General features: G+C 70.9%; 53 protein-coding genes and 6 pseudogenes (1 of these 59 only partly in view). 38 read left to right on the top strand and 21 right to left on the bottom strand.

Annotated elements, in window-relative coordinates; all coding sequences use genetic code 11:
- A protein-coding gene (locus ACWCP8_RS24565) for a cupin domain-containing protein (RefSeq protein ID WP_352267054.1) crosses the window boundary here: on the top strand, positions 1-90 show its 3' end. It extends 228 nt beyond the left edge of the window; the window shows 90 of its 318 coding nt (coding positions 229-318); its start codon lies beyond the left edge, outside the window; it ends in the stop codon at positions 88-90.
- 67 nt (positions 91-157) lie between these two features.
- On the opposite strand, the gene ACWCP8_RS24570 is transcribed toward ACWCP8_RS24565, so the two are convergent.
- Positions 158-1,408 carry an MFS transporter gene (locus ACWCP8_RS24570; protein WP_451118136.1) on the bottom strand — a complete coding sequence of 417 codons (1,251 nt, stop codon included), beginning with the start codon at positions 1,406-1,408 and terminating at the stop codon, positions 158-160.
- Positions 1,409-1,488: 80 nt separating this feature from the next.
- On the opposite strand from ACWCP8_RS24570, the gene ACWCP8_RS24575 reads away from it, so the two are divergent.
- Positions 1,489-2,382, top strand: coding sequence for a LysR family transcriptional regulator (locus ACWCP8_RS24575; RefSeq protein WP_451118138.1), 894 nt, complete (start codon positions 1,489-1,491; stop codon positions 2,380-2,382).
- A 7-nt stretch (positions 2,383-2,389) separates the two neighbouring features.
- On the opposite strand, the gene ACWCP8_RS24580 is transcribed toward ACWCP8_RS24575, so the two are convergent.
- Complete coding sequence (locus ACWCP8_RS24580) at positions 2,390-3,691, bottom strand: RNA polymerase sigma factor (RefSeq protein ID WP_451118140.1); 1,302 nt, start codon at positions 3,689-3,691, stop codon at positions 2,390-2,392.
- Positions 3,691-4,047 carry a YciI family protein gene (locus tag ACWCP8_RS24585; RefSeq protein ID WP_352267050.1) on the bottom strand — a complete coding sequence of 119 codons (357 nt, stop codon included), beginning with the start codon at positions 4,045-4,047 and terminating at the stop codon, positions 3,691-3,693. The genes ACWCP8_RS24580 and ACWCP8_RS24585 overlap by 1 nt, the downstream gene beginning before the upstream one ends.
- Positions 4,048-4,246: 199 nt before the next feature.
- On the opposite strand from ACWCP8_RS24585, the gene ACWCP8_RS24590 reads away from it, so the two are divergent.
- The 4 genes from ACWCP8_RS24590 (at position 4,247) to ACWCP8_RS24605 (ending at position 7,236) form a co-directional block, all read left to right on the top strand.
- A complete protein-coding gene (locus ACWCP8_RS24590; RefSeq protein ID WP_356005942.1) occupies positions 4,247-4,873 on the top strand; it encodes a GNAT family N-acetyltransferase in 627 nt (208 codons plus the stop codon).
- A 159-nt stretch (positions 4,874-5,032) separates the two neighbouring features.
- A complete protein-coding gene (locus ACWCP8_RS24595; RefSeq protein WP_352267048.1) occupies positions 5,033-5,914 on the top strand; it encodes a substrate-binding domain-containing protein in 882 nt (293 codons plus the stop codon).
- An 84-nt stretch (positions 5,915-5,998) separates the two neighbouring features.
- Positions 5,999-6,883 carry a hypothetical protein gene (locus ACWCP8_RS24600; protein ID WP_451118145.1) on the top strand — a complete coding sequence of 295 codons (885 nt, stop codon included), beginning with the start codon at positions 5,999-6,001 and terminating at the stop codon, positions 6,881-6,883.
- A gap of 212 nt (positions 6,884-7,095) precedes the next feature.
- Positions 7,096-7,236, top strand: coding sequence for a hypothetical protein (locus ACWCP8_RS24605; RefSeq protein WP_352267046.1), 141 nt, complete (start codon positions 7,096-7,098; stop codon positions 7,234-7,236).
- A 141-nt stretch (positions 7,237-7,377) separates the two neighbouring features.
- On the opposite strand, the gene ACWCP8_RS24610 is transcribed toward ACWCP8_RS24605, so the two are convergent.
- Positions 7,378-7,566: a hypothetical protein gene (locus ACWCP8_RS24610; RefSeq protein WP_451118147.1), complete on the bottom strand. Its 189-nt coding sequence runs from the start codon at positions 7,564-7,566 to the stop codon at positions 7,378-7,380.
- Between the two features lie 251 nt (positions 7,567-7,817).
- On the opposite strand from ACWCP8_RS24610, the gene ACWCP8_RS24615 reads away from it, so the two are divergent.
- Complete coding sequence (locus ACWCP8_RS24615; protein ID WP_352267044.1) at positions 7,818-8,081, top strand: type B 50S ribosomal protein L31; 264 nt, start codon at positions 7,818-7,820, stop codon at positions 8,079-8,081.
- A 132-nt stretch (positions 8,082-8,213) separates the two neighbouring features.
- Positions 8,214-8,525, top strand: a pseudogene (locus tag ACWCP8_RS24620) (acyl-CoA dehydrogenase family protein); the annotation flags it as partial.
- A gap of 109 nt (positions 8,526-8,634) precedes the next feature.
- Here ACWCP8_RS24620 and ACWCP8_RS24625 read toward each other — a convergent pair.
- Positions 8,635-8,832 carry a hypothetical protein gene (locus ACWCP8_RS24625; protein WP_451118149.1) on the bottom strand — a complete coding sequence of 66 codons (198 nt, stop codon included), beginning with the start codon at positions 8,830-8,832 and terminating at the stop codon, positions 8,635-8,637.
- Positions 8,833-9,197: 365 nt separating this feature from the next.
- Between ACWCP8_RS24625 and ACWCP8_RS24630 the strand changes: the two genes are divergently transcribed.
- Positions 9,198-10,130, top strand: coding sequence for a carbohydrate kinase family protein (locus ACWCP8_RS24630; protein WP_352267041.1), 933 nt, complete (start codon positions 9,198-9,200; stop codon positions 10,128-10,130).
- Between the two features lie 283 nt (positions 10,131-10,413).
- Here the strand turns inward: ACWCP8_RS24630 and ACWCP8_RS24635 are convergent, their stop codons facing one another.
- Positions 10,414-11,727, bottom strand: a complete 1,314-nt coding sequence (locus tag ACWCP8_RS24635; RefSeq protein WP_352267040.1) for a hypothetical protein — start codon at positions 11,725-11,727, stop codon at positions 10,414-10,416.
- 284 nt (positions 11,728-12,011) lie between these two features.
- Here ACWCP8_RS24635 and ACWCP8_RS24640 point away from each other — a divergent pair, with 284 nt between their 5' ends.
- From ACWCP8_RS24640 to ACWCP8_RS24665, 6 genes are all read left to right on the top strand, one after another.
- On the top strand, positions 12,012-13,088 hold the full coding sequence (locus ACWCP8_RS24640) for a beta-ketoacyl-ACP synthase 3 (protein ID WP_451118197.1): 1,077 nt from the start codon (positions 12,012-12,014) through the stop codon (positions 13,086-13,088).
- The gene (locus tag ACWCP8_RS24645; RefSeq protein WP_451118152.1) at positions 13,085-14,314 is read left to right on the top strand and encodes a beta-ketoacyl-[acyl-carrier-protein] synthase family protein; all 1,230 of its coding nucleotides are present in this window, start codon (positions 13,085-13,087) and stop codon (positions 14,312-14,314) included. The genes ACWCP8_RS24640 and ACWCP8_RS24645 overlap by 4 nt, the downstream gene beginning before the upstream one ends.
- A gap of 71 nt (positions 14,315-14,385) precedes the next feature.
- Complete coding sequence (locus tag ACWCP8_RS24650; protein ID WP_451118154.1) at positions 14,386-16,284, top strand: acyl-CoA dehydrogenase family protein; 1,899 nt, start codon at positions 14,386-14,388, stop codon at positions 16,282-16,284.
- Positions 16,281-16,454 carry a hypothetical protein gene (locus ACWCP8_RS24655; RefSeq protein ID WP_352267036.1) on the top strand — a complete coding sequence of 58 codons (174 nt, stop codon included), beginning with the start codon at positions 16,281-16,283 and terminating at the stop codon, positions 16,452-16,454. Before ACWCP8_RS24650 ends, ACWCP8_RS24655 begins: the two co-directional genes overlap by 4 nt.
- Before the next feature lie 90 nt (positions 16,455-16,544).
- Positions 16,545-16,823: an acyl carrier protein gene (locus ACWCP8_RS24660; protein ID WP_352267035.1), complete on the top strand. Its 279-nt coding sequence runs from the start codon at positions 16,545-16,547 to the stop codon at positions 16,821-16,823.
- A complete protein-coding gene (locus tag ACWCP8_RS24665; RefSeq protein ID WP_451118157.1) occupies positions 16,820-18,043 on the top strand; it encodes a beta-ketoacyl-[acyl-carrier-protein] synthase family protein in 1,224 nt (407 codons plus the stop codon). Before ACWCP8_RS24660 ends, ACWCP8_RS24665 begins: the two co-directional genes overlap by 4 nt.
- A gap of 309 nt (positions 18,044-18,352) precedes the next feature.
- Here the strand turns inward: ACWCP8_RS24665 and ACWCP8_RS24670 are convergent.
- A pseudogene (locus tag ACWCP8_RS24670) lies at positions 18,353-18,686 on the bottom strand (PRC-barrel domain-containing protein); the annotation flags it as partial.
- 710 nt (positions 18,687-19,396) lie between these two features.
- Here ACWCP8_RS24670 and ACWCP8_RS24675 point away from each other — a divergent pair.
- The 3 genes from ACWCP8_RS24675 (at position 19,397) to ACWCP8_RS24685 (ending at position 22,360) form a co-directional block, all read left to right on the top strand.
- Positions 19,397-20,632 (top strand): cytochrome P450 family protein, encoded by a 1,236-nt coding sequence (locus ACWCP8_RS24675; protein WP_451118199.1) that lies wholly within the window; start codon positions 19,397-19,399, stop codon positions 20,630-20,632.
- A gap of 137 nt (positions 20,633-20,769) precedes the next feature.
- Complete coding sequence (locus ACWCP8_RS24680; protein ID WP_451118201.1) at positions 20,770-21,396, top strand: adenosylcobinamide amidohydrolase; 627 nt, start codon at positions 20,770-20,772, stop codon at positions 21,394-21,396.
- Between the two features lie 55 nt (positions 21,397-21,451).
- On the top strand, positions 21,452-22,360 hold the full coding sequence (locus ACWCP8_RS24685; protein ID WP_352267033.1) for an NAD(P)-dependent oxidoreductase: 909 nt from the start codon (positions 21,452-21,454) through the stop codon (positions 22,358-22,360).
- Between the two features lie 401 nt (positions 22,361-22,761).
- Here the strand turns inward: ACWCP8_RS24685 and ACWCP8_RS24690 are convergent, their stop codons facing one another.
- Positions 22,762-22,863: a putative leader peptide gene (locus ACWCP8_RS24690; protein WP_352267032.1), complete on the bottom strand. Its 102-nt coding sequence runs from the start codon at positions 22,861-22,863 to the stop codon at positions 22,762-22,764.
- Positions 22,864-23,696: 833 nt separating this feature from the next.
- Between ACWCP8_RS24690 and ACWCP8_RS24695 the strand changes: the two genes are divergently transcribed.
- The 3 genes from ACWCP8_RS24695 to ACWCP8_RS24705 all read left to right on the top strand — a co-directional run bounded on the left by ACWCP8_RS24695 (position 23,697) and on the right by ACWCP8_RS24705 (position 26,815).
- Positions 23,697-24,620 carry an NADP-dependent oxidoreductase gene (locus ACWCP8_RS24695; protein ID WP_451118161.1) on the top strand — a complete coding sequence of 308 codons (924 nt, stop codon included), beginning with the start codon at positions 23,697-23,699 and terminating at the stop codon, positions 24,618-24,620.
- Positions 24,617-25,381, top strand: a complete 765-nt coding sequence (locus ACWCP8_RS24700) for a GNAT family N-acetyltransferase (RefSeq protein ID WP_352267030.1) — start codon at positions 24,617-24,619, stop codon at positions 25,379-25,381. The genes ACWCP8_RS24695 and ACWCP8_RS24700 overlap by 4 nt, the downstream gene beginning before the upstream one ends.
- 222 nt (positions 25,382-25,603) lie before the next feature.
- Positions 25,604-26,815: a PP2C family protein-serine/threonine phosphatase gene (locus ACWCP8_RS24705; protein WP_451118163.1), complete on the top strand. Its 1,212-nt coding sequence runs from the start codon at positions 25,604-25,606 to the stop codon at positions 26,813-26,815.
- An 11-nt stretch (positions 26,816-26,826) separates the two neighbouring features.
- Here the strand turns inward: ACWCP8_RS24705 and ACWCP8_RS24710 are convergent, their stop codons facing one another.
- The 4 genes from ACWCP8_RS24710 to ACWCP8_RS24725 are packed head-to-tail and all read right to left on the bottom strand — an operon-like array spanning position 26,827 to position 29,972.
- Positions 26,827-27,933: a bile acid:sodium symporter family protein gene (locus tag ACWCP8_RS24710; protein ID WP_352267028.1), complete on the bottom strand. Its 1,107-nt coding sequence runs from the start codon at positions 27,931-27,933 to the stop codon at positions 26,827-26,829.
- Positions 27,934-27,973: 40 nt separating this feature from the next.
- The gene (locus tag ACWCP8_RS24715; protein ID WP_382838483.1) at positions 27,974-28,687 is read right to left on the bottom strand and encodes a phosphatase PAP2 family protein; all 714 of its coding nucleotides are present in this window, start codon (positions 28,685-28,687) and stop codon (positions 27,974-27,976) included.
- Positions 28,688-28,701: 14 nt separating this feature from the next.
- Complete coding sequence (locus ACWCP8_RS24720) at positions 28,702-29,304, bottom strand: phosphatase PAP2 family protein (RefSeq protein WP_352267026.1); 603 nt, start codon at positions 29,302-29,304, stop codon at positions 28,702-28,704.
- A complete protein-coding gene (locus ACWCP8_RS24725; RefSeq protein WP_382838486.1) occupies positions 29,304-29,972 on the bottom strand; it encodes a DedA family protein in 669 nt (222 codons plus the stop codon). Before ACWCP8_RS24725 ends, ACWCP8_RS24720 begins: the two co-directional genes overlap by 1 nt.
- Positions 29,973-30,220: 248 nt before the next feature.
- On the opposite strand from ACWCP8_RS24725, the gene ACWCP8_RS24730 reads away from it, so the two are divergent.
- The 4 genes from ACWCP8_RS24730 to ACWCP8_RS24745 all read left to right on the top strand — a co-directional run bounded on the left by ACWCP8_RS24730 (position 30,221) and on the right by ACWCP8_RS24745 (position 34,191).
- Complete coding sequence (locus ACWCP8_RS24730) at positions 30,221-30,553, top strand: BlaI/MecI/CopY family transcriptional regulator (protein WP_051878105.1); 333 nt, start codon at positions 30,221-30,223, stop codon at positions 30,551-30,553.
- Positions 30,550-31,491 (top strand): M56 family metallopeptidase, encoded by a 942-nt coding sequence (locus ACWCP8_RS24735; RefSeq protein WP_451118166.1) that lies wholly within the window; start codon positions 30,550-30,552, stop codon positions 31,489-31,491. Before ACWCP8_RS24730 ends, ACWCP8_RS24735 begins: the two co-directional genes overlap by 4 nt.
- A 332-nt stretch (positions 31,492-31,823) precedes the next feature.
- The gene (abc-f, locus tag ACWCP8_RS24740) at positions 31,824-33,473 is read left to right on the top strand and encodes a ribosomal protection-like ABC-F family protein (protein WP_451118168.1); all 1,650 of its coding nucleotides are present in this window, start codon (positions 31,824-31,826) and stop codon (positions 33,471-33,473) included.
- A gap of 49 nt (positions 33,474-33,522) precedes the next feature.
- On the top strand, positions 33,523-34,191 hold the full coding sequence (locus ACWCP8_RS24745; protein ID WP_352267022.1) for an NAD-dependent epimerase/dehydratase family protein: 669 nt from the start codon (positions 33,523-33,525) through the stop codon (positions 34,189-34,191).
- On the opposite strand, the gene ACWCP8_RS24750 is transcribed toward ACWCP8_RS24745, so the two are convergent.
- Complete coding sequence (locus ACWCP8_RS24750) at positions 34,169-34,678, bottom strand: NUDIX domain-containing protein (RefSeq protein ID WP_451118171.1); 510 nt, start codon at positions 34,676-34,678, stop codon at positions 34,169-34,171. The two genes, ACWCP8_RS24745 and ACWCP8_RS24750, sit on opposite strands and share 23 nt — an antisense overlap.
- A gap of 107 nt (positions 34,679-34,785) precedes the next feature.
- Between ACWCP8_RS24750 and ACWCP8_RS24755 the strand changes: the two are divergent.
- Positions 34,786-35,367 (top strand): annotated as a pseudogene (locus tag ACWCP8_RS24755) (phosphodiester glycosidase family protein); the annotation flags it as partial.
- Between the two features lie 52 nt (positions 35,368-35,419).
- Here the strand turns inward: ACWCP8_RS24755 and ACWCP8_RS24760 are convergent.
- Genes ACWCP8_RS24760 through dhaK form a run of 3 tightly spaced genes read right to left on the bottom strand, consistent with a single transcriptional unit; the run spans position 35,420 to position 37,486 of the window.
- Complete coding sequence (locus ACWCP8_RS24760) at positions 35,420-35,830, bottom strand: PTS-dependent dihydroxyacetone kinase phosphotransferase subunit DhaM (RefSeq protein ID WP_352271863.1); 411 nt, start codon at positions 35,828-35,830, stop codon at positions 35,420-35,422.
- Entirely contained in the window at positions 35,827-36,450 is a 624-nt protein-coding gene (dhaL, locus tag ACWCP8_RS24765) for a dihydroxyacetone kinase subunit DhaL (RefSeq protein WP_451118203.1), read from the bottom strand. Before dhaL ends, ACWCP8_RS24760 begins: the two co-directional genes overlap by 4 nt.
- A 49-nt stretch (positions 36,451-36,499) precedes the next feature.
- Entirely contained in the window at positions 36,500-37,486 is a 987-nt protein-coding gene (dhaK, locus tag ACWCP8_RS24770) for a dihydroxyacetone kinase subunit DhaK (RefSeq protein WP_356005989.1), read from the bottom strand.
- A gap of 560 nt (positions 37,487-38,046) precedes the next feature.
- Between dhaK and ACWCP8_RS24775 the strand changes: the two genes are divergently transcribed.
- Positions 38,047-41,292, top strand: a complete 3,246-nt coding sequence (locus tag ACWCP8_RS24775; protein ID WP_451118173.1) for an NACHT domain-containing protein — start codon at positions 38,047-38,049, stop codon at positions 41,290-41,292.
- A 186-nt stretch (positions 41,293-41,478) separates the two neighbouring features.
- Here the strand turns inward: ACWCP8_RS24775 and ACWCP8_RS24780 are convergent, their stop codons facing one another.
- Positions 41,479-42,222 carry an SDR family NAD(P)-dependent oxidoreductase gene (locus ACWCP8_RS24780; RefSeq protein ID WP_352271868.1) on the bottom strand — a complete coding sequence of 248 codons (744 nt, stop codon included), beginning with the start codon at positions 42,220-42,222 and terminating at the stop codon, positions 41,479-41,481.
- A gap of 444 nt (positions 42,223-42,666) precedes the next feature.
- Between ACWCP8_RS24780 and ACWCP8_RS24785 the strand changes: the two genes are divergently transcribed.
- From ACWCP8_RS24785 to ACWCP8_RS24805, 5 genes and pseudogenes are all read left to right on the top strand, one after another.
- Positions 42,667-43,137, top strand: a complete 471-nt coding sequence (locus tag ACWCP8_RS24785) for a hypothetical protein (RefSeq protein WP_451118175.1) — start codon at positions 42,667-42,669, stop codon at positions 43,135-43,137.
- A 112-nt stretch (positions 43,138-43,249) separates the two neighbouring features.
- Positions 43,250-43,974 (top strand): annotated as a pseudogene (locus ACWCP8_RS24790) (YcnI family copper-binding membrane protein).
- A gap of 72 nt (positions 43,975-44,046) precedes the next feature.
- Positions 44,047-44,159, top strand: a pseudogene (locus tag ACWCP8_RS24795) (30S ribosomal protein S14); the annotation flags it as partial.
- A gap of 55 nt (positions 44,160-44,214) precedes the next feature.
- The gene (locus tag ACWCP8_RS24800; RefSeq protein WP_451118177.1) at positions 44,215-44,763 is read left to right on the top strand and encodes a CchlQ; all 549 of its coding nucleotides are present in this window, start codon (positions 44,215-44,217) and stop codon (positions 44,761-44,763) included.
- A gap of 88 nt (positions 44,764-44,851) precedes the next feature.
- Positions 44,852-45,472 (top strand): TetR/AcrR family transcriptional regulator, encoded by a 621-nt coding sequence (locus tag ACWCP8_RS24805; RefSeq protein ID WP_382844389.1) that lies wholly within the window; start codon positions 44,852-44,854, stop codon positions 45,470-45,472.
- A gap of 60 nt (positions 45,473-45,532) precedes the next feature.
- Here ACWCP8_RS24805 and ACWCP8_RS24810 read toward each other — a convergent pair whose 3' ends face one another.
- The gene (locus ACWCP8_RS24810; RefSeq protein ID WP_451118179.1) at positions 45,533-46,804 is read right to left on the bottom strand and encodes a YbfB/YjiJ family MFS transporter; all 1,272 of its coding nucleotides are present in this window, start codon (positions 46,802-46,804) and stop codon (positions 45,533-45,535) included.
- Between the two features lie 101 nt (positions 46,805-46,905).
- The gene (locus ACWCP8_RS24815) at positions 46,906-47,208 is read right to left on the bottom strand and encodes a muconolactone Delta-isomerase family protein (RefSeq protein WP_352271877.1); all 303 of its coding nucleotides are present in this window, start codon (positions 47,206-47,208) and stop codon (positions 46,906-46,908) included.
- Between the two features lie 150 nt (positions 47,209-47,358).
- Here ACWCP8_RS24815 and ACWCP8_RS24820 point away from each other — a divergent pair, with 150 nt between their 5' ends.
- The 4 genes from ACWCP8_RS24820 to ACWCP8_RS24835 all read left to right on the top strand — a co-directional run bounded on the left by ACWCP8_RS24820 (position 47,359) and on the right by ACWCP8_RS24835 (position 50,473).
- On the top strand, positions 47,359-48,282 hold the full coding sequence (locus ACWCP8_RS24820; protein ID WP_352271879.1) for a LysR family transcriptional regulator: 924 nt from the start codon (positions 47,359-47,361) through the stop codon (positions 48,280-48,282).
- 212 nt (positions 48,283-48,494) lie between these two features.
- A complete protein-coding gene (locus ACWCP8_RS24825; protein ID WP_451118182.1) occupies positions 48,495-49,208 on the top strand; it encodes an SDR family NAD(P)-dependent oxidoreductase in 714 nt (237 codons plus the stop codon).
- 273 nt (positions 49,209-49,481) lie between these two features.
- The gene (locus ACWCP8_RS24830) at positions 49,482-49,751 is read left to right on the top strand and encodes a hypothetical protein (RefSeq protein WP_451118184.1); all 270 of its coding nucleotides are present in this window, start codon (positions 49,482-49,484) and stop codon (positions 49,749-49,751) included.
- A gap of 350 nt (positions 49,752-50,101) precedes the next feature.
- Entirely contained in the window at positions 50,102-50,473 is a 372-nt protein-coding gene (locus tag ACWCP8_RS24835; RefSeq protein WP_352271883.1) for a YybH family protein, read from the top strand.
- A gap of 120 nt (positions 50,474-50,593) precedes the next feature.
- Here the strand turns inward: ACWCP8_RS24835 and ACWCP8_RS24840 are convergent, their stop codons facing one another.
- The gene (locus tag ACWCP8_RS24840; protein WP_451118186.1) at positions 50,594-51,502 is read right to left on the bottom strand and encodes an NAD(P)H-binding protein; all 909 of its coding nucleotides are present in this window, start codon (positions 51,500-51,502) and stop codon (positions 50,594-50,596) included.
- A 244-nt stretch (positions 51,503-51,746) separates the two neighbouring features.
- On the opposite strand from ACWCP8_RS24840, the gene ACWCP8_RS24845 reads away from it, so the two are divergent.
- Positions 51,747-52,973, top strand: coding sequence for an MFS transporter (locus tag ACWCP8_RS24845; RefSeq protein WP_451118188.1), 1,227 nt, complete (start codon positions 51,747-51,749; stop codon positions 52,971-52,973).
- A gap of 334 nt (positions 52,974-53,307) precedes the next feature.
- Complete coding sequence (locus ACWCP8_RS24850) at positions 53,308-54,174, top strand: NAD-dependent epimerase/dehydratase family protein (RefSeq protein WP_451118190.1); 867 nt, start codon at positions 53,308-53,310, stop codon at positions 54,172-54,174.
- Between the two features lie 507 nt (positions 54,175-54,681).
- Here the strand turns inward: ACWCP8_RS24850 and ACWCP8_RS24855 are convergent.
- A pseudogene (locus ACWCP8_RS24855) lies at positions 54,682-54,819 on the bottom strand (transglycosylase SLT domain-containing protein); the annotation flags it as partial.

The raw sequence follows: 54,819 nt of genomic DNA on the forward strand, positions 1-54,819 counted from the left end.
GCGGGAGGACTGCAGCCCATCCCGCACGAGCGGCACGGGCTGCTGGCGCTGGAGGACGCGGTGGTGCTGCTGACCGCGGTCAACGACTGACTCCTGCCACCGTTCCGGGATCCGGCGGGACCACGGCGCGCCCGGCGCGGAACCGTCCGTGACGGCGTCACCGCGTCCGTACGCGTACCCGCTCCCACACCCACAGCACGAGGCTGCTCGCGGCGAGGGAACCGCCCAGGACACATATGCCGGTCCAGCCCGCGCGCGACCAGACCACCGAGGCGAGTGCGGCCCCTGCCGCCCCGCCCAGAAAGAAAAGGGTCATGAAGCCTGAGTTGATCCGGTTGCGGGCTTCGGGGCGGAGTGCGTAGATCACGTACTGACTGCTGTTCAGCCCCGCCTGCTGGGCCACGTTCAGGGAGATCATGCCGACGGCGAGCCACAGCGGAGAGGACTCGCCCGCCAGGAGCAGTGGCCAGGAGAGCGTGAGCAGAGCGGCCGACACTCCGGAGACCAGCTGCACTCGGCCGCGGTCACCGAGCCTCGCCGCGATGTTCATACCCACCACGCCGATGACGCCGAGCAGACCGAAGAGCCCGATCGCGGCCGCGTTCCAGCCGAAGGGCGGCCGGGCCAGCAGAAAGGTCAGCGCGGTGAGCTGCACGCTGTACGAGGCCATCGAGAAGGCCGCGACGGCTGACCGCATGCGCAGCAGGGGTTCCTCGCGCAGCAGCGAGAGGGTGGAGCGCAGCAGTCCGCCGTAGGGCATCGAGATGGTGGTGCCCGCCCTGGGCAGCCGGGGCAGGTTGCGGTGCAGAAGCACGGCCATGGCGGCCATGAACAGGGCGTTCATCCAGTACGCGGTGCGCCAGCCGCCGAGTTCCGACAGTGCGCCGGAGGCCAGCCGACCGACCAGTCCGCCGAGCAGGACACCGGACATGACGACGCCGACGATCCTGCCGCGTTCGGCCGGAGCCGCGAGGGTCGCCGCGAACGGCACCACGATCTGGGCGCCGACGGACGCCAGCGCGGTGAGAGCCGTCCCCGCTATCAGCAGGGGGCCACTGGGGGCCGCCGCCGTCAGCAGCAGGAAGAGCGCGGTGAGACCGAAGAGGCCCACGGCGAGCCGGCGGCGCTCCATGACATCCCCGAGCGGCACCAGCAGGATCAGGCCCAGCGCGTACCCGCCCTGGGCCGCGGTCACGATCAGCCCCGCCGCCGTGACACCGATGTGCAGGTCTGCCTCGATCACGTCGAGCAGGGGCTGGGCGAAGTAGTTGCCCGCGGCCGAGAGCCCGGCCGCGACGGTCATCAGAGCGACGAGCCCGCGCCCGAGCACGGGCAGCGGCTTCGGGGCGGTCGTCGGGACGTCGGGGTGTCGCGTCCCGTGGTGTGTCGCGTGTGCGGAATGAGCCATGTCCCACAGCCTCGGGGTGGGGCCACTGATGAGTCCAACACATGTTTTTCATTCGATCCATCGTGATTCACGATGGATGGATGGAACTTCAGCAGATGCGATACGTGGTGGCGGTTGCGGACCTGCGGAACTTCACCCGCGCCGCGAAGAAATGCCTGGTCGTCCAGTCCGCGCTGAGTCATCAGATCGCGCGTCTGGAGAAGGAGCTGGGGGCCCGGCTGTTCGACCGCACGAGCCGTCATGTCCGGCTCACCGCAGCAGGTGAGGCGTTCCTGCCCGCGGCCCGCCAGGCCCTGGATGCGGCGGAACGGGCCCGCGCCGAGGTCGCGGCAGCGGCGGGGGAGGTCAGCGGGCGCCTGGCCATCGGGGCGATCCCGACGCTCTGCTCGGTCGACATCCCGGCCGCACTGCGGGAGTTCCACCTCCGCCATCCGAAGGTCCGTATCGACCTGAAGGAGGGGCCGAGCAAGGATCTGGTCCAGGGAGTGCAGGACAGCACGCTCGATGTCGCCTTCCTCGGTGTGCTGCCGAGCTACCGGCCGAAGGGCGTGAGCGATCACGAACTCGCCCGGGGGGAGCTCGCCGCCGTGGTCGCTCCCACCCACCCTCTGGCGCGTGAGACCGAAGTGGGTCTGGAGCGGCTGGCGGCGGAGACGTTCGTCGACTACCCCGAAGGCACCGCGGCCCGCGCCCAGTCGGAGGAGGCGTTCGAGGCGTCGGGGCTCACCCGCGTGGTGGCCTTCGAGGTCAGCGGGACCGACTTCATCGTCCGGCTCGTGCGCAGCGGACTGGTGGTCGCGCTGCTGCCTGCCGCGTTCGCGGCCGAACTGGCAGGAGTCACCGTGCTGCCGGTGCGCGATGCCCCGGCCCGGACGGAACGCCTGGTCTGGAGCAGGTTCCGTCCCACCCCCGCGGCCGCGGCGTTCCTGACCGGGCTCGGTATCGATACGGAGGCTGCCGCCGAGCGGCCGTGACGACCCCTCAGGCAGGGGGCAGCGCGTGGCGGCGGCGCCGCAGGAACTCCTGCTCGGCGGCGTTGTCCGTCCGGGCGATGGCGGCGTCGTACGCCGATGCCGCTTCGGCGCAGCGGCCCAGTCGGCGCAGCAGATCGGCCCGCACGGCGTGGAACACGTGGTAGCGGTCGAGCCCGAGTTCCTCGACGAGGACGAGCGCCGCACCCGGTCCGTCGACCTCCGCCACCGCGACGGCACGGTTGAGCGCCACCACCGGAGTCGGCGCCTGCGCCAGCAACTGGTCGTAGAGACGCAGGATCTGCCCCCAGTCGGTCGCTGCCGCGGTCGGCGCATCGCTGTGCACCGCGTTGATCGCCGCCTGGATCTGGTACGGGCCGGGCCGGTTCCGGCGCAGACACCGGCGTACGAGCGCCTGCCCCTCGTCGATCAGCGCACGGTTCCACCGGCCGCGGTCCTGGTCGGCCAGGGACACCGGTGCGCCGTCCGGGTCCGACCTGGCGGTGCGGCGGGCCTCGGTGAGCAGCATGAGGGCGAGCAGGCCCAGCACCTCCGGTTCGTCCGGCATCAGACCGGCCAGCAGCCGGCCGAGACGGATGGCCTCCATGCAGAGATCCTCGCGTGCGAGACGCTCGCCCGAGCTCGCCGTGTGCCCCTCGTTGAAGATCAGGTACACAACGGCGAGCACCGCCCCGACCCGGTCGGGAAGGTCTGCGTCGGCCGGGACCCGGTATGGGATCCGGGCGTCACGGATCTTGCCCTTGGCGCGCACCAGCCGCTGTGCCATGGTCGGCTCCGGGACCAGGAACGCGTGCGCGAGCTCCGAGGTGGTCAGCCCGCCCAGCAGTCGCAGGGTCAGCGCGACCTGCGCGGAGGTGGAGAGCGCGGGGTGGCAGCAGGTGAAGATCAACCGCAGTCGGTCGTCACGCACGGGACCCTCCTCGGCCGGTTCGCTGCGGACGTTCAGCTCTCGCGCGAGCGCGGCCCGGGCTTGGCGGTCGGCGCGGGACGCCTCGCGGCGCAGGCGGTCGATCGCCCGGTTGCGCGCGGTGGTGATGATCCAGCCGGCCGGGGCGGGCGGCAGCCCGGCGGACGGCCACCGCTCCAGCGCGGTGGTGAATGCCTCCTGGACGGCTTCCTCCGCGATGTCGATGTCGCCGAAGGCACGGACGAGCACGGCGACCGCGCGGCCGTACTCCGCACGGAAGAGGCGCTCGATGTCCGCGGTGGGTACGACCGGTGCGTCGTCGGGTGTGACGTCCGGTGTGCAAGGCACTTCGGAGGCACTGGGCGGCCCGGGTGCGTCGGGCATCAGCCCTCCACTTCACCTTCGAACGGCCGGACCTCGACGGGGAGGGTGATCGCCCGCGCGGCCTTGCGGCCCCAGTCGAGGGCAGCGTCCAGATCGGGTGCCTTGATGATGCACAGCCCGCCGAGATACTCCTTCCCCTCGGCATACGGCCCATCGGTGATCAGCGTGTCCCCGTCCTTCGGCCGCACCGTCGTGGCGGTGCTGGGGGCGTGCAGTCCGCCCGCGAACACCCAGGCCCCGGCCTCCTGGAGCTCCTGGTGGAAGACGCCCACGTTCCGCATGATCCCTTCCAGCACCTCGGGAGCGGGCGGCTCGCCGTGGGCGGGCGTGATGACGCTCAGCAGGTAGTGCTTCATGGTGTGCCTCCTCGGCTACGACGTCGGCACCGTGCCGGCGTCCCACCTCCTATACGAACGGCTTCCGCCCGGATCGACACGGAACACTGTCGTGTTCCCGGAAAGTTTTCCGGGGGAGCACCCCGGGACGCTCGTGATCCCCAGGACACTGCCGCACAGAGTCTTGTGGGAGCGCTCCCAGCACCGGCAGGATAGGGCGATGACCAAGCCTGCCGGCCTACGGGCCTACCACCCCGACGACCGTGAGGCCCTTGCGGACATCTGTGTCCGGACGGCCGACAACGGCGGCGACTCCCGGCACCTGTATCCGGACCTCGACCTGATGCCCTCGATCTTCGCCGCACCCTATGCGAATCTCGAACCCGACCTGACGTTCGTGGTCGACGACGGTACGGGCCGGGCGGTCGGCTACATCCTGGGGACCGCGGACACGCCGCAGTTCGTCGCCGCATTCCGGAAGCAGTGGCTGCCGCTCGTCGAGGACCGCTTCCCGCAGCTCGACGGCGCGCCGCGGACCCCCAGCGAGGAGATGATCGCCCTCCTGCACAACCCGGAACGGATGCTCGTCCCCGAAGTCGCCGCTCACCCCGCCCACCTGCACATCGATCTGCTGCCCGCATGGCAGCGGAAGGGGTACGGCAGAGCGCTGATGCGGACGTTCCTGGCCGCCCTGAACGCCAAGGGCGTGGAAGCCGTGCATCTCTCCATGGTCACGGCGAACACACCGGCCAGGGCCTTCTACGACCGCTTGGGCTTCGAGGAGATCGACGTACCGGACCCCGGACCCATCACGTACCTCGGGCGCAGCACCGCAGCGGACCTGTGAGGCGCCCCGCGCACACCGGCTGATCCCGCCGGTCCCACCGAAGGCGGACAAGGGACCGGGAACTCTGCCCGGCAGGGGTGTCGCGCCGATGGGCTGGGCAGGTACCGGTGTACGAGCCCGGAACAGGGGCGAGGCAGCCGGTACAGAGGGGTGTGTGGCGTGAGGGAGCAGACCGTGTGGCAGTTCTCCGACGATCGTGGGCAGCTGTCGACAGCCGAGCGGCGCCCGTCGAAGGTACTCGCGTATGTCCAGGCCGGTGCCACGCTGTGGGACCACGGGATACATCCGTGGGGGATCTTCGGCTCGGGCCACGACGGCGACGAGCCCGACCGTGCGAAGACCGGCTCCCTGCCGCTGACCGAGGTCGAGTACCTCGGCGCGGGCAGCGACCTCGACGTGGACACTCTGTTACGAGGCGGGCCGGACCTCGTCGTGGCCGTCAGCTACGGGGGAGGGCATGTCTACGGGCTCGCCCCCGAGACGGCCAAGCACCTGGAGGAACGAGTTCCGGTCGTGGTCGTCGACGTGGGCCGGGCACGCACCCTCGCCGACATCGGCAACCGGTTCGCCGAGCTGGCCCGCTCGCTCGGGGCCGAGGAGACCCCGACGATGAAGCAGGACCTGGCTGCCGCCCGGGACCGGTTGCGCACCCTCGCCGCCGGTCCGTCCCGGCCCCGGGTGCTTGCCCTGTCACCGGCCGGGCAGGCCCAGGCGCATCTCGCCCGTCCCCGCATGTGGCCGGAGCTGCGCGTACTGACGGAGCTGGGCGTCGACGTCCTCGAACCGGCAGCCGGGCCCGGTGCCAACTGGTCAACGGTCGGCTGGCCGGAGGTGACGGCCCTGCGGCCCGGGATCCTGCTCACCGACATCCGGTCCAACGCCACACCCCTGGACCCGGTCCGTCCGAACGCGGACCGGTCGGCGCTGGAGCGGGCGGCCGCCGTGGTGCCGTGGAATCCGGAACCGGTCTGCAGCCCCCAGGCCCATGCGCGGTTCCTGACGCTCGTGGCGGACGCTGTCGAGGCGGCGCAGGGCCGTTAGCGCGGGCCGGAACCACTGCGTCGCCCGGTACGTCCGACCGGCAACCAGCAAGGGCTGAGGGCCGAGCGCGGACAGGGGCGGGGCATGAACAGAGGCAGGGTGGGCGGAACGGTCGCCGTGGTCCTGGTGACCGCGCTGTCGGCGGCGGCGTGCGGCGGGGGTGTCCCCGACGACCTCGTGACCGAGGGGAACCGACCGGCCGCGCCCTACAGTGGCCCGCTCTACCTGCCCCACCCGGACGTCGAAGGCGACACCCCGCAGGCGAGGAGGACGGAATCGGGGGCCGCCGGCCGCGCTCTGGAGTGCGACGGGGACATCTACTCCGGCGGCGGCAGCGAACCCTGGAGCAAGGGCGACGGCGGGGCGACACCCGAGGAAGGGCTGAAGCTGCACTTCGAGATCGAGCAGCCCGATCTGCCCCAGTACGGCTACCGCGTGGAACGCAAGGAAGCGGACCGGGTCCTGTACTCGTTCGACGTGGACCGCAGGACGAAGATCGCCGTCATCGTCGCCAAGGACCGCAAGGGACGCCCGGGCTGGGGTCCGGAGACCACGGCCACGTGCGACCCGGCGGAGCTGCCGTCGAGCTATACGGACAAGCAGCCCTACCGGGTCTGGACCGACAAGGACGGCCGTCGGGTGCCCGTGTCCAAGGTGAGCAGCTCGGCAGGCTCGGCGCACTGCGACTGGCAGAAGGCGGACTTCCTCGAATGGGGCGCTGGTTCGGGAGGGGAGGGCTCGGCCGACCGGAAGGTGTACGCGCGTGATCCGGAGGGCGTCCTTCCCTCGGGCATGCTCACGTCGGCGTACGACGGGGATGTGACGATGCCCGCCGGCGCCCGGTCCACGGGCTACCACCTGGACGACTGGGAGCTGTGGCTGACGGACGACATGTCCAGGGTCTATGTCCGCACCCCGGACGGGGTGGAGGCGTGGCCCGCCATGAAGCAGCACATGGGATGCCGATGACCAGTCCGGCGTACCGAGCCTCACAGCGGGGCCGAGGGTCCGTCATCGAGCGCCGCACCGACACGGTACGACGCCCAGGACCTGTCTGACACATGCTCATGGGCCCGACGTGTCTGCGCGGCAGCAAGTTGTGTGCGCCCCGAGCGCGTCGCTGGTTGTTGCTGTCGACGTCTTGATCGGCGGGAGGGCGGCGGCAGGGTATGCGGGTGACGATGGCGAGCACTGCGGCGCGGACCGGTCACGTGGACGAGGACTTCACAATCATCCATCGTGTCCGGCAGGCGGAGGCGCGCCACGCGGTGGCGGCGGACGACGCGACGATCGCATACTGCACCGACCTCGGCGAGGCCTGACCGTCGCCGGTGGAGTGTGCGCGGCTGCCTGGCGTGGGATCAGCCTTGCCCGCCCCGGTATCTCTCAAGCCGTAGGGCTGCCGGCGTGGGGCTGCAGACCGGGGCAACGGCCTCGACAGTCCGACAGGGCCGGTCCGCTCTCTACAGCCTGAGCCAGAGGAAGCCCACGAGACCGACGGGCGTCAGGAGGCAGAGCAGCCCCGTCGCCAGGAACACAACTGAAAGGATCTTCAACGCTCTTGCTTGCTGGGCACGGCATGCGGCGAAACAGGTGAAGCTCACGGTGGCGAGAACGGGCAACGAGATGAAGACGAAGCCCAGCGCACCCATGCTTCGCCCCCGTTGTTCCCGCCCACCCGTTGCGACGGAACGGTATGCCGGCCTCCTCGGGGCGGGCACAGTCGCGCCTCAGGAGCGTGCCCTTGTGAAGCGGTCGGTGACCCGACCGGAGTCGTGAAGGCACCTGTTCGTAGCCGGGGCACGGCACCGCCCCCCGTACGGACCGTCTGCGATCGCGCCCGCCGGATTCGTTCGCGAGGCTGGGCTGAGCCGAGTCCGTACGTACGTCCCCAGGAGCAGGCATGCAGCAGGACAAGCACCCTTCCTACCGTCCCGTCGTCTTCCGCGACCGCTCCGCGGGCTACGCCTTCCTGACCAGGTCCACCGCGACCAGCGACCAGACGATCGACTGGGACGACGGCAACTCCTACCCCGTCGTCGATGTGGAGATCTCTGCCGAGAGCCACCCCTTCTTCACCGGCAAGGCGCGGGTCGTCGACACCGAGGGGCAGGTCGCGAAGTTCGAGCGGCGGTACGGGGAGGAGGGGAGCAAGGACGCCTCCTGACCCACCACCGCTCGGAGCCCCCGTATGTGAACTCAGTTGACCGATCGCTCGACGTTCTCCCAATACGGCTTGCGGAGATCGCGCTTGAGGATCTTGCCCGCCGGAGACAACGGCAGCGACTCCATGAATTTGCATTTCCAGAACACCACGTTCGTGCTCGCCGAGTGCGCCGCCGAGCTCGAGGCTGCCCAGGCCATGGTCGACAAGGCCATCGACCTGTTCGACGCGGACGAGCTGACCCCGGCCGACGCCGCCGAGATCAAACTCTTCGGCACCGAGACGGCCGACCGGGTCATCGACAAGTGCCTGCAGCTGCACGGCGGCTACGGCTACATGCTCGAGTACCCGATCGCCCGCCGGTACGCCGACAACCGCGTCAGCCGCATCCACGGTGGCGCCAACGAGGCCCGGAAGACCGTCATCGCCAAGTCCCCCGGCCTCTGATCGGTCCGGCCCGCCCGGCTCCGTGGAGACCTCGTCCCGCGGCCTGACACGAGGTCAGTTCTTCGCGAAAATCGGAGAGTTGGTCGTTCTGTCGTCCAGGAGGTGCTGATCAGAAGGTAGCCGGACCGACGAGTCGATCGGCGGCTGGAATTCCCAGTACGTCCAGGCCGAGTTCGATGAGCAGCGCGGTGGGCAGCGGACGCTCCAGCAACGGCACTCGAGCCGCGACGGTGACCAGAGCGAACACGGCGTGCGCCGTTACCCGTGCTTCGGCTTCGTTCAGATCCGGCCGTGGTCGGGCTACCACGCGACGAGCATGGAAGACAGCGCCACGACCGTGGGGCGTCGACCGCGGCAGCCAGGATCTATGCCTTGCGGTTGTTCGGGCGATGGGTGCCGCTGCCGGTGGTGGTCATTGTCGCCATCCTGCGATCCGCGTCCGGCCCCGCTGTCGCGCCCACGTCATCGGCGGCCGACGGCAGGCGGGAGTGTGGCACATCTCCACAAAGTGAATGAGCCTCTTTCTTGTTCCGCGGGAATGAGTGTCGGTCGGCCGGTCATCGATGTGACCGACACCCGCTATGCACGCGGCAGGATCGGGCCCAATGTGTTCGGAGGCCGCACGGCCTACCAGGACACCTTCGTTCGCGCACTCTAGGAGATCCCACCCTCATGCTCGACAGACTCGACCTGCTGGTCATCGGCGAATGCGTCGCCGACATCGTCCGGCTGCCGGGTGCGGCCGATCGGGTCCACCCGGGCGGCAGCCCGGCCAATGTCGCGTACGGTCTGGCCCGGCTCGGGCGCAGCGCCACCCTGCTCACCCAGCTCGGACCGGACGACAACGGGCGGCTGATCAGAGACCATCTGGCGACCGCCGGGGTCGAGGTCCGCACGGACAGTGCTGCGGCGCCCACCCCTTCCGCCGCCGTGACCCTGGACGGCGGTGGCCGGGCCACGTACACCTTCGCGATCACCTGGACGCTGGACCCGGTGTCCCTGGACCGGCCGCCGCACCATGTCCACACCGGTTCCATCGCGGCGGTGATGGAACCCGGCAACGCGACCGTGCTGGGCGCCGTCGAGTCGCTGCGGGCGGGCGCGACGGTCAGCTACGACCCCAATGTGCGGCCCGAGTTGATGGGGGACCATGACGCAGCCGTGCGTAAGGTCGAGCGCTGTGTCGCGCTCAGCGATGTGGTCAAGGCCAGCGACGAGGACCTGGAGTGGCTGTATCCGGGCCAGGAGCCGGAGCAGGTAGCCGAGCGGTGGCTCGCCGCCGGCCCGGCCGTTGTACTCGTCACCCGAGGGGGAGACGGTGCGCTGGCCGTTCTCCCGGATGGGCACGTGACGGTCGACGCCCTTCCCACCGACGTCGTCGACACGGTGGGGGCGGGCGACGCCTTCATGTCGGGCACGCTGCACGCCCTCGCCTCGCACGGGCTGCTCGGCGCGGGCAGCCGGGAGCGGCTGCGTTCGCTGGACCGGGACACCGTGACCGATGTCCTGCGCCAGGCGGCGGCCTCGGCCGCTGTGACTGTCGCACGGGCGGGCGCCAACCCGCCGGACGAGGCGGAGTTGGAGGAGGCGCTCACCCGCCACTGAACAGGGTTCCGAAATGACGGTGCCACCGCCCCTCGCGGGAACGGTGGCACCGTCATGTCATGCCGTCAGCGCGGGGTCACCCGACGGGGATGGGGCTTCAGCAGCCGACGCGCACTCGGCCGGGGCCATCGCCCGGCCGGGAGCTCCTCACCCGCGCACTCCACCCGGAATCCGCCGAGCACCTGGATGGTGACGTCTTCCACCGTTGACGGGGCCAGCGGAGTCCCTCCGTGCGCCGGACCATGACGTCGGTGCACGGTAGGAAGCCGGCATTACCCGGTCATTACCCGTGCGCCTGCCCCTGCGGTGCCGGGAGCAGATGCGGTGTGCTGTCGTCGTCGAGGAACTCCACGACCGCGAGGGCGAACAGCGCCGCGATGGCGATCCAAACGGTGACCATCGCCGTCGGCCGGTTCCACACGATCAGCACAACGGCGGCCACCACGACGACCGTCCAGTTCAGCGGGTCCTTCGCCCGGTGCACCCAGGCGCCGACCGGACCGCCGGTGATCCCGGCCGCGTCGCGTACGGCGCCGATGCCGCCGTGCCACATGGCCTTGACCCGGCCGGCGGCGCGACCCGGGCCGGAGAGCCAGGCGGCGAGAGCCACCACCACGCCCAGTGTGATCACCATCCGGATCCCGGCGCGGAGGTAGCCGACCAGGGCATCGAAAATCGAGCCGGCCGCCGGCTGCGACACCGATGCCGGAAGGCTGTCCAGATAGAACGCGCGGAACACCCAGAGCGCCAGGCCGAGGACCGCGGCGCCCACCGCGACCGCGAGGGCCGCGGTGACCAGCGCGCGGCGTCGGCGCACGGCGAGCAGCACCCCGCCGGCGGCGAGCACGAGGGTCAGCACCGGCAGCCAGAAACCGACGATCTGCAGCAGCCGGAACCCCTTCTTGGCCTTGCCGATCGCATCGGACGTCAGCACGGTGAAGTCGGTGTGGATCTCGGGGATCTTCGCGGCGATCGTCAGCCCGTGGTCGACCAGGAGCTGCTTCACCCGGTCGATCACCGGGGCGAGATCGATGACGACCGTGTCGTTGGTGAGCTTCACGGCCCCGCCTCCACTGCCGGTCAGTGCCTTGACGGCTGCCTCGTGGGCGTTCCGGTTGAGGGCGACCCACACCTTCTCGAAGGCGTCGGACGTCACGAACCTGTCCACCGTCCCGTGCACGAAGTTCGAGACCCCGGTGGTGATCGGGCCGCTCAGCCGCCCCAGCGCCTTGTCGACGACAGGCCGGTCCGCGGGGGCCACCTGTTCGAGGAGGGCGTGGACGTCCAGATGCGTCATCACGGCATCGGTGACCCGGTTCGACACCGCGGCCTGCACATCGGGATCGGAGGCCAGGGGCTTCACCATCGCCACATAACGGTCGGTGTCACCGATGTCGTCCCTGGCCCAGGCGGCGACGATGCTCAGCGGGGTGAGGACGGCCGCGACGAGGATAAGCAGCACGGCGAAGAACGAACGGATCCGGGGCCGGGACCGCGCCGGAGTACGAGCCTCCAGTTGCGCCATCCGTGCGCGCAGCGCATCCAGCTCGGCGCGGGCGCTGGAGGAATCCAAGTGATCGGGGTCCGGTGTTGCCATGACCCAAGGGGATGCCCTGCGCGTCCGTGCAGCGCGGCGGGCTGCTGCGAAAGGGTGAGCCCGGGGGCTCGCGGGGGTACGCAATTCACGCCCCCGGGCCTCGCGCGCCCCCGTTCGGCCCAGTAGGCGCATCCTCGCCGGGGCGACTGCCGTTCGACAGCCGGCAGGCGTGATCGATCGCGGAAACGGAGCAGCGAGTGGCGAGGGGATACGTACTCGACGGCGGTGGGCAGCCGGATGCGGAGCGGGACGCGGAACGGCTCACCGGGTTGTTCGCCCGGCCCTTGACCGTGCCCGGCCAGGACCCCGGCCCGGCCCCCGTACGGACCGCGGTCCTGGAAGCCGTCGCGGGGTGGGTGCCGGGGGAACCGGTGGGCAATGACGCGTTGCCCGCCGCCTGGGGCGTGGACGATGCCTGGGTACGCGCCCGCACCGGCATCGTCAGCCGCCACCGGGCCGGAGTGGGACTGGCCACCGGGGACGTTGCCTTCGAGGCCGCCCGGCGACTGGTCGGGGACGGCGGTTCGACCGCCGCCGGGCCGGTGGACGCGCTCGTGCTCGCGACCGCCACCCCCGACCATCCCTGCCCCGGCACGGCTCCCGCCCTCGCTGCCCGGCTCGGCCTGGGAACGGTCCCCGCATTCGACCTCGGCGCCGCGTGCAGTGGCTTCGTCTACGGGCTCGCCGTCTGCCGGGGACTCGTGGCCGCCGGTCTCCACGACCGGGTGCTGCTGGTGGGCGCAGATGTGTACTCTGCGTGGCTGGACCCGGCCGACCGGTCGGCGGGCGTGGTGTTCGGCGACGGGGCCGGGGCGGCACTCGTGGGGGCCGGCCGGGCGGGGACCCCCGGTGAGCTGCTCGCCTTCGACCTGGGCAGCGACGGCACCGGGTACAACCTGATCACCGTGCCCGGCGGCGGTGCGCGGTCCCGCTCGACGCCGGAGCAGGCCGCCGAGGGCGACGAGTTCTTCCGTATGCAAGGACCCGCCGTGTACCAGCATGCCGTCGAGCGGATGACGGGATCCTGCCGGGCGCTGCTGGCCAAGCTGGGGTGGGACGCCGCCGACGTCGACCACTTCGTACCGCACCAGGCCAACGCGCGGATTCTGCGGGCGGTGTCCGCCCGCGTCGGCATCGACGCGCGGCGCTGTGTCACGCACCTGGAGCGGGTGGGGAACACGGGCGCCGCATCGATTCCGCTGGCGCTCGCCGACGCAGCCTCCAAGGGCCGGTTCCGGGCCGGCGACCAGATGCTGATCACCGCCTTCGGAGGCGGTCTGACCTGGGGGTCCGCCGCTCTTCGCTGGCCGGGGAACCCGCATGAACCACGCACGGAGCGCGACGGAGGAAACAGGACATGACGCAGACTGACACGGGGGTCGCGGTCACGGGAGTGGGGCTGGTGACCCCCGCCGGCGCCGACGAGCACGCCTTCTGGGCGGGGCTGTGCGCGGGACGCTCCATGGCGCGGCGCTGCGACGAACTGGCGGGACTGCCGGTCGACTTCGCCTGCCCGGTCGACGGGATCGACCTGGACCTGGTGGTGGGCGGCCGATCGGTGTGGCGGATGGGACGGTTCGTGAAACTGGCTCTGATCGCCGCCCGGCAGGCCGTGGCGGACGCCGGACTCTCCCCGGAGGCCTGGGACGGATCCAGGGTCGGAGTGGTGGTCGGCGTCGGCGTCGGCGGCGTGTCCCTGCTCGTCGACAACGTTCGCAAGCTGGACGACGCCGGACCGGAGGCGGTCTCTCCGCTGCTGGTGCCGATGATGATCCCGAACGCTGCGGCCGGCGAGGTGGCGATCGAGCTCCGCGCCCAGGGCCCCAGCCTTGCGCCCGCCACCGCCTGCGCCTCCGGGTCCACCGCGATCGCTGTCGCGCGCGACCTGCTGACCAGCGGTCGGTGCGACACCGTGGTGGCGGGCGGGGCGGAGTCCGTGCTCACGCCGCTGGTGGTGGCGGCCTTCGCGAAGATGGGGGCGCTCTCCACCCGGACAAGCGATCCGGCGGGCGCGTCGCGGCCGTTCGCCGCGGACCGGGACGGGTTCGTCCTCGGCGAGGGCGCCGCCATGCTCGTACTGGAGCGGACTGCCGACGCCCGTGCCCGCGGCGGCCGGCTGCGCGCGCTGCTGACCGGCGCGGGCTCCAGTACGGACGCCCGCCACCCCACCGCTCCCACACCCGACGGCTGCGGTGCGCAACAGGCGGTGGAAGCGGCGCTGTACGAGGCGGGCTGGACGCCCCGCGATGTCGACCACATCAACGCGCACGGCACGTCCACCCCGCTGAACGACGCGATGGAGACCGAGCTCGTCTCCCGGCTCTTCCCGCACCGTCCTTCCGTCACCGCCGCAAAGGGAGTGATCGGGCACACCCTCGCCGCTGCCGGTGCGATCGAGGCGGTGGCGACCGTACTGACGCTGGAACACGGCATCGTCCCGCCGATCGCCAACCTGGACGCGCTGCCGGACGGGTGGGACCTCGACTGCGTGACCAAGGAACCGCGCCGGCAGGACGTCCGGCGGGCCGTCAGCCACTCCTTCGGCTTCGGCGGACACAACGTCGCGCTGGCCTTCGAGCGCGCCTGACCGGTCGTCCCGCCTGCGCAACGGACGGCGAGAAAGTGTGTCCTCGCCGTTCGTTGATCGTTCTGGTAGTCATGACCGCAACGATCGACAGCGTCGCCACTCAGTCCACCGCGGACCTCCTCAAAGGTGTGCTCTTCGGGGATAACTTCCACCAGGAGCACGGCCCTTGGCGTCGGCTGATCTCCATGGAACCGTTCCGCCGCCCGGCCGACCGCACACCCGACGAGCGCCTCTCCCTCGCGTACGAACGGCTGAGGATCCTCAACAGCACCCTCGACAGCGCCGCCGGAACGGCCGCCGACCCGCGCGCCCTCGCCGCCCTGCACGAGTGGATCGGCCCGGTGGACCCGGCGCTCACCACCGTCGCGGGCATCCACTACAACCTCTTCCTCGGCAGCCTCCTAGACCATGACGGCGACACCCGTCGCGATCTGTCGGACTTCCTCCGACTGCGGCGCATCGGCACCTTCCTCTGTACGGAGGTGGCACACGGCAACGATGCGGTGGCCGTCGAGACCACCGCGACGTACGACCGCGCACGCGACGGATTCGTCCTGCACACCCCGCACTCCGGGGCACAGAAGTTCATGCCCAACGCCAGCCCGGCCGGCGGCCCCAAGACCGGACTGGTCGCGGCACGTCTGCTGGCCGACGGCGCCGACCACGGAGTCCTTCTCTTTCTGGTGCCCCTCACCGACGATGTGCGGCCGCTGCCCGGGGTACGGGTCCGCAGGCTCCCGGCACGTCTGGGCAGCCCCGTCGACCACTGTCTGACCTCCTTCGACCAGGTCTTCGTGGATCGCGAGGCGCTGCTCGGCGGCGAGCACGGACGGGTCGGCGACAACGGGGAGTTCAGCAGTGCCATGGGCAACCGCAGGCGTCGCTTCCTCACCTCGATCGGGCGCGTCACGGTCGGCAAGATCTCCATGAGCGCCTGCGCGGTCGGCGCCGCGCGCGCGACGCTGGCCGTCGCGGTCCGCTACGGCGGCCACCGGTACATCTCCGGTCCGCGCGCCACGCAGCCGGTGCCGGTGATCGCCCACCGCAGCCACCACGGGCCGCTGGCCGAGGCCATGGCCACTGTCTTCGCGATGAGCCTGCTGCACCGCAGAGCCCTCGACCGGTGGGAGGCACAGGGCGGCGCGGGGCCGGGCACGGGGACGGAACGGGCCGAGGCGGAGCGGCTGGTCGCCGTGGCGAAGGGGTGGATCACCTGGCGGGCTCGCGCGGTCATCGTCGAATGCCGTGAACGGTGCGGAGCGCAGGCGTTGTTGGAGAACAATGGCATGGCGGACCTCGTAGCCGGTGCGGAGGGCGTGATCACCGCCGAGGGAGACAACCTGGCCATCCATGCCAAGGCGGCCGCCGAAATGCTGTTCGCCGCTCCGCAGACTCCGCAGGACAGCACTCCTGATGCCGCGCCCGGAGATCTCGCCGACCCCCGGTTCCTCGGCCGGCTGCACGCGTATGTGGAGGACCTCTGGTTCGCCCGGGCCAGGGCACGGATGAGCGGCGCCCGGAGCGATGGCCCGCTGGACCGGTGGAACGCGGCGTCCGGGCCGGCGCTGCGTGGCGTCGAGGCCCACGCCCACCGGCAGGCGGCCGAGGCGTACGTGGACGCGGTCGCCGGACTGTCCGAGGGGCCCGCACGTGATCGACTCGCGGAACTGCACCGGCTGTTCGCCCTGCGGTGGGTGGCCCGCAACAGCGGAGATCTGCTCGCCGCCGGTCGTGTGACCATCGACCAGGTCAACGCTCTGCCGGACGCCATCGAGGGGCTCATCGCAGATGTCGCCGCGCATCTGCCCACCCTGATCGAGTCCTTCGCGCTGCCGGAAGAGGTGCTCGCGGACTGGCCCATCGCGGGCGCCGACTACGCCGACGCGTACGACGATCCGGAGGCGGCGTGGCAGAGCGACGATCCGGAGGCGGCGTGGCAGAGCGCCGCCGGGACCGAGGGGGAGCGGTGACGGCCCCGCGGGAGCGGGCCACCGGGCGGACGCGCCGGGTACGGGAGGCCGCGGAGGCCCTCGGTGTCCGGGCCGTGCTGCTGGCGTACTGGGGCAGTACAGCCCTCCTCGCCCGGTGCTGCGCGAACGCGCGTACGGGCGTAGGCGAATCGGTTCGCCGCAAGGCGTAACTGGAGGAACGTCATCCCGTTACTTCGGCGTCGGGACGGTGCATTCACCCGGCCCCGACGCACCTGCACCACAGAGTGAAGAGGAAGATCATGAGCGCGATTCATCCCAAGATCACCGACGTCCTCATCGGTACCTTCAAGGTGCCTGCCGCCGAGATCCTCCCGGACTCCACCATGGACAGCCTGGAGATGGACTCGCTCGCCGTCGCCGAGTTCGCCGTCATCATCAAGGAGAAGCTGGGCGTCGACGCCGGCTCCGACAGGCTCTACAAGGACGCCACCCTGGCCGACATCACCCGGTTCATCGACGAGACGGTCGGCGGCGTGGCGACGGCGAGCGGCGAGGCAGCGATGAGTAACCCCCGATGAACAGGCCCGCCGTCGTCGTCACCGGGCTGGGGATGATCACCCCGGCCGGCAACGACACCGAAACCACCTGGAACGGGGTCTGCTCCGGGGCCTCGCCCGCCCGCACCGTCCCCGAACTCGAAGGGTGCGAGATCGACTTCGCGTGCACGGTTTCCGGCATCGATCTGGACGAGGCGGTCGGCGGCCGGACGGCCTTCCGGATGGGGAAGTACGTCAAGTTCGCCGTCCTCGCGGCACGGGAGGCGGTCGCGGACGCCGGACTCGACCCGGCCGACTGGGAGGGCAGCCGGGTGGCCGTCGTCGTCGGCACCAGCAGCGGAGGGTCCGCCGGCCTGACCGAACAGGCCGTCGCACTCGACCGGCGCGGGCCGAAGGCCACCTCCCCGTCCGGCATCCTGCTCACCATTCCGAACATGCCCGCGGCCGAGATCGCCATCCGGATGCGGGCCACGGGTCCCAGCCTGGCGCCGTGCACCGCCTGTTCGTCCGGGGTCACCGCGCTCTCCGTGGCCCGGGACCTGCTGGTCACCGGCCAGTGCGACATCGCGATCGCCGGTGCCACCGAGTCCATCGTCTTCCCGGTTGCCATGACCGGCTTCGCCCGGTCCGGCGCCGCCGCCCGCAGGGACGGCGACCCGGCGCGTCTCTGCCGCCCGTTCGCGGCCGATCGTGCCGGACTCGTCATGGGTGAGGGTGCCGCCCTCATGGTGCTGGAGCGGGCGGACGACGCCCGGGCCCGGGGCGCGTCGCCGAGAGCACTGCTCGCAGGCACGGGGGCCACCACCGACGCCCACCATCCCACCAGCCCGCATCCGTCCGGCGCCGTCGCCCGGGCTGCCGTCGAGGCAGCACTGCGCGACGCGGGCTGGCGGGCCGAGGACGTCGAACACGTCAACGCGCACGGCACGTCGACACCGTTGGGCGATGCCACCGAAGCCGCCCTCATCGGCCGGGTCTATCCGCACCGGCCGCCCGTCACCGCTCCCAAGGGCGTGCTGGGCCACTGCATGGGGGCAGCCGGGGCCATCGAGGCCGGGCTGACGATCCTTACGCTCCAGCACGGAGTCGTACCACCGATCGCCAATCTGGACGCCCCGGCACCCGAGTTCGACATCGACTGCGTCACCAAGGCGCCTCTCCTGCAGCCGGTCCGCCGCGCCGTCAGCCACTCCTTCGGGTTCGGCGGCCACAACGCCGTGATCGCCCTCCAGCGCCCGTAGGCCTTGCGGTACTACGGGTGCGCCATGCGGAACCGGCGGAAGGCATCGTCGGACGCGACGTCGTAGCCGGCGCGGTAGCCGTTCCGGAACGCGGTGACGGTCACGTCCGGCGCGGCCGAGGGTGTCGGACCGGCTGGCTCCGAAGCTGTCAGCCACAACCGGGCGGCGCTCCACCGTCAGGCGAGCCCCCATGGTGCGCGGAGTCCCCCCAGGCGTGACTGCGGCGTGACCGGGCCGGCCCACGGCTCGGCACGGTGCGGGTCCGCCCTCGCCTCTCCGGCACACCGCACGCGCCAGGTCACCGCCCCTGGTCTCCGAGCTTCCCGGTGAGGTCGTAGTGCCGGTAGAGCTCCTCCTCCTCGGCCACGGAGAGATGCGCGTCCGCGTCCACCCTGGGGGCGTCCTTGACGCTGTCCTTCGGATGCTTGATGTACAGGTCGGAGCCCACTTTGCGGGCCCCGTGGAGCGGCACGAAGCTCTCCTTCATCCCGAACAGGCCGGTTCTCACCGTGATCCAGTCCGGCCGGCCGGTGTCGTCGTCTACATACACCCGCCCCACACTGCCCACCTTCTCGCCCGCGGTGTCGTACACCGTCAGGCCGTCGAGCTCTCCGGGATCCGTGAAATCGTCAGGGGCTGCCATGACCGATTGCTCCTCGCCCGGGCGCGTCCGTGGGCGGGCCCACCGGGGAAGGCGCGTCCGGACTCCATCGCGCCTCACCCGGACGGACGGTGCAACCTCCCGGCCCGGAACGGCCGTCCGCTGCGTCCCCGGGGGCGCAGCGCGACACCGGTGGGGTCCCGCTCCGCGCACTGGGCCATTCGGGTGAGACCCCGTAGGGCCGCGCGGGTCCGTGGAATTCGGACGCACGCCCGGGGCGGCGGACCTCGCTCGGGTCTCGGATACGCATGGTCCACGTGGGCGGAGCGATCTCGACGAGGGTGGCCGCGCCGTGCCCGCCACCGGTCTGCACTCGTGCATCGTGATCACGCCGCCGGGCGCCAGGCGCGTCCGGTACTGGACGAACTCCCACTCCTGCTGCCGCCCGTACTCCTGATTGTGCTGCGTCGTCACACCGAACCCCGACACGGTGCCGTCGGGCAGCAGGGTGATGGCCTGCCGGAGGAGCGTGCAGGCGTCCGTCTCCGGGTCCATAACCGCATTGCGCCCGCACGCGGAGCAGCCGCCCGTCCGCCCAACCATCCCTCGTCCCGGGCACGTTGACCGTAGGATCGGCATCCCGCCATCGATCGCGCCGAACGGCTGCGCCAGCCGCCGGTCCGGAGTCGACGACCGTCAGGAGAGGCCCGTTGAACATCCCGCCGATACCGGGGCAGGCCACCGCGCACCGCATGGATCCGGCCGGCGGGTGCCCGCATGCCGACAATGCCCGGCTGCTCGCCCGGGGCGCCGTGGCATCCGTCGTGCTGCCGGGCGATGTGCCGGGCGTGGCGGTGCTCGGGCACGACGCCCTGAAGGAGTTTCTCGCCCACCCCGATGTCGCAAAGGACGCACGCCACTTCACCGCGCTGGCCGAAGGACGGATCCCCGACGGCTGGCCGCTGCGGACCTTCGCCACCGTGCAGGGCATGACCACCGCCGATGATGCGGACCACCGGCGGCTGCGTGGGCTGGTGAGCAAGGCGTTCACCGCCCGGCGGGTGGAAGCGCTCCGGCCACGCATCGAGACCCTGACCGCCGAGCTGCTCGACCGGATCGACGCGGCAGCCGAGGAGGGGGACGGGACGGTGGACCTGCGAGCCGGGTTCGCGATGCCCCTGCCGATGGGCGTCATCTGCGAGCTCCTCGGCGTCGACGGCCGCCACCAGGACCGCCTGCACCATCTGTCCAACCAGATCGTCGCCACCGACATCGGGCCCGTCGAGGCCGTGGCCGCCAACCGGGAGCTGGTGGAACTGCTGAGCACCGTCGCCGCAGCCCGCGCCGAGCAGCCCGGCGACGACCTCACCAGCGCGCTGATCGCCGCCCGCGACGACGGAGGAGACCGGCTCGGCCGGCACGAACTCATCGGCACCCTGCTCCTGATGATCATCGCCGGTCACGAGACCACGCTGAACCTCGTCACCAATGCCGTACGCGCGCTGTGCACCCACCGGGACCAGCTCGACCTGGTCACCACGGGCCGCGCGGGATGGGCCGACGTGGTGGAGGAGACACTGCGCTGGGACAGCCCGGTCAGCTACTTCCCGTTCCGCTATCCGACCCGCGACCTGACCCTCGACGGGACAGTCGTCCCCCAGGGCACCCCCGTACTCGCCGGATACTCGGCCGCCGGACGCGACACGTCCGTGCACGGCCCCGACGCCGACCGCTTCGACGTCACCCGGCCGGCCAGGACATCGGCGGCCCGCCACCTCTCGCTCGGCCACGGGCCGCACTACTGCCTGGGAGCGCCTCTCGCCCGGATGGAGGCGACGATCGCGCTGGAGCAACTGTTCAGCCGCTTCCCGGAGCTGGACGTCACCGTGCCCGACGAGCAACTGGTGCGCCATGCCAGCTTTGTCGGCAACAGCGTGCGGACACTGCCGGTACGGCTCCGCCCGGACACGGGCTCCGCCGCGGGTTGAGGCCGGACACCGCACGCAGCGCTGCCGCACCCGCCCCCTATGATCGACGGACCGTTGCCGACCGTCGTCTTCTGTGCCACCGGGAGTGCACCATTCGTTCCGTACTCGTCCGCCCGCCCGGACAGCGCGTCGAGCTGCTGGCCCGGCAGGAGGACGGCCTCGCCCTGCACCATCTCGTCTGGCGGCTCGGACCCGGCTGGCGGGTGTGCAGCAGCGCCGTGCTCGGCGGCGGCATCGGTCCGCGCGCATGGATCCTCGACGCGCAGGTTCCCGGCGGCTATCCGCGGCTCGACCCCGATCCCCACCTGGCCGGGATCGCTGCCGCGGAGGGCCTCACCGGTCCCGGCGCCGCGCTGATGACGGCGGCCGATGTCACCGCGTACACGGTCGCCACCGACGAGGGTGTGACCGCCACCGTGACCAGTGGTCTTGGTGTACGGGGCTGGGCCGCCGATCCGGCCGCCGGAATCGACGGACCACCGCCGCCGGGCACGGTCAATATCATCGTCACGGTCCCCGTGGCGCTCTCGGACGCCGCACTGGTCAACGCGGTCGCGACCGCCACCGAGGCGAAGGTGCAGGCGCTCCTGGACGCCGGACTCGACTGCTCCGGCACCCCCACGGACGCTGTGTGCATCGCCGCACCCGAACCCGGACCGGGGGCCGCGGCGCAGCCGTTCGCCGGCCCGCGCTCGCGGTGGGGATCGCGACTCGCCAGAGCGGTGCACGGTGCCGTGCTCGACGGCGCATTGCGGCAACCTTGACCTCTCATCGCCCCGCGCCGGCGCGGGGCGCGGCCGACGAAGGGACCACGCTCTCATGACGTCCACACCTGTCCACGTCACCCGCAAGCGGCCGACCGTGGCCGTCCTCGGCACCGGGATCATGGGATCAGGGATGGCGCGGAGCCTGCTCCGCGCGGGACTCGGCGTCCGTGCCTGGAACCGTACGCAGTCCAAGGCGGCTCCTCTCGCCGCCGACGGCGCCACAGTCACCGAAACGGCGGAGGAAGCCGTACGGGGCGCCGATGTCATCGTGACCATGCTCAACGACGGCCTGTCCGTCGCCGCCGCGCTCACCGCTGCCGCGTCGGGCGTGCACGGCGGTCAGATCCTGCTGCAGAGCTCCACCGTCGGACCCGACGCCACCACTGATCTCGCCCAACGGGCGGCAGACTTGGGACTCGTCTATCTCGACGCCCCGGTCGCCGGAACCAAGCAGCCGGCGGAACAGGGCGCGTTGACGGTCTTCGTCTCCGGCCCGTCCGCCGTCCGGCCGTCGGTGGAACCGGTGTTGGATGCGATCGGCCAGCGTACGGTCTGGGTCGGCGAGGCACCCGGTGAGGCCTCGCGGCTGAAGCTCGTGGTCAACACCTGGGTGATCAACATGGTGGGCAGCATCGCCGAATGCCTCAATCTTGCCGAGGGACTGGGCGTCGACCCGCAGTCGTTCCTCGACGTGATGAAGGGCGGCCCGCTGGACTCCGCCTACCTCCAGGGCAAGTCCGCGGCGGTCCTCTCCGGCGACCTCACCCCCAGCTTCGCCCTGTCCACCGCGCTCAAGGACACCCGCCTCATCCTCGAAGCCGCCGCACGGTCCGGTGTGAGCCTGGACCTGGTCGCCGCGTCGGCCGACCGGTTCGAGCGCGCGGAGGCGGCCGGCCACGGCGGTGAGGACATGATCGCCACCTACTATGCGGGCCGGCCGGCGGAGAAGGCCGGCGACTGACCGTCGACGACCGCGACGGGAGCCGGGGTCACGCGCTCCGTGGCCCCGTCCGAACGCCTCGTGGCTCTCCCCGTCCAGGTGGTCCTGACCGCGGAAGACGATCACCTTGTGCTCAAGTGCCGCAACGCGCACGGCTGCCACGACGGCGGGTTCGAGATCGCCGTCGAGACGGACGCCGGACACGACGGCTCCGATGTGCCCGCCGATCCTCTGGACGGTTACGGAGGTGGTGGCGACGGTGGTGGTGTCGTGGGTCGGGTCGACGACGGGTGCGGAGGTCACGGCGGAGCCCTTTCCGTACGGAAAATGGTGTATCCGGGAGTGACGGGCGAGCGCGGGCACGGCCGTGCATCGGCGGCGCCGGGCTGGGAGTCGTCGCCGCGGCAACGTGCGTCAGCTGTTCAGCGGAGCTGGTCGCAGCGGAGAGCGCGGCTACACGCCGCGGACGCTACGCGTCCCAGATCGACGTGGCGCCGCGAGACGGGAGTCGAAGTCGCGGACATGCCGCGAGCGTGTCAGCGGCTCCGGAGGCCGTCAACTCCGGCTGCACTGTCCGCAGAGAGGGCCCTGGGGCCGGAGCAGGCGGCGGTCACCCCATGGCCCCGTAGCTCCCCACATGACCTCTGACCTGCGCAGTCATCTCCATTCACAAGGGCCGTGCGGTGACCGGCGGGCATGCGGCGGCGGGCGCCCGGGGGGCCGCCTGATTTCATCGGGCCGCAATGTGGGGGAGGGGGCGGCGACAGGACTCGCGCAGAACCGCCCCACCGGTACGGGGGAGCCCGGTGGGGCGGTCGGCACCAGCCTGCCACAGGCGGCGGCCGAATGGGGGCCGACCGGCACGTACGCGTGGGCAGTTGAGTCGAAATCGATCCCGGACCGGATGGTGAGCGCCATCAGGCGCGCGGATATCCGACGAGGGTGTGCGTGACGCGAGGGAGTCCTGCGTCGTGCAGTAGCGGCTGCTGAGCCCCGAGGAGCGGGCCGCGTCCCCCGTCTCCGGCAGATGAGGGACGTCGTCCACCACCGGCGTCGCCTGGCCTGAATCACCGGTACGGACTCCACCGAGTTGTGCCGTGCGAGCTGACCCGGCTCTGCGCGTGCGGGTCCGGTAGATCCCGATACGGTCCGGCTCGTGGCCGGCGAACAGCAGATCGACCGTGGACGGCGGCCGGGCGGGGCCGATCGGTGCGTACCTCGCCCCGACCCGGATGCATTGCGACCCTGTGAACAGTCCACCGTCCGGGAATACATGCATGTCACACGGAGCTCTTGCAGCTGTAGCCGACAGCGGCTGCCGAGGTGGCCGATGCCATGAACCGGAGCGAGGGAGCTCATGCCGAAGGCGTACGTATTCACCCGCAGCGGTGGACCGGAGGTGGAAGCCTTCGTCGAGCAGGAGGCGCCCACCCCCGGTCCCGGGGAGCTGCTCGTCGCGGTCCGTGCCGCCGGGGTCAACCCGGTCGACTGGAAACTGCGCAACGGATACACCAGGCCCGGCAGCGCGCCGCCGCAATATCCCGCCGTGTTCGGCAGCGAGGCGGCGGGGGTCGTCGAGCAGGTCGGCCCCGGTGTCGAAGGGTTCGAAGTCGGGGACGCGGTCTTCGGCAACCCGCTGACCGGCGGTTACGCCGAGTACACCCTGCTGCCCGTCGCGGTCACGGCGCACAAGCCGGACGGCCTGTCGTTCACCGATGCGGCCGCGCTGCCGGTCGCGGCGGCCACCGCGTACGACGGCATTCGCCAGCTGGACCCCGCACCCGGATCGACCCTGCTGATCAACGGCGCCGGAGGCGGCGTCGGTGTGGCCGCGGTCCAGCTCGCACGCCACTTCGGGGTCCGGGTCATCGGCACGTCGAGCGCGGCCAAGAAGGACTTCGTCGAGTCGCTCGGTGCCGTGCACGTACCGTCGGGACCCGGCGTCGTCGACCGCGTGCGGGCAGTGGCCCCGGGCGGGGTCGACGCGGTCTACGACCTGGTCGGCGGTGACGCCCTGCGGGCCGTCGCGGAGCTGCTCACGGACCGGAAGCGGCTGATCAGTGCCGGGGGCAAGCCGCTCGCCGTGGAACTCGGCGGAGCAGCCGTCGTCCGGGCCCGTACCGCCGCCGTCCTCGACGAAGTGGCCCGCCTCGCCGTCAGCGGTGCCTTCAGGACGTACGTGACGCAGACCTACCCGCTCGCCGAAGCGGCCGCGGCGCTGCGCGCGGTGGAGAGCGGACACACCCGAGGAAAGATCGTGATCGAGGTGACCGCCGCATGAGCGCCCCGCACCCCACCGTCCCCGGGGCGCACCCGCTGGACAACCCGGCCCGCGCCTCGCTGACCGGACCGCACGCCCATTTCGCCGAGCGCTTGGGCCGCATTCTGCGCTACCCGACCGACGTCTCACCCTGGCTCGCGCTGCCGGACCTCCCGGACGCGGAGGACTGGGCCGACGTCGCTGCACTCGCCGGCCCCGGAGGGTCCGTCACCCTCACCGCGCTGCGTGAGCCGCCGCCCGGCGACTGGGAGGTCACCTTCCGCGCGGAGGGCGTCCAGCTCGTCGACGACGGGGTGGCAGCGGCCCCGGATCCGGAGGCCGTCCGCCTCGGTCCGGCCGATGTGCCGGAGATGCTCGACCTGGTCGCACGGACCCGCCCCGGACCGTTCCTTCCGCGCACCGTCGAGCTCGGCACCTACCTGGGTATCCGCCGCGACGGGGCCCTCGTCGCCATGGCCGGGGAACGGCTGCACCCGACCGGCTGGAGCGAGATCAGCGGCGTCTGCACGGACGAAACCGTGCGCGGCCAGGGGCTCGCCACCCGGCTCGTCCTCGCCGTCGCCCACGAGATCAGGGAGCGCGGCGAAACGCCGTTCCTGCACGCGTCGGCGACCAACACCAACGCCATCAGGCTCTACGAATCGCTGGGCTTCCGGCTCCGGCGCCGGACATCGTTCCTCTCCGTCGTCGTACCGCGGGACCTGCCGGTGTCCGACCGCACCCGCGGCGCGGACGACGCGCGGGCGGAGGCGCTGCGCTGACGTTGAACCGCCTCTCCTGCCGTGCCGGCTCCTGCAGTCCCGGGCCGAAGGAATGGACCTTCGGCCCGGGACTTCCGGACCGAATGCCGAGGGTCCGCCCCGCCCCGGGACTTTCGGCACGGCCGATGAGGCCGTAAGCCTCGTGTGCCGAACGCCGGACTCCGGGTGCACTGGAAAGTGAGTGCCGGGACCGGGCCGGCGCCTGCAGGAGGAGGCATTGCAGTGACGATCGGGCTCCAGCGCTCCGCAGCCGTACGCAGGGCGGCGCTGCCGGTGACCGATGCCGGGGAAGCCGAGGCATCCGCGGCCCGGGTCGGGAACGCGGCGTTGTTCGGCGGCCTGGCTCTGCTGACCGCTCTGATCGTCGTCCTCGACCTGATGACCGGCAACGACCTGCGCATCGTGCCTCTGCTGGTTGTCGTGCCTGCATTTGTCTCGGTCTTCGGCACCATCCGGCAGACGGTGGGTGTCGCCACCTGGATCATGGTCGTCGTCGTCAGTTCCCGGCTGGTGTCCGGCGGGTCGTTCTGGGATCTTGCCAGCGGCGTCGTCTTCACGGTGCTGGCCTGTGGCCTGGGCGTCGGGTCCTGTGTGCTGCGCATCCGTCACGCCACCGAGATCGCCAGACTGCGCACCGCGGCGGTCGCTCTCCAGCGGCAGATCCTGCGCCCGCTGCCCGTCCTGACCGACCATGTCGTCACCCACGGGGTCTACGCCCCGATCGAGGAGGACCGGCTGGTCGGCGGCGACATCTACGAGGTCGTCGAATCGCCGTACGGGACACGGGTGATCATCGGCGATGTCCAGGGCAAGGGGATCGCGGCCATCGGAGCGGGGTTCGCCGCGCTCGGCGCGTTCCGGGAGGCGGCCATCCGCGAGCCCACCCTGACCGGGGTGGTGGACGCCCTGGAGGACGCGGTCGTCCGCCACAACGCCTTCTCCGCCCAGACCGGTGAGACCGAACGTTTCGTCACCGCCCTGATCCTCGGCATCGACGACGGCGACGAGGTGCAGGCCGTGAACTGCGGCCATCTGCTGCCCCGGCTGCTGCACGACGGTGAGGCCGCCGCGGTGCCGCTCCGGCAGACCTCCGTCCCGCTGGGCATGGCCGAGCTCAGCAGCGAGCCGCGGGTGGCGGAGCAGCTCGACTTCCCGTCCGGCGCGACGCTCCTGGTCTTCACCGACGGAGTGACCGAGGCCCGCAACGCCGACGGCACCTTCTACCCGCTGGACACCCGGCTGGGCCGCTGGGCAGGGAACGGGTCGCGCGAGGTGCTGGACGCCCTCCATGCGGACCTCGACGCCTTCACCGGCGGCGTACGACGCGACGACATCGCGGTGCTCGCCCTGCGCAGGGCGACGGCCGGGAGCCGCAGGCCCGTGCTGGCCGGCGAGGGCGCGCGGAGTGCCGCGCAGGCATTCGGCGAACCGTAGGGGAGCACGATCTAGGTTTCGGACGTGGCGGCTCTGCGGTGCAGCATCGAGTCGGCCAGACCGGCACCGCATTTCTGCAGCAGGCTGTACGCGAGGACCGGCAGCAGCACATGAGGGCTGCTGGGCAGGTTCGTCGCCGCCAGCACCGCACCGGCGCTGCTGTTGTTCATACCGCAGGTGAGTGTGATCGCCACGGTGTCGGCCCGGTCGGCCCGTACCGCACGGGCCAGGCACCAGCCGATCGCGAACGACGCCGCACAGAGCACAGCCGCCACGACCACCGACGCCACCAGTAGCGCGGGTCGTGGATTCAGCAGGAACCCGCCCAGTGCGCCCGACGCATTGCTGTAGGTGAGCAGCAGTGCGTCGACCAGTCCGAGCAGCCCGAGCCACGGCAGATGCCGGGCGAGCAGTCCTGCGGGCAGCACCTGCTGGACGAGGAGCCCGACGACGCACGGCACGATCACGCTGATCACCGCGAACGGGCCGCCGTTCATCGTGGCCAGCCGCGACAGGTCCTGTGCGTAGTGGCCACGGGTCACCGTCGAGGCGGCCGAGAGCGTCAGCGGGATGCTGCACGGACTCAGCAGCGTGGAAGTCAGGACGATACCGACGATCAGCGATTGGTTACCGCCCGCCCGGCTTCCCCAGATCGTGGCGCCGCCCGCCACCGGCATGGCGCCGACCAGGGCCAGCCCCGTGAGCAGCCCGCTGCAGCCATCCGCGTCGGGGAGCGTCCCGAGCGCCACGGCCATGCACGGCAGCAGTGCGAGCGGGATCAGCGTATTGGCGAGGGTTCCGACCAGCAGTGGCAGCGGCCGTCGCAGGAGCCGCGGCAGGTCCCGGGCGGGCACCCGTAACGCCGCGGTGAAGAGCAGCCAGGCGAGCAGGAGCGACGGCAGCGTGAGCGGTGTACGGGTTCCGCCGGGTACGGACACCGCGCCGAGACTCAGCTGCCGCATGGCGAGACCGGCCTGCGGCAGCAGGGCGGCGCCGGCGTAGACGGCCACTGTCGCCCAGGTCAGCCGGCGCTGAAGGAGCGTGAGCGCACGCGCGACGGCGGGCGCACGTGCCACGTGGACGGCTCGGACGAGGGGCACGACCGGCGGACGGGGCATGGCACTGGACCTCTGCGAAAGTAGGACCGGGATCGGCGGGTCACCTGAGGTGGGCGGGCAGCGCCATCCGTATCAGCGCGGTGCCGAGCCCCAGCCAGACGGTGGCGAACAGCCATCCGGCCACCACATCCGTCGCCCAGTGCACTCCGAGCAGAACCCGGCTCATCCCGACGGCTGCGGCCCAGCAGCCGAGCAGGACAGCCGCGGTGGCGGTGCCGGTGCTTGTGCCGGAGGCAGTGGCACGGGCTCGGCGCAGCCGTGCCCGGTGACCGATTGCCGCCACCAGCAGACCCGCCATCAGCGCGGATGTCGTCGCGTGCCCGGAGGGGAAGGCGAACCCCGAGGCGTGCGTCGCCCAGTCGCCCACCGCCGGGCGGGGGCGTCCGATCGCTTCCATCAGGCCGAAGCGCAGTGCTTGCCCGAGAAGCAGGAAGGCCAGGGCTCCTGCCGCGTACGCCAGTCGGTGGCGCATGTCACGGCCGGCCATCAGTCCGGCGGCCACGGCGGCGGCGTACGGGAACACGCCCGTACCCGTCGCCGTGACAACCCTGGCCACGGTGACGAGCGCGGCGGGCCGATGGTGCAGGGACCAGGTGTGTGCGGCCCGGTCGATCGGCAGCACGGACCCGTGCCGGGCTGTGAGGACCACAGCCGTCAGGCCCAGGAGTCCGACGAACCCGATCAGTACAGCCCCGAGCGCCGTACGGATGCGAGGTGCGACCGGACCCCCGGTGAACCGGGTCCGCCCCGTCACCGGGGCCTCCCCGCTCACCGCGCCGCCACCAGCGGACGCAACCGGCTGTCGCGCAGCCGCGCGACAGCCGGAGCGCAGCGCCGGGCGGCGACCGTCAGCGGCAGGGCTACGAGCGCACCGGTGACCAGCCCGATGAGCACATCGTGCGGATAGTGCACCCCGATCCAGACCCGTGACGCCGCCATCAGCAGTGCCGCAGGGACGGCGACCGCGCCGAGCCGACGGTCGGTCAGCAGGATCGCGACCGCCGCGGCTGCCGCAACGGCCGCGTGATTGCTGGGGAAGGACCAGTCGCCCAGCGGCGGGCATGCCTCCACGGTGACCGCATGCAGGGTCTGGCACGGCCGCTGTTCATGGACGGCGAGCTTCAGCAGATCGTTGGCCACATACGCGGCCACCACGACCAGGGGCGCACAGAGCGCCATGGCCGCGCGGGCGGGGTCCCAGGAGCGGGACCGCCACCAGGCCGCGAGCATCAGCAGGGCGTAGAGCCCGAGACCGTAGTCCGACCAGGCGTGGATCGTGGAGTCCAGAGCGGCGGGGGAGCGCCGGGCGAGCTCGGTGATCGAGGTGTAGAGGCCACCGTCGAGCGAGGTGGCGGCCCAGGCGAGCAGCATCAGCTCCGGTCTCCTTCGACGGCGCGCCGGCCGCGCGAGCGCAGCAGCTCGGCAGCGAGGGGGATGAGGGAGACGACGACCACGACGGCGACGATCGGAAGGAGGTAGCGGTCGACATTCGGCACCGACGACCCCAGCCCGTAGCCCGCGAGCACCAGCCCGACCGTCCAGATCGTTCCGCCGACGATCTGCCAGAGCGCGAACTGCCTGGCCGGCACGTTGAGCGCCCCGGCCAGGGGGTTGAGCACCGTACGCACCACGGGGACGAAGCGGGCCAGCACGATCGCCCGCGCGTGGCCGTATCTGTCGAGCAGCTCCTCCGCGCGGGCCGCGCCCTCGTGCAGCCTCTTGGCGCGGCTCCGGGCCAGCAGGGCGCGGCCGCCGCGGCGCCCGATCCAGTACCCGGTCTGTGCGCCGAGCAGCGCGCCGATCGCGGAAGCGATGAGGACCTGGGACAGGGGGAGATGGACCGGGCCGTGTGTGCCGGGCACACTGAGCAGACCCGCTGTGAACAGCAGGGAGTCGCCGGGGAGGAAGAACCCGACGAGCAGCCCTGTCTCGGCGAACAGCACGGCCGCGATGCCGAGCACGCCGAACGCGGCGAGCAGTGATCCCGCGTCCAGCAGGTTCACCGCTTGCGGCGCGGCCGCCAGTGAGGATACGGACACGGCGGAGGGCCTCCCATAATGGTGAGCGGGCGTTCCGGCGGGACGCCCGACTGGCTACAGTGGTGTAGACGGTCTACATCACTGTAGACGCTCGAAGCGGGAGGAGAGTTCCCATGTCCCAGGCGCAGGGGATATCGAGCGGGGATCCGGACCCGCTCGGGCACGGTGCGACAAGCCCTCGACCGCACGGCGGGCCGGGCCCGGAGTCCGGTGCGGCACCCAGTGCGGAGCGACGCCCGGCCGGGGAGCTGGAATCCACCGTCCTGGCGGCCCTCTGGGCGGCCGACGCCCCGCTCACCCCCGGCCAGGTGCAGGGCGCCCTCGGCGCACCCCTGGCCCGCACCACCGTCACCACGATCCTGACCAGGCTGTACGAGAAGGGCACGGTCACCCGTACCCGTTCGGGGCGCGGCTTCGCGTACACCCCCACCGAGGACGCGCCCGGCCTCACCGCCCGCCGGATGCACAGCGAACTGCAGAAGGAGGAGGACCGCAGCACCGTGCTGGCCCGATTCGTCTCGCAGCTCACCGACGAGGACGAGCAGCTGCTCAGGGAACTGCTCGACGGAGACGCCCGATGATCTACGCCGTGTGGGTTCCGCTGCTGATGCCGTTCGTCGCGGTCCCCGCGGCCCGCCGCCTGGCGGATGCCCTGTCACCCGTGCGCGCCGTGCGGCTGCTCGCCTCGACGGCCGTCGGCCTCGCCCTGTTCAGCACACTCGCCCTGGTGCTGCTCGTGGTGCCCGGCGCGACCCGGCTCTCCGCCGTGGCCGCGGTCGGCGAACTCGTGAAGCCGCTCGCCGACGCCGCACCCGACGTGACCGTCCCGCTCGCAGCTGCCGCAGTCGCCCTGCTGGCCGGGTGCGCCGTCGCAGCCGCCCGTACCGTCCGCCGCCACTGGGTGGAGCTGCATCGCACAGGTGTCCTGGCCGACGGCTCGGAAGGTGAACTGGCCGTTCTGCGCGACAGCCGCCCCGACGCCTATGCGCTGCCCGGACTCCCGGGCAGTCCCGGCCGGATCGTCGTCACCACGGGCATGCTGCGCGCCCTGGACCCCGCCGAACGCGACGCCCTCCTCGCACACGAGCGCGCCCACCTCGCGGGCCGCCACCACTTCTTCCTCGCCGGAGCCGAACTGGCCGCCCTCTGCCACCCCGCGCTGCGCTCCCTGCGCGCACCCATGGGCTACGCGCTGGAGCGCTGCGCCGACGAGGCGGCGGCCATGGCGGTCGGCGACCGGCAGGTCGCGGCGCGCGCGATCGGCCGCGCCGCGCTCGCCGCACGCGCTGCAGAAGGAGCCGAGGGCCGTCCCCTCGTGGCGCTCGCCGCAACGGCGGGGCCGGTACCGCGCCGGGTCGAGGCGCTGCTCGGCCGGGCGACCCCCCGACCGCGCGTCGGCCGTGCGGCCGCGGCGGCACTGCTGGCGTGCCTGGCCCTGTCCGGAGCGGCCGCGCTCGACGCGACACATGATCTGCACAGCAGCATCGAGGTGGCGCAGGGCGAGAGCCCGCAGCGCTGAGACTGCACGGCGCGGGTGCCTTTCCTGCGAGCGCCGCCCCTGTGCGGCCGGGGCAACTCCTCGCCGACGGCCGGGGGTCCAGGGCTCGGCCTGCCGTTGCGCCACGCCGTCAACCGACTGCGGCGTGGTTACACTGAGCGTCATGGGTTCGTACTACTTCTTCCGCTGATTCCGGGCATGGACGCCGCCGCGCGACGCTGAGCGTCGCCGTGTGACCCGTACGGTCACCACCGCGTGCCGCGCATCCCTTCCTTTCCGCCCGCCGGACACCCCGCCCCCGCAGCGCCCTTCCGCGCGCCGTCGAGGGCACGTCACCTCAGGGAAGCCCACCCATGCCTGTCCAGCACGACCGCGCCCAGCTGACGATGAAGGACGTCTCCAAGGCGTACGGAGACCGAACCGTCCTCGACCAGGTGTCGCTCACCGTCCGCCCCGGCGACCGCGTGGGCGTGATCGGCGAGAACGGCTCCGGGAAGTCCACACTGCTCCGGCTGATGGCCGGGGCCGAGACGCCGGACACCGGCGACGTCACCGTCCGGTTCCACGCCGGCATCGGCCATCTCTCCCAGACCCTCGCGCTCGGCGCCGCTCACACCGTGCAGGCCGCCGTCGACGTGGCACTCGCAGAGCTGCGTGAACTGGAACAGCGGATCCGCACCGCGGAAGCCGCGCTGACCAGGTCCGAGACTCCGGCCGAGGCCGAACTCGCCGCATACGGCGACCTGTTGACAGCGTATGAGGAACGCGACGGCTACCGGGCCGATTCCCGGGTCGACGCCGCGCTGCACGGGCTCGGGATCGGCCACCTCACCCGTGACCGCTCCCTCGGCACCCTGTCCGGAGGCGAACAGTCCAGGCTCGCACTCGCCTGCGTGCTGGCCTCCGCCCCCGAACTGCTGCTGCTCGACGAGCCCACCAACCACCTCGACCTCCATGCCACCAACTGGCTGGAGGACCACCTGCGCGCCCACCGCGGAACCCTCGTCGTCATCACCCACGACCGGGCCTTCCTGGAGCGCACCACCACCGTGATCCTGGAGGTCGACCGGGATCTGCGCAGCGCCGTCCGCTACGGGGACGGCTGGGACGGTTACCGCACCGCGAAGGCCGCCGCCCGCCGCCGCTGGGCCCAGGACCACCAGGCATGGCTGGACGAGCTGACCCGTACCCAGGAACTCGCCGACGCGGCGGGCCGACGGCTGGCCGGCACCGGAAAGGACCCCCACGAGGGCTGGGGCAAGCACCGCCGCTCGCACGAGGCCAAGCTGTCCGGACAGGTCCGAGCGGCCAGAACCCGACTGGACGAGCTGCGACGGTCACCCGTGCCCGCCCCGCCCAGACCGCTGCGCTTCACCGCCGAACTGACCGTGGCGGCGGACGGCGAACCGCACCAGCAACCGCTCGCCGAACTCGACTCCATCGTGGTCGGCGACCGGCTCGACCTGCCTGCCTGGCAGGTGACTGCGGGACAGCGGCTGCTGGTCACCGGCCCCAACGGCGCCGGGAAGACCACTCTGCTGCGGGTCCTGGCCGGAGACCTCCGCCCCGACCGCGGCACGGTCCGACGTCGGGCCAGGATCGGCTACCTCCCGCAGGAACTTCCCGCCAGGCCGACCCGCCGTACGCTCCTCGCGACCTTCGCCGCCGGGCGTCCCGGCCACCCCGAAATCTGGGCGGAACACCTGCTCGCCCTGGGCCTGTTCCGGCCGGAGGACCTGACGGTGCCCGTGGCCGCCCTCTCCGTCGGTCAGCAACGACGGCTCGCCATCGCCCGGCTGGTCACCCGCCCGGCCGATCTGCTGGTGCTGGACGAGCCGACGAACCACATCGCGCTCGACCTGGTGGAGGAGCTGGAGGCTGCACTGGCGCAGTACACGGGAGCCGTGGTCGTGGTGTCGCACGACCGCAGCTTCCGCCGCAGGTTCGCCGGCGACAGACTGGAACTCCGTGCCGGACGACCGGTCGCCGGGACCCCCACGTAGAGTTCGAGCGGCACGACCGACGTGAGACGAGCCACCCGGAGCAGCTGCTGTGAGAGTGATCATTTTCGGCGCCACCGGGATGGTGGGCCAGGGCGTACTGCGGGCCTGCCTGCTCGACGACCGGGTCGAGAGCGTCCTGATCGTCGGCCGTACGCCGGCAGGCGTGCGGCACCCCAAGGTCCGTGAGGTCGTCCACCGCGACTTCACGGACTTCTCGGCGATCGACGCCGAACTCACCGGCCTCGACGCGTGCTTCTTCTGCCTCGGCGTCACCTCGGCCGGTCTGAGCGAGGAGGAGTACTCCCGCATCACGTACACGTACACCCTGGCCGCCGCCCGGGCGGTCGCCGCCCACAACCCGGGGCTGACCTTCACCTACGTGTCCGGGGAAGGCACGGACAGCAGCGAGAAGGGCCGCACCGCGTGGGCGCGGGTCAAGGGGCGCACCGAGAACGAGCTCCTGGCGATGGACTTCCACGCGTACATGTTCCGGCCGGGCTACATCCAGCCGCTGCACGGCGCGACGTCGAAGACCGCGATGTACCGCTGGATGTACCGCGGTGTCTCCTGGCTGTACCCGGTGCTCCGGCGGATCATGCCGAACCATGTGACGACCACCGACAACATGGGGCGCGCCATGATCGCCGTCGTCGGCCGGCAAGGCTCCGGCGAACACATCCTGCACAGCCAGGAGATCAACCGCGCGGCCGGCGCATAGCCTCCCGGTGTACGTCCCGGACGTGTTCCGCCAGCCGTTCGACGAAGACCCGCTGGCCCGCGACGAGGCGCTCCGCCGCCTCATCCGGCGTGCACCAGGCGAACCGGTCGATCTCCGGGAACTCCTTCTGCACGCCGGACCCCCGGGGCCACTCCATGGTGAACGTCCCGGGCTCGGCACGCGCCGGATCGACATCGGCCTCCATCGCCCACACGACCACCGACTTGCCACCGGTCTGACGGGACTCACCGAGCGGCACCCACACACCGTCAGGTGCCGGATGGCCGAACTCCTCCTCGAACTCCCGGCGGGCAGCGGCCTCGGGCTCCTCATCGGGGCCGTACTCGCCCTTGGGGACCGACCACGCCGCCGCCTCGCGCCTCGCCCAGAACGGGCCACCCATGTGCCCGATGAACACCTCGAACCCGGCGCCCCCGTCCGTGGACCGGAACAGCAGAAGACCCGCACTGCGCTTCTGAGACGACATACCGTCAAGTCTCTCCAATGATCACGTGTGTCATCGAGTCGCCGCACCCTGTTTCCCCTGAGGTTCCCGAGGCCCCCTGGTGCGTGGCGGTACGCGCGGCCATGCTGCTCGCCGACTTCCGCCGTACGACGGGCAAGGGAGCCGCGTTCATCGGCAGCCATGTCGGGGTCTTCCACGCCTCGCACGTCAACGGCGTGCCCTATCTGATCAACGGCAACTCCGGCAAGGCGCCGGCCGGCCCGGCGGACGAGGGCGGCTTCACCGGCTGGTCCCTCGTCGGCGCGGACCACGTCTCGCGCGGCGAACAGGCCGCCGCCCGGCAGAAGCCGTGGCAGGGCGCGCCCGACTGGGTCTCCGTGCAGACCAGGGCACATGTCGACGCGCTGCCCCTCGACGCCCCGTCCGTCCTCGTTGCCGGAAACACCGCGAAGGTCACGGCGACCGTCACCCAGGGCGCCCGCAGCGTTCCGGTCGCGTTCCCGCTGGCCGCCGACTGGACCGGGTCCCCGAACGTCCGTATCGGCGACCGGGACGGCGCCCGCCCCCGGCACGCGGCGGTCTTCGACCCGGTCACCGGCACGCTCACGGCCCTCCGGCCGGGCACGGTCACGCTCGCCGTGACGGTCAACGGGACGGCGCAGCGGACACAGCTCCGCATCGCCGCGGCGGCCGCCGCTTCGGCGGCCTGACCAACGGCCTTGTCCGCACCCACGGTGCGGGACCGATGCTTGCACCGTGCCTCTACACCTTGCGGTAGGAGTACGCCTCCGACGCCGCGGCCTCCACCGCAGCCAGATCGCCGCCCGCCGACGCGGTGACCAGTGCGGCCACCGCGCCCTCGACGAACGGCGCGTCCACCAGCCGTGCCCCGTCCGGCAGTTCGTCACCCTCGGCCAGCATCGACTTGACCGTGAGCACCGCACTGCCGAGATCGACCAGCACCGCGATCCCCACGCCGCCGTCGACGGAACGGGCGGCTTCGGCGATCAGCTCCGCACTGGTGCCGAGCCCACCCGTCTGCGTGCCACCGGCCGCGGCCACCGGCGCTGTCGCACCACCGGCCGCCAGCCCCCTGGCCAGCTCGGCGACCGCCTCGGCGACCGGCCCGCTGTGCGAGACCAGCACGATCCCGACCTGCTTCTCCCCGCTCATGCGTCGCCCCCGTTCCCTCCGCTTGCGCCGCTCGTTCCGGCAAGTGCGGCGATCAGCAGTGCCGAGGACGTCGCCCCCGGATCCTGGTGCCCGATGCTGCGCTCACCGAGATAGCTCGCCCTGCCCTTGCGGGCCTGCATCGGTACGGTGGCGACGGCGCCCGCCTCCGCCGCGTCCCGGGCCGCTCCGTGCGACGTCCCGAGCGCCGCGGCGCCCGGCAGCAGCGCATCGAGCATGGTCTTGTCCCCGGGCTGCGCCCCGCCCAGCTGGGCGACGGCTGCGACACCCACGGCGAATGCCTCGGCCAGCTGTCCCTCCGTCACCGCGGGCGCATCGCCCAGCGCCTTCCCCGTACGCCGCAGCAGCGTCCCGTACAACGGACCCGAAGCCCCGCCGACCGTCGAGATCAACTGCCGTCCCGCAAGCATCAGTACAGCCCCCGGCGTCTGCGGGGACTCCTTCTCCAGCACTGCGGTCACCGCGGTGAATCCGCGCTGCAGATTGCTGCCGTGATCGGCGTCCCCGATCGCCGAGTCGAGTTCGGTGAGGTGATCCGCCTCGCGATCCACCGCGGCGGCGGCTGCGGCCATCCAACGGCGGAAGAAGTCGGCGTCCAGCACAAGATCTCCTTGTCCCTGAAGCATCGTCATGGATGTACGGGCGACGTTCTCACCGGCCCCAGCGGAGGGCGGGTGTCTCCACCGGCGCGTCCCAGAGCCGCAGCAGCTCCTCGTCGAGCCGGCACAGCGTCACCGAACATCCCGCCATGTCGAGCGAGGTCACATAGTTCCCCACGAGCGTACGAGCCACGGAGACATGCCGCTCGGACAGCACCCGCTGCACCTCGGCATTGAACCCGTACAGCTCCAGCAGGGGCGTCGCCCCCATCCCGTTGACCAGCACGAGCACCGGACCGGTCGGCTGCAGATCGTCCAGCACCGCGTGCACCGCGAAGTCCGCGATCTCCCGCGACGTCATCATCGGACGTCGTTCCCGCCCCGGCTCACCGTGGATCCCGATCCCCAGTTCCAGCTCGCCGGGTGGCAGATCGAAGGTGGGGGAGCCCTTGGCGGGCGTGGTGACGGAACTGAGCGCCACCCCGAAGCTCCGCGACGCCTCGTTCACCTGCCGGGCGAGGGCCTCCACCCGCTCCAGCGGCGCACCCTCGTCGGCAGCCGCCCCCGCGATCTTCTCGACGAACAGTGTCGCACCCGTCCCGCGCCGCCCCGCCGTGAACAGACTGTCCGTCACCGCCACGTCGTCATTGACGAGCACCTTGGCGACCTGCACTCCCTCGTCCTCGGCGAGTTCGGCGGCCATCTCGAAGTTCAGCACATCACCGGTGTAGTTCTTGACGACGAACAGCACCCCGGCGCCACTGTCGACCGCGGCGGCGGCGCGCACCATCTGGTCAGGGACGGGCGAGGTGAACACCTCACCGGGACAGGCGGCGGACAGCATCCCCGGCCCGACGAACCCGGCGTGCAACGGCTCATGCCCGGACCCACCCCCGGAGACGAGCGCCACCTTTCCGGCCACGGGAGCGTCGCGCCGCATGACGACACGGTTTTCGACATCCACGGTCAGTTCGGGGTGAGCGGCGGCCATTCCGCGCAATGCGTCCGCAACGACGGTCTCCGGGACGTTGATCAGCATCTTCAACGGTATCTCCTTCGAGGCGTGCCAGGTCCCTGGGCAGGGTTCTAACTGGTCAGCGGCAGGGTCGGGGTTGTGGCCCCTGGCGGTCGGTGCCGGCCTGCGGCGGTGGTCGACGGAACTGATGCTGACTCGATGCTCACTGCTGACCAGCCATCAGGAGCACTCCGATCGTTTCGTTGCCGGCGCGATGAGGACACCAGTATCGATAGTGCATGCGTGATCGGGGAAGCGACGCGTCGAATGGGAAGCGGAGATCCGTTGGCAGTCCGCTTCACTTCGTGGTCAGGGTGCCCGCCGCTCCCGGCGGACCGGTTGTACGCAGTGTGCTCATCCGTTGCGCGGACCGGTCCGGGTTCCCGGGGGTCGGATGCCGAGTGTGCTTTCGGGGGCACGACCCGGCTCACGTCACCGGCGGGCCTTCGGAGACGGTATGGGGGCGCAGGTGGATCACCGGAGTTCATGCGTCCACTCGGGGCGGCAAGAGGCCGTGACACAGGATGTGTGAGGCGCCCTAGGATCGGACGGCAGCGGCCACCACAGTTCTACGGGGGCACAACTTGGAACCAACTGCCATCGGCACCCGACTGGCCTCGGCTGCGATAGCCCCCCTCGTCAAGAAGCTCTTCGTCACCGAAGGTCCCGGAGCCGGCCTGGTCGACAAGCCGATCCGTATCTCCGGCTACGTCTCTTTCAAAGGCGAGAAGCGAGCCCTCACCGAATCCGATGTTCGCGAACTCGCCGCGAAATTGGTCAAACAGGCTCTGCGTGCAGGCGAACACCCCATCCGCGCGGACGAACGGCAGGCTGTCACCGACGTACTCGCAGACACCCTCCAGGCCCTCGGTGAACTGACCATCAGCGATCTCGACGCCGTCCGTCTCGGCCACCAGGCCTTCGCCCGCGACCTGCGGCGCGTGAGCGAGAATCCCGAACGCCATCTCACAGCCGACGGCGCGTACTTCTACGAGGCCTTGCTCGACACCGCCTGCCTGCATATCCTCCACTTCTTCACGCAGCGCTCGACCTTCGTCGCACACACCCTGGTCCAGCAGACCCGCGCGGTCGACGAACTCATACTCAAAGTCGACGAGCTGATGCGTCGCAACACGCTCCCCGGCGGCGAGGTGGCCGCCTTCGAGCAGGCGTACCTGGCGCACATCACCAAGAAGCACGGCAAGCTCACGATCTACGGGATCGATCTCAACAACTCTCCGGCACGATGGCCGTTGGATGTGGCGTATCTGAGCCTGGAGGCTTCGCCGCTGTCCTGGCCGTGGCAGTCAGCCGCATGGCAGCGCACGCTCAGGCACGGCACTCGTGGGGACGACTCCGTGTCCCACCACCTGCTCAGCTCCTCCGTCGCCACCTCGCAGCCTGCAGATCAGGCTCTGGCCACCGACCGGCGCATCCTCCTCCGGGGCGAAGCGGGCTCGGGCAAGACCACCCTCATCCAGTGGCTTGCCGTCAGCACCGCCCGCCAGGACCTCCCCGACCGCATGGAGTACCTCTACGACCGTATCCCGTTCGTCCTCCCCCTTCGGACACTCACGCGCCACGGGGAGCGACTCCCCGCCCCCAAGGACTTCCTCGCCGCCACCGGCTGCCCACTTGCCGGCACTCAGCCCGCCGGCTGGGAGCACCGGGTCCTCGTTGCGGGGCGTGGTCTGATCCTCATCGACGGCATCGACGAGATCCCCGACCGCGAGCGTGAGCGGACACGGAGGTGGCTGCAGGATCTGATCGAAACGTACGACGGTGACAACCGTTGGCTGGTCACGTCCCGCCCGTCGGCCGTGGACCAGCACTGGCTCGCCGACGACGGTTTTACCGGGCTGACGCTGTCCGCCATGGGGCCCGCCGGCATTGCCACGTTCATCGAACGCTGGCACGGCGCTGCCGGGATCGGTGCCGGCGATGCCGCCGAACTCGAAAGGTTGGAGGCTCAACTCCTCACCGCCGTACGGACCGAGCCCGATCTCGGCCGCCTGGCCATCAACCCCCTGATGTGCGGGTTGATCTGCGCCCTCCACCGTGATCGGCGGGGCTATCTCCCCCACGGCCGCAAAGACCTCTACGAGGCCGCGCTCTCGATGCTCCTCAGTCGCCGGGACCGGGAACGGGACATGACGGGGCCCGACCTCGCCGACGACCCGCAGCTCGACGTACTTCAGCGACTTGCCTACTGGCTCATCAAGAACGGCCGTACCGAGATGGACCGCTCCCGCGCGATGGACATCATCGGCCGAGCCCTTCCCGCAGTGCCCGAAGTGGCCGAACTGGGTGATGCGGCGACCGTCTTCGAGTACTTCCTGCAGCGCAGTGGCCTGCTCCGCGAACCCGCGCGCAACACGGTGGACTTCATCCACCGCACCTTCCAGGACTTCCTCGGCGCCCGGGCCGCCCTCGAAGAGGGCGACTTCGGACTGCTGGTCGCACACGCGGCGGACGACCAGTGGGCGGACGTCATTCGCATGGCGGTCGCTCTCGCCCGCGCCGGAGAACGCGTCACCATCTTCCGTGGACTTCTGGACCTGGGCGATCGCACCGAAGACAAACGTCTCAAGGCCCGTATCTACCTGCTCGCCGCCGTCTGCCTGGGACACGCCACCTCCCTCGATCCCGTTGTACGCCAAGAGGCCGAGCGGCGTACCGCCACTCTCATACCCCCGGGAAACGAGGAGGAGGCCCGGGCCCTTGCCGAAGTCGGCCCTCTGATTCTCAATCTTCTGCCGGGACCGGCCGAGGTCGGCGACGTGGCCGCCCTTCACGTGGTCATCGCGGCCTCCCACATCAAGTCGGACGCCGCCGTCGCCTTTCTGGTCCGCTTCGTCGAGCATCCCTTTCTCCCCGTGCGCTCCCAGCTCGTATGGGCGTGGTCGCGGTTCGACACGGCCCGGTACGCCGAGGAGATCATCGCGCGTCTGGATCCGGAGAACCTCAACTACACCATCCGGTCGGACGACCAGCTTCATCAACTGAACCGGCTCGGGCTGGAGCCGGAGAGCCTGGACATCAGGGCCGGTGTGTCCCCTGAGGCCCTGGACTCGTATGCCTCCCGACACAGGTTGGCGCTCCTCATGCTCTCGAACGACGCGGCTGCCGACCTCGGTTTCCTGGTCGGACATACGGAGTTGAGGTCCCTCGTCATTGGCGCCTGCCCGGTTCTGGTGGATGTCACGGCGCTCAGTGGGCTGTCGATCCGGCACCTGGACATCGCCAGTGCCAGATCGGACATGGACCTTCATCCCTTGTCGCACCTGCGGAACTTGGAAACCCTCGTGATCAGCGGTCCCTCCGGCCTGGAGTGGTCCCCGCAGGATCTCCCGGTGCAAGCTCCGCTGAACAGCCTCAGCGTGTCCGGAGAGGCGCGCCCCGCGAGAGGGCTCAAGGGGCTTGGTGACTTCACGCAGCTCACGAGCCTCACGCTCAACCGTCCGTCCAGTCCGGCTTCGACCGAGGACTGGGAGCAGATCTGCGGTCTGTCCCAGCTCACCGACCTCAGCACGACCGCTGTGTCATTCGAGACCCTTCCGGCCACCGCGCTCCTGAGCAGCGTCTCCAGCCTGTCTCTCATCGGCGGCGGTGGTGAACGAGTTGTCCAGGCGGCGGTCAATCGATTGGTGAAGGCTTTCCCGGGACTGATCTTCTGCGAGGTCACCGGAGACATGACGGCGGAAGGGGACGTCGACCTTTCCCCGTTGGCCGAATTGCCTCACCTGCGAAGCCTCTCCCTCGCGATTGATCGTGATCGCGTCCGGGGAATCGACACTTTGCCGTCGTGGGTGGACCTGCGCCTTCTGTGACCTGACCCGGCGCAAGCGCTGTGACGATGTCAAGGGCGACCCGGAGGCCGCCCGCGGAGGCGGACTCGACCCCGCTGATGGACAAAGTCGTCTCATACGCGACGAGTCTCTCGGCGTCGGCGACATCGGCGGCGCTCAGGCCATGCACGGTGTTGCTCACGAGCGTTTCTCTCGGAGCAGGCAGGTTCAGATGGCGGTGCGGCCGCCGTCGACGGCGACGGTCGCGCCGGTGATGTAGCCGGCCTTCGGCGAGGCGAGAAATGCGACAACCTCGGCGATCTCGGCGGGCTCGGCCGCGCGTTTCATTGCGGTGGTTTCGGCGAGGGCGTCGAACAGGTCGCGGGCTTCGGGCCGGGTGTAGACCGGGCCGGGGGCGACGGTGTTGAAACGGACGCCGCGGCCGCTGTACTCGGCCGTCCAGCTCTGCGTCAGGGATGCCAGCGCGGCCTTGGTCGCGCCGTACGCGGCTGCCGTGGCCAGGCCGAGGCTGCCGGCCATACTGCCCATGTTGATCACGCTGCCCGATCCCTTCGCCGCCATCGCCGGGGCGAACGCCGCCACGAGGAAGAAGGCCGCGCGGACGTTGCCGGCAAACATCGCGTCGTAGTCGGAGACCTTCATCTCCTCGGTCGGGGCCCAGACGGCATGCCCGGCGTTGTTGACCAGGACGTCGATTTCGCCGACTTCGGCTGCGAGCCGGTCGATGCCGGCCGGATCCTCGAGGTCCGCCTGGACGAACCGGGCCTCGCCGCCGGCCGCGGTGATCTCGTTGACGGTCTCGGCGCCGCGCTCGGCGTTGCGGCCGGTCACGACGACGGACATTCCGTCGGCGGCCAGCCGCTCGGCGACCGCCCGGCCGATGCCGGAGGTGGCCCCGGTGACCAGGGCGGTGCGGGGGCGCAGGTCGAGTTCTTCGTGCTCCACAGACATGGGATGCCCTACCTTTCTTGTCGGGACCGGTCTGTCCGGGAACCTGCGGCGGCGCCCGGACACCAGTCGGCGTCGATTTTGTGTCGCCGGGGCAGCGCGGTCTCCTCCGCCCCGACCCGCCCGAGCCATACCTGCGTGGACAGCGGCGGTAGCTCGCAGGGTTCGTGGTTCATCACCGCCGATGGTCAGCGATCCGGTGAAACGCCTGTACCGCTGTGCCTCCGCTGCCCGCAGGCCCGGCCCGGCGAGGCATCACTGTCACGATACGGTCGTCCCGCCGCAGGGAAGCGGCGTCAGTCTCGTCCGACACGAGGCTCCACCCCCTTGGTCGGTACGCCGGAACAGTCGACGACGAGGCGGATGCGGCAGTCAGGGAGGACCGTTCGCTTCGCGTGGGAGCATCTGGCGCCATGAGGGCATCCCCTTCGGTACGGAGCGCGCGCGGTGGTGTTCGCCTTGCTGGGCGTGTTGCTGGCTGCCGGGGGCCATGCGCTGGCGACGGGTGCGGCGCCACCGGTGTGGGTGCAGGCCGTCGGGTTCGTGCCCGTCTTCGCAGGCGGCTGCCTGCTGGGCGGCCGGGAGCGGTCGCCGGCCGGCATCGGTGGCGGGACGCTCGCGGCCCAGGGCGGGCTGCACGTCGCGTTCGACGCCGGACGGCCTCATGCCGTGCTGGGCATGCACACCTTGCAGGGCCTGCGTATGGCCCATCGGCATGTGCTGACGCCTCACGCAACCACGGTCCATATCGCGACGGCCGTCCTCGTGACCTGGTGGCTGCGACGCGGCGAGGCCGCGCTGTGGTCCCTGCTGCGCCAGGCGGTCGGGTGGGTACCAGGGCTGGTGGTCCGGTGGCACGTACGGAGAGGGCTGTGTCGCACCCGTCGCAGTGGGCTTCGTACACGGGATGGCAGGTGAGCTGAGGCCGACGCGGCAAGTGCTGCTGCGGCATGCCGTCCACCGTCGAGGACCGCCCACCAGGAGCCCGTACGCGCCCTGAATCCATCGACCCCAGTACGGAGTTCCAGTCATGTCCTCGACACGCACCGCTCTGCGCCGGGCAGGCATCGTTGCCGCCCTCGCGACCGCCGGCGTGCTGACCGCATCGGGCGTCGCCTTCGGGCACGTCACCGTCCACCCCGACAGCTACGCCAAAGGCGCCACGGACGGCGTCCTCACCTTCCGCGTGCCCAAAGAGGAGGACGCTGCCGACACCACCGAGGTGCAGGTCTTCCTGCCCACCGACCACCCGGTCCTGGGCGTACTCGTCACCCCGCAGGACGGCTGGACTCGAAGGTGACGACCACCAGGCTCAAGACCCCCGTCAAGACCGACGACGGCACCATCACCGACGCCGTCTCCCGGATCACCTGGTCCGGCGGCCGGATCCGATCCGGCGAGTACCAGGACTTCGATGTCGCCTTCGGCCAGTTGCCGGACGACACCGATCAGTTGGGCTTCAAGACGCTGCAGACCTACTCCGACGGCAAGGTCGTCCGCTGGATCGAGGAGACGCAGAAGGGCGGGGAGGAGCCGGAGAACCCGGCGTCCGTCCTCGAGCTCACCGCCAGGACCGCGGGTGACGAGAACGCACCGATGACCGCCTCGTCCTCGGAGCCGAAGGCCACGGCCGAGGCGTCGAGCAGCGACTCGACCGCACGCGGCCTCGGCATCGCCGGGCTTGTCATGGGCGTTCTGGGGCTTGTCGCAGCTGGGGTGGCCATCGCTCGCGGCCGCAGCGCCCGCTCCTCCTAGCCGCCGCGCGCAAGCACGCTCCCGTCGGCGTCGAGTTCCGTCGACGGGACGTGCTGCCGCACGTCCACCACCGACGCCGAACGCGCAGCAGCCCTGAGGAACTGCGCAACCGGCCCGGCAACGCCGGCGCCGACCGAGTACGCAACCGCGACAGCGCGGACGGCCGGCCCCGTGGCCGCCTGCGCAGTCCACCGCGTGGTGCTACGGTGCCGTCCGGGCCGGCGGGCAGGGGGAGCGCGCGTGGAGTGGGGGACATTGGTTGCGACGCTGGGCGGCGCCGTGATCGCGATATCCGGAACCGTTCTGGCCGACCGCCTGCGCACGCGACAGGAGGTCGAGCGCGGCCTCGGCGCGCGGCGCCGCGAGGCGTACATCGATTTCATCGCTGCCGCGGGCGTCGCGCATACGCAGCTGCGCGGGCTCGCGCAGGCCCCTGATGCCGCTACCGACCTGGAGTCGGCCAGCCGTGCCGCCTTGACCGACGCCCGGCTCTACGAGGTACGGGAGAGGCTGTTCATCGAGGCCAGCGCGACGGTTGCCGGCGCGGGCCAGGCGATGTTCGAGCAGCTTCGTGCGCTGCGCAGCGCCGTCGCCGCGGGCGCGCCTGTCTCCTCGCCCGCCTTCCATGACGCCTACCACCCGTACATCGCGAGCGTGTGGGCGTACCGGGTCGCGGTCCGCGACGAACTGGAGGGGCAGTCTCTGGCACCAGCCGTCTTCGGCTGGCACGCCTGGGACGGCAAGGAGCGATGCCCCTTGTGCAATGGAGACCTGGCGGGCACGGGCTGACCCGTGTCCCAGGGGCGGCGCCGGTCGACCACGTTTCACTAGCCGACCGGTCTAGTAAGTGATGGTCGACCGGTCGTACACTCGCGACATGGGACGGACCAGTGACGCCAAAGAAAAGATCGTCAGTGCCGCGCGGTCGCTTATCGAGTTGCGTGGTTACTCGGCGTTGGGCGTGGCCGAGATCTGCAAGGCGGCTGGTGTGCCCAAGGGCAGCTTCTACTATTTCTTCGAGTCCAAGGAGGCTCTTGCTCTGGCCGTCATCGACGAGCACTGGGTCGTCCAGCAGCGGGAATGGACAGGCATCCTGAACAGCGACGCCGAACCACTGCACCGGCTGCGGCAGCTGTTCGAGGTGACGGAGGCCGACCAGCGCGCCGGTCAGCAGAGCTGTGGCACCGTCTCGGGCTGCCTGTTCGGGAATCTCACCCTGGAGATGAGCAACCAGACCGAGGCCATCCGCACCCGACTGCAGGAGATCTTCGAGGCACAGGTCGAGATGGTCGACTCGGTCATCACCGAGGCTCTGGAACGCGAAGAGGTCACCGTGACCGACACCCGGGAAGCCGCACGGTCAGTCGTCGCCCAGATCGAGGGCCAGGTGCTGTTCGCCAAGCTCTACAACAACACCCACCGGCTCAGCCCCCTGTGGCCGAACTGCCTGGCCCTGCTCGGTGCTCGCCCGCCGCAGGAGGCACTGGCCGGCAGCTGATACCCACCCGCCCGGCGCGGCGGGCAGCACCAGGGGCTGAACGGCGGGCGACAAGGGGCGTCAAGGGCGATCGGTCCGAACCGGCGTGGTTCCTGCCGGTGCGGACTGCCATCCGGGGACGGTGCTCGGCACAACGGCCATGTGGTGCGGGAAGCCGATCCGCAGGACGGCGGCGGCACCGGAGGCGGCGAGGACCACCAGGGCGGCCAGGATCAGGGCCTGGTGATAGCCGTGGTGAAGCAGTGGGGTGACGACCAGCGGGCCGAGGATCTGGCCCACGGAGTAGCCGGCGGTCAGCAGGGCGACCGAGCGGGGGAACTGCAGGTGGGTTCCTGCGGCCAGGGCGATGGTGCTGACGCCGAGGAACGTCGCGCCGAACAGCAGCGCGGAGAGCAAGGCGGCCGTCACGCCGCCGACCAGTGCGGGGAGGGCGATGCCGACCGCCTGGATGACGAGGGCGGCGCACAACAGGTCGGGGCGGGACCGGTGCCGGCCCAGCGAGGCCCACAGTGCCGAGGACGGAACGGCAGCCAGACCGACGAGCACCCAGGCGCCGCTGCCTGCCCAGCCCGGGGAGGTCTGCTCGATCGCGGCGACCAGGAACGTGCCGGCGACGATGTAGCCGATGCCTTCCAGGGTGTAGGCGGCGAACAGGGCGGTGAACCAGCGGTGCGTGCGCGCACCCGGCCGGCGGGCGGTCCCTGTCGTGGTGCTTGGGTTGGATGAGGGCGTGCCCTCGGGACGCAGATTCCACGAAACAGCGGCGAAGACGGCGGCCAGTCCGGCCGAGGCCCACCAGGCGGCCCGCCAGTCGGCGACGGAGCGCAGGACGAGAACGAGCAGACCGGACAGCGCGATGCCTGCACCGACTCCACCGAATGCCCAGCCGGGCAGGTGAACGGGGTGTTCTCGCAGGTGGCTGAGGACTGAGCTGACGGCGACGACGAAGATCAGGGCGCTGGCCAGGCCGGCCAGCAGTCGCACGACGATCCACACGGTGGTGCTGTGTGTGGCGGGCATCCCGGCGAGGCTGCAGGTCAGGACGATCAGGGAACCGCGCAGGACTGCGGGTGAGCGGACCAGTGCGGGCAGCGCGATGCCCAGCAGCGCGCCGACGAGGTAGCCGATGTAGTTGGCGGTGGCCAGGTTCGCGCCTGCAGCGGAGGACAGCCCTGCCTGGGTATGCATCAGAGGAAGGATCGGGGTGTAGACGAAGCGGCCGATCCCCATGCCCGCGGCGAGCGCCGCGGCGGCTTGTGCGACGTGGGTCCAGGGCGAGTGGAACGGGCCGCTGGATCGGGCGGAGAAGCGGCGCTGGGTTCGCAAGGTCATGACGAAGTCCTCGAGGGGCCGTGCGTGTATGCGGGGCGGGGCGCGGCTCATCGCTGCGGCCGCGTGACGGCGGCGGTGAATGTCGGAAGGGAGTCTGCCGCTCACGGCGTGACGTCGGTCCGGCCCGGGTCGTTGGGGTGGGACTCGAGCGCGGTGACGTCGAGCGACATCCACGAGCGCAGCGGCAGCGTGCCGAGAACCTTCTCGTGGAGCTCGTCCTCGTCGGCGGCCCGCCAGATGCCGATGCTGCGCAGCTCGCCGACCGGGCGCCACAGCCGGGCCAGGTGGCCGGTGGCGGCCAGTTCCCCGGCGCGGACGGCTTCGGCGGCGCGACGCCGGTCGACCTCGTCCTGGGTGGTGCCCTCGGGGATGGTGGTGGTGATCTCGACCAGGAACTCGCGCATGATTCTGCTCCGTTCGGTGGGCGCCCGGTTCGCGCCGGCACGCCACGGGTGTGGACGGTTTCCACGCGGCCATCGTGTACCTGCCACGAGGGCCGACGCCACGACCGGTATCCTCGGTGCTTGTAGGCGCAGCCTCCCACCGGACGTAGCATGGCGGGCGTGGAGTTGCGTCAACTGCGGTACTTCGTTGCCGTCGCCGAGGAACTGAACTTCGGCCGGGCCGCCGAGCGGCTCCTCATCGCCGGACCTTCGCTGTCCCAGCAGATCAAAGTGCTCGAACGCGACCTCGGAGTGACCCTGTTCGACCGTGACCGCCGTTCGGTGTCCCTCACCCCGGCCGGGGCGGCCCTGCTTCCGCACACCCGCGCCCTGCTGGAACGGGCTGACGACCTCCAGCGCCGAGCCGGCCGGCTGTCCGGAGCGGAGCGGGTCCGGCTCGGCTACGTCAACTGGCTCCCGGCAGACCTCGTCGCCCGCACCCCCGTGGTGGCCCAACTCCACATCGATGCGTGGATCGCGCCCTCCCACACGCAGGCCGCCCGGGTCGCCGACGGCAGCCTGGACCTTGCGGTGTGCTGGGGGCGGGCCGAGGACCTGGAACAGCGCGGTCTCCAAGCGCGGCTCATCGGCGCCGACCGGCTCTACGCCGTCGCCACCGGCGATGACACCAGCGACGTACTAGCCCGGGACACCGACGTGCTCCTCGACGACGACACCACCTCCTGGTCGTCCTGGAACGACTACGCCGAACAATTGGCCCGCGACACCGGGGCCCACGCCGTACGCATCTCCGACGGCGGTATCACCGGCTCCGCCTTCTTCGACCACGTCCGCCGCAGTGGCCGCCCGGTCATCAACTCGCCCAAGGGGCAGTCCACCCAGTTGCCGCCCGACCTGGTCCAACGCCCGGTCTGCGGGCCGAAGGTGTACTGGCCCTGGTTCCTGGTCTGGCGCGGCAGCGAGGCCCGTCCAGCGGTACGTGCCGTCGTCGACGCGCTCTGCGAGGGTGTCGGTGACCTGGGAATCGACGCGTCGGGCGCCTGGCGGTCCGACAGCGGCGCACACTGGCAGTAGGCAGCCTCGCTCCTCCGGCGAACCGGCGTCAGCCCAGCCCGACGCTGCCCTCGCCCGGACTGAGAGGCTGCGTCTACCAGCAATGAGGAAGCCGGTCCTTGGATCGGCTCCGGTGTTCGTTGACTCTTTCTCGACCGGTCGTCTACCTTTCAATAGGCGACCGGTCGGCTAGTCAATCGGTCGGAACACATCCCGTTATGGAGAAGATCATCATGAGCACTCAGGGCCAGAAGGTCGCAGTCATCACCGGTGCGTCGCAGGGCATCGGGGCCGGCCTCGTCGAGGCCTACCGCAAGCTCGGCTACGGCGTCGTCGCCACCTCGCGGACTGTCGCCAAGTCGCAGGATGCGGACGTCGTCACCGTCCAGGGCGACATCGCCGACCCCGCCACCGCCGAACGCGTCATCGCCGCCGCCGTCGAGCGGTTCGGCCGTGTCGATACCCTGGTCAACAACGCGGGCATCTTCCTCGCCAAGCCCTTCCACGAGTACACCCAGGACGACTACGCCGCGGCGACCGGCGTGAACCTGCTCGGGTTCTTCCGCATCACCCAGCTGGCCATCGAGCACATGCTCGCCCAGGGCGGCGGACACATCGTCAACATCACCACCAGCCTGGTCGACCACGCCGACTCCAACGTCCCCTCCGTACTCGCCTCGCTGACCAAGGGCGGCCTGCAGTCCGCCACCAAGTCCCTCGCCATCGAGTACGCCAAGCGTGGCATCCGCACCAACGCCGTCTCTCCGGGCATCATCAAGACCCCCATGCACGCCGAGGAGACCCACGAGATGCTCGCCGGACTGCAGCCGGTCGGCCGGATGGGCGAACTCAGCGACATCGTGGACGCGGTGATCTACCTGGAGAACGCCCCGTTCGTCACCGGCGAGATCCTCCACGTCGACGGCGGCCAGAGCGCGGGCCGCTGACCCGAAAGCACGTCTGCCGTCTCCCTCGTGGCCTGCTGGGCAGGGCCCATCGTGCGGTGCTCGCGGTCGAGCAGGGCGCGCCGAGGCCGTGTTCGGACAGCCCGTGCCAGGGTCGAAGCCGACGCCCTCGTGGTGCAGGCCACGAGGGGGCCGGCTGGCGCTTGCGCACCCCCACCCCACTCTCGGCGCCGATGCGGGCAGTTCCGGCATCGCTGTTCCCGGGTCCGGCGCCGATACGGATGCCGATACCGACAAGGTGACAAAGGAAGAACGATGGACATCGAAGGGTCGGTTGCCCTGGGTGACGGGCGCCAATCGTGGCATCGGCCGCGCGAGGGGACCCTGGTGGCAGGGGTGCATGCCGGCTTTGTGGACACGGACCTCAGTGCCTGGACGGACAGACCGAAGATCAGTGCGGCCGACGTGGCCGAGCAGAGCGTACGGGCCCTGGCCGACGACCGGGTCGAAGTCCTCGCCGACGAAGAAGCGAGGCGGGTCAAGGCCGCCCTGTCGCAGACCCCCAGCGCCGAACCTCACGTCTGACATCTCGTGTGGGCCGGTGCGCGGCGGGGGCGCCCGCCTCTGGACCTTGCCTTCGTGGATGAGGTGCCGCCATCCACGGCGCAGACGGTGGCGTGAGTCCCGCGGGACAGCGGCACCGGACCGGCCCCGCCGGGAGCGGGGACAGGCTCATCGTCGACGCCGACGAGCCTCGTGAGAAACCGAGTTCGACGCGCCAGGTGCGGGTGACGTTCCGTCGGACCTGCGTCCCCCACCGATTGCCGGAGAGGAACCAACCGGCCGGCACAGGCTGCCGGCATGCCACGGCCGAACCCGTGACCCGCCCGGGCAGGAAGCCCTGGGTCCCGATTCCACCCGACAGGAGAACCCTGATGAACAGCACGACAGACCGCGAAGCGATCCTGCGCGGTGTCCTCGACCAGTGGAAGGCAGCCGTCGACGGGCACGAACCGCAGCGGGTCGCCTCCCACTTCACCGAGGACGCGATCTTCCAGGGCCTGCGCCCCTACAGCATCGGACGGCAGGGCGTCGCCGACTACTACGATTCCCAACCGCTCGGGATGACGGCCGCGTATCGGGTTCTCGAAACGAGGCAGCTCGCCGACGGCCTCGTGCTCGGTTATCTGAGCGTCGACTTCTCGTTCACCGACCGGCCCACGGTGGGCGTCAATCTCGGCGTACTGGTGAAGCGCGTCGAGGACCGCTGGTACATCAGTCACTACCAGGTATCCCGCCTCGCTTAGTTTCTCCCGATTCCGAAGGCAGAGGCACCGCAGATACTTGCGGTGCCTCATCGCCTTCCGGGCCGTGGTCAGGGTTCCTTCCCGGCAGGCCCGCACCTCAGGCAGGACGGCCACAACCGGTCAGCGAGTGCGTGTGCCGTCGGTGAAGGCCGCGGAATGGCTCCGTACGAAGTCGTGGAAGCTCAGCGGGGAGTGTCCGGTGATCAGCTCCACGTCGTCAGTGGCTCGGTCGTACCTGTTCGCGGCGTGGAGGCGCGCCATCGTGGAGAGGTGCTCGCGAACGTGCTCGGGCAGCCCCAGAGGGATGAGCTCGGTGCGCACCCATTCCTCGTAGGGGACGTCGACGTAGGTGATGTCTCTGCCCAGCGCGTCGGTGAGTTCTTCCGCGATGGCTGTCATGTCGCGGGAGCGCTCTCCGGTCAGGGCGTAGGTGCGGCCCACGTGTGCGTCCGGCGTGGCAAGGACGGTGGCCGCTACCTCGGCCACGTCCTGGGCGGCGACCGGGGAGGTACGGCCCGATCCGAAGGGAAGCCGGATCGTGTTGTCCTGCGCGACGTCGGTGGCCATGACCATCAGGAAGATCGGGTTCTCCATGAACACCGTGGGCCTGATGTGGGTCACCGGGAGGCCGGACCAGTTGAGGGTCTGTTCGGCGAGCCAGTGCTGACGCTGCTGCCTGGATTCGCTGGTGCTGGCCAGTGTCATCTGGGAGACCGTCAGCTGGGACATGTTGACGAAGACCTCGAGATGCCCGTGGTCCAGGGCGGCTGCTGCCGCGGTCACCGTCGCCTCCAGATAGGAGGAGGAGACGCCCAGTCCGAAGTACACCCGGCGACAGCCGTCGAGCGCCCGGGCGACGTCGGCCGCCCGCGTCAGATCGCCCACGGCGACGTCCGCCCCCAGGTCGCGGAGCTCGGCGGCACGCTCGTCGTCCCGGTGCACGAATGCGCGAACCGGCAGACCGTCGCCGCGTAGCCGTTCCACCACCATCCGGCCGACGTCGCCGGCAGCGCCTGTCACGAGGGTCATGGCGGCTTCGGATGAGGGGATCGAGGGTCGGTGCACCATGGGCGTGATCCTGCCGGTTGGCAGTGGCCGGCTGTGGGAAGCCTTGCCGGGCAGACCAGGATGGAGCAGCGGTGCAACGAGTCACGGCAGATCTCCGCCGACGGGGGAGACGACGTGAGAACCCCGCTCTGACGTTCCTGCGGAGCGGCGCGCCACCTCGTGCCGGGCGCCGCTGCAGTGCGGGGCCGCTCGTAGGGTGACGTGCGTGATCGTTCGTGAGGGCGCAGGGAATGCAGCCGGTGGCCGATGGCGGCCGGGCTATTCGGCTGCGGCAGTGGTGTTCGCCATCGGGATGGCCGGGACCACGCTGCCCACACCGCTGTACGGGCTCTACCAGGAACAGATCGGGTTCTCCGAGCTGTTGGTGACCGTGATCTTCGCCGTGTACGCCGTCGCGGTCATCACCGTGCTTCTGGTGGCGGGAAACTACTCCGACGAGGTCGGCCGCCGACCTGTGCTGCTGTGCGCGATGGCTGTGTCGGCCGCGAGCGCGGGATGCTTCCTCCTGCAGAGCGGCCTGCCCCTGCTCTTCGCGGGGCGACTGCTGTCCGGCTGCGCGGCCGGCCTGCTGAGCGGCGCGGCAACAGCGGCCGTCATCGAGTTGGCGGGTCCCGGACAGAAGGCGCGTGCCGGTTTCGCCGCCACTGCGGCGAACATGGGTGGTCTGGGCTGCGGGCCACTGCTCTCCGGCCTCCTCGCGCAGTACACGCCCTGGCCGCTGATGCTGCCGTTCTGGGTCCACCTGGGGCTGGTGGCTGTGGCCACGGGGATCACCTGGTTCCTGCCGGAGACCGTGGCGGAGCCGAAGAGATGGCCGCCTCTGACGCCGCAGGGCGTCACGGTGCCGCCCGAAGTGAAGGGTGTGTTCACGCCCGCCGCGCTGGCGGCGTTCGCCGGCTTCGCGCTTCTCGGGCTGTTCACGGCGGTCGCGACGAGCTTCGACTCGCAGACGCTGGGTGTGCACAACCTGGCTGTCTCCGGCGCCGTGGTCTTCTCCGTGTTTCTCGCTTCGACCGTCGGGCAGTCCCTGACTGAGCGGATCGGCGCGCGCCTCGCGCTCCCCGTGGGGTGCGGCATTCTCGTCGTGGGTCTGCTGCTGGTGGCGTCGTCACTGATCGCCGAATCCCTGCTTCTGCTCGTCCTGGGCGCCCTGTGCGGCGGCACCGGCCAGGGACTGGCCTTCCGCGCGGCACTCACCCTGGTCAGCAGTGCTGCCCCGGCATCGCATCGTGGCGGCACCATTTCGGCGTTCTTCGTCGTCGCCTACGCCGGGATCTCGGTGCCGGTGGTCGGGGTCGGTGCCATGGCCACATGGCTCGGGTTGCGCCAAGCCGGGCTGATCTTCACGGGCTGCGTGATGCTGCTGGCGGCGGGCGCGGGAGCCTACGCTGCACGCAGGTCGCCGGCGGGGGGCGTGATCGGTCGCGAGTGAAAGCCGCGAGTCCTGCCGTCGAGGAGAAGCTGGAATGCGTGGGGACATCCGGTGGCGTCCGCGTTCTCCCGCTGTCGACTGCGGCTTACTACTCCCATGCCGATGTCACTCATGTGCCCATCGACGACATCGGTCCGCACGCGGTGTGCCCTGCCTGGAGGGCCGACCGGCACTCCCCGCTGATGTCCGAGCCGGCCGACATCGTCTTCGTCAGCAGGGACGCCCTGAGGACATCACTGCTGACGGAAGAGGTCTTGGACGCCGTAGGGGGCACGGCGCGAAGGTGGAGGAGGCGGCGCATCTCCCGCCGCCCTCCGAAAGGACAGTGAGGGCTATGCAGGTCTTCATCACAGGCGGCTCCGGCTATATCGGCCGCTCCACCATCCAGGCGCTGATCCGACACGGCATCGAGGTAATGGCGCTGACGCGCAGCGAGCACTCCGCGCGCACCGTCTCGGACCTGGGCGCCTCTGCTGTCGTGGGGGCGCTCACCGATACCGACGTCCTTCGGGAGGCGGCCCGCCAGGCCGACGGGGTCATCCATCTCGGGGTGGACTACGCCGAGGGCACGGCGGACGTCGACCGCGGAGCGGCGGAGGCAATGCAGGACGGCGCGGGAAGCCGCCCCTATGTGCACACCGGTGGGGTATGGGTGTACGGAGACACTGACGGCGTCGTCGACGAGGACGCCCCGCTGAGCCCGCCGCGCATCACCGCCTGGCGGCTGGAGAACGAGAAGCGCGTGCTCGCACGGGCCGTCACCGGAGAGCGCCCGGTGGTGGTGATGCCAGGGCTGGTCTACGGCCGCTCCGGCGGGCTGGTGCAGTCGTTCTTCGTCGAGCCGGGACGCGCCGCCGGCGCTGTGCCCTGCATCGGGGACGGCTCCAACCACTGGGCACTGGTCCACGTCGACGACATCGCCGCACTGTACGTCCTGGCCCTGAACGCCCCGGCCGGTTCCGTCTACGCCGGGGTCAGCGGACAGAACCTCCCGCTGGCGGTCGTCACCCGAGCCCTCAGCCACGCGGCCGGATGCCCGGGCAGCCTCGACTCGCTGACTCTCGAAGAGGCCGTGCAGCGGATGGGCCCGATCGCCGAGGCGTTCGCCCTCGACCAGCAGTTCACCGGTGCCCGGGCCCACCGGGAGCTCGGCTGGACACCGACCCGTCTCGACGCCCTGGCAGAACTGGCCCAGGACTGAACCGCCCGCCCCGGCCGCGCAGTTCGATCCCCGGCGCCGTTCACCGGTGCGCCATGCCCTGCTGGGCCGGCTCAGCTGCCGCATCAACAACCCTGCGGGTCGGTGCATCCGGTCAGCTTCGTGTGCGGGTTGTCGATCTGGCGCGTCTTGATGTCCTGCTCGGACACATGTGGGCGGCCTGGCCCTGGGAGCTCGTGGGGTCTTCGAGCGCGGTCCGTGCCGTCACGACAGCAGCGCTGGGCGTCGACTGGTGGGTGTGCGTCGGCACTTCGATGCTGAGTGGACGCTGCTTCCCTTGGCAGGGGCGCGGGGCCGGGGGGCCGTGACCCCGGCTGCCATGCGGGGGTGCGCCGCGGGGTCGCGGCGTGCCGTCGGTGGCTGCGGGAACGGCTGTCGTCGGCAGGCCGGTCGCGGGGACGCGGCCTGCGGTTCTTTGCCCGGTGGGTCTTGTTCGGGCGCTGGTCGTCCGGGACTTGCTGGGCGACCGTGGTGCTTCGTCGGGCCGGATCAGTAGGCCGAGTTGACGTTGTCGATCGAGCCGTAGCGGTGTGCGGCGTAGTTGGCGGAGGCCGTGATGTTGGCGACCGGGTCGTAGATGTTCGTCGAGGTGCCGGCGACGTGGTACGCGCTGAAGGTGGGGTCGAT

It is taken from the genome of Streptomyces sp. NPDC002206, from assembly GCF_053593595.1.

What these genes read in the sequence shown, in the direction of transcription:
- ACWCP8_RS24735 (WP_451118166.1), top strand. Translation starts at nt 30,550, where the DNA reads ATGATCTACGCCGTGTGGGTTCCGCTGCTGATGCCGTTCGTCGCGGTC.
- ACWCP8_RS24700 (WP_352267030.1), top strand. Translation starts at nt 24,617, where the DNA reads ATGAGCGCCCCGCACCCCACCGTCCCCGGGGCGCACCCGCTGGACAAC.
- ACWCP8_RS24690 (WP_352267032.1), bottom strand. Translation starts at nt 22,863, where the DNA reads ATGTCCGCGACTTCGACTCCCGTCTCGCGGCGCCACGTCGATCTGGGA.
- ACWCP8_RS24805 (WP_382844389.1), top strand. Translation starts at nt 44,852, where the DNA reads ATGGGACGGACCAGTGACGCCAAAGAAAAGATCGTCAGTGCCGCGCGG.
- ACWCP8_RS24650 (WP_451118154.1), top strand. Translation starts at nt 14,386, where the DNA reads ATGACCGCAACGATCGACAGCGTCGCCACTCAGTCCACCGCGGACCTC.
- ACWCP8_RS24665 (WP_451118157.1), top strand. Translation starts at nt 16,820, where the DNA reads ATGAACAGGCCCGCCGTCGTCGTCACCGGGCTGGGGATGATCACCCCG.
- ACWCP8_RS24575 (WP_451118138.1), top strand. Translation starts at nt 1,489, where the DNA reads ATGGAACTTCAGCAGATGCGATACGTGGTGGCGGTTGCGGACCTGCGG.
- ACWCP8_RS24780 (WP_352271868.1), bottom strand. Translation starts at nt 42,222, where the DNA reads ATGTCTGTGGAGCACGAAGAACTCGACCTGCGCCCCCGCACCGCCCTG.
- ACWCP8_RS24685 (WP_352267033.1), top strand. Translation starts at nt 21,452, where the DNA reads ATGACGTCCACACCTGTCCACGTCACCCGCAAGCGGCCGACCGTGGCC.
- ACWCP8_RS24570 (WP_451118136.1), bottom strand. Translation starts at nt 1,408, where the DNA reads ATGGCTCATTCCGCACACGCGACACACCACGGGACGCGACACCCCGAC.
- ACWCP8_RS24750 (WP_451118171.1), bottom strand. Translation starts at nt 34,678, where the DNA reads ATGTCGTCTCAGAAGCGCAGTGCGGGTCTTCTGCTGTTCCGGTCCACG.
- ACWCP8_RS24835 (WP_352271883.1), top strand. Translation starts at nt 50,102, where the DNA reads ATGAACAGCACGACAGACCGCGAAGCGATCCTGCGCGGTGTCCTCGAC.
- ACWCP8_RS24810 (WP_451118179.1), bottom strand. Translation starts at nt 46,804, where the DNA reads ATGACCTTGCGAACCCAGCGCCGCTTCTCCGCCCGATCCAGCGGCCCG.
- abc-f (WP_451118168.1), top strand. Translation starts at nt 31,824, where the DNA reads ATGCCTGTCCAGCACGACCGCGCCCAGCTGACGATGAAGGACGTCTCC.
- ACWCP8_RS24815 (WP_352271877.1), bottom strand. Translation starts at nt 47,208, where the DNA reads ATGCGCGAGTTCCTGGTCGAGATCACCACCACCATCCCCGAGGGCACC.
- ACWCP8_RS24585 (WP_352267050.1), bottom strand. Translation starts at nt 4,047, where the DNA reads ATGAAGCACTACCTGCTGAGCGTCATCACGCCCGCCCACGGCGAGCCG.
- ACWCP8_RS24710 (WP_352267028.1), bottom strand. Translation starts at nt 27,933, where the DNA reads ATGCCCCGTCCGCCGGTCGTGCCCCTCGTCCGAGCCGTCCACGTGGCA.
- ACWCP8_RS24605 (WP_352267046.1), top strand. Translation starts at nt 7,096, where the DNA reads ATGGCGAGCACTGCGGCGCGGACCGGTCACGTGGACGAGGACTTCACA.
- ACWCP8_RS24760 (WP_352271863.1), bottom strand. Translation starts at nt 35,830, where the DNA reads ATGAGCGGGGAGAAGCAGGTCGGGATCGTGCTGGTCTCGCACAGCGGG.
- ACWCP8_RS24580 (WP_451118140.1), bottom strand. Translation starts at nt 3,691, where the DNA reads ATGCCCGACGCACCCGGGCCGCCCAGTGCCTCCGAAGTGCCTTGCACA.
- ACWCP8_RS24825 (WP_451118182.1), top strand. Translation starts at nt 48,495, where the DNA reads ATGAGCACTCAGGGCCAGAAGGTCGCAGTCATCACCGGTGCGTCGCAG.
- dhaK (WP_356005989.1), bottom strand. Translation starts at nt 37,486, where the DNA reads ATGCTGATCAACGTCCCGGAGACCGTCGTTGCGGACGCATTGCGCGGA.
- ACWCP8_RS24610 (WP_451118147.1), bottom strand. Translation starts at nt 7,566, where the DNA reads ATGGGTGCGCTGGGCTTCGTCTTCATCTCGTTGCCCGTTCTCGCCACC.
- ACWCP8_RS24850 (WP_451118190.1), top strand. Translation starts at nt 53,308, where the DNA reads ATGCAGGTCTTCATCACAGGCGGCTCCGGCTATATCGGCCGCTCCACC.
- ACWCP8_RS24820 (WP_352271879.1), top strand. Translation starts at nt 47,359, where the DNA reads ATGGCGGGCGTGGAGTTGCGTCAACTGCGGTACTTCGTTGCCGTCGCC.
- ACWCP8_RS24660 (WP_352267035.1), top strand. Translation starts at nt 16,545, where the DNA reads ATGAGCGCGATTCATCCCAAGATCACCGACGTCCTCATCGGTACCTTC.
- ACWCP8_RS24720 (WP_352267026.1), bottom strand. Translation starts at nt 29,304, where the DNA reads ATGCTGCTCGCCTGGGCCGCCACCTCGCTCGACGGTGGCCTCTACACC.
- ACWCP8_RS24615 (WP_352267044.1), top strand. Translation starts at nt 7,818, where the DNA reads ATGCAGCAGGACAAGCACCCTTCCTACCGTCCCGTCGTCTTCCGCGAC.
- ACWCP8_RS24840 (WP_451118186.1), bottom strand. Translation starts at nt 51,502, where the DNA reads ATGACCCTCGTGACAGGCGCTGCCGGCGACGTCGGCCGGATGGTGGTG.
- ACWCP8_RS24600 (WP_451118145.1), top strand. Translation starts at nt 5,999, where the DNA reads ATGAACAGAGGCAGGGTGGGCGGAACGGTCGCCGTGGTCCTGGTGACC.
- ACWCP8_RS24590 (WP_356005942.1), top strand. Translation starts at nt 4,247, where the DNA reads ATGACCAAGCCTGCCGGCCTACGGGCCTACCACCCCGACGACCGTGAG.
- ACWCP8_RS24675 (WP_451118199.1), top strand. Translation starts at nt 19,397, where the DNA reads ATGGATCCGGCCGGCGGGTGCCCGCATGCCGACAATGCCCGGCTGCTC.
- ACWCP8_RS24630 (WP_352267041.1), top strand. Translation starts at nt 9,198, where the DNA reads ATGCTCGACAGACTCGACCTGCTGGTCATCGGCGAATGCGTCGCCGAC.
- ACWCP8_RS24695 (WP_451118161.1), top strand. Translation starts at nt 23,697, where the DNA reads ATGCCGAAGGCGTACGTATTCACCCGCAGCGGTGGACCGGAGGTGGAA.
- ACWCP8_RS24635 (WP_352267040.1), bottom strand. Translation starts at nt 11,727, where the DNA reads ATGGCAACACCGGACCCCGATCACTTGGATTCCTCCAGCGCCCGCGCC.
- ACWCP8_RS24645 (WP_451118152.1), top strand. Translation starts at nt 13,085, where the DNA reads ATGACGCAGACTGACACGGGGGTCGCGGTCACGGGAGTGGGGCTGGTG.
- ACWCP8_RS24830 (WP_451118184.1), top strand. Translation starts at nt 49,482, where the DNA reads ATGGACATCGAAGGGTCGGTTGCCCTGGGTGACGGGCGCCAATCGTGG.